The sequence below is a fragment of the Solwaraspora sp. WMMB762 genome (genome assembly GCF_049179115.1).
Lineage (GTDB): Bacteria > Actinomycetota > Actinomycetes > Mycobacteriales > Micromonosporaceae > Micromonospora_E.
In genome coordinates this window covers 3,056,259-3,113,929 of sequence record NZ_JBMHMD010000001.1, presented here as the reverse complement: position 1 = coordinate 3,113,929, position 57,671 = coordinate 3,056,259, and the positions used below count along the sequence as shown (strand labels likewise).

At 72.3% G+C, this 57,671-nt stretch carries 43 protein-coding genes (2 of these 43 cut by a window edge); 27 read left to right on the top strand and 16 right to left on the bottom strand.

Annotation, left to right across the window (positions count from 1 at the left end; genetic code table 11):
- Positions 1 to 990 carry the 5' portion of a Gfo/Idh/MocA family protein gene (locus ACN27J_RS13670; RefSeq protein ID WP_421366541.1) on the bottom strand. 66 nt of this gene lie to the left of the window's left edge, so 990 of the gene's 1,056 nt are visible here — the first part of the coding sequence; the start codon lies at positions 988 to 990; its stop codon lies beyond the left edge, outside the window.
- A 395-nt stretch (positions 991 to 1,385) separates the two neighbouring features.
- Between ACN27J_RS13670 and ACN27J_RS13665 the strand changes: the two genes are divergently transcribed.
- A complete protein-coding gene (locus ACN27J_RS13665) occupies positions 1,386 to 2,030 on the top strand; it encodes an acyltransferase (protein WP_421366539.1) in 645 nt (214 codons plus the stop codon).
- 27 nt (positions 2,031 to 2,057) lie between these two features.
- Here ACN27J_RS13665 and ACN27J_RS13660 read toward each other — a convergent pair whose 3' ends face one another.
- The 4 genes from ACN27J_RS13660 to mce form a co-directional block, all read right to left on the bottom strand.
- The gene (locus ACN27J_RS13660; RefSeq protein ID WP_421366537.1) at positions 2,058 to 2,711 is read right to left on the bottom strand and encodes a hypothetical protein; all 654 of its coding nucleotides are present in this window, start codon (positions 2,709 to 2,711) and stop codon (positions 2,058 to 2,060) included.
- An 83-nt stretch (positions 2,712 to 2,794) separates the two neighbouring features.
- Positions 2,795 to 4,711, bottom strand: coding sequence for a hypothetical protein (locus tag ACN27J_RS13655; RefSeq protein WP_421366535.1), 1,917 nt, complete (start codon positions 4,709 to 4,711; stop codon positions 2,795 to 2,797).
- Between the two features lie 283 nt (positions 4,712 to 4,994).
- Positions 4,995 to 6,245 (bottom strand): DivIVA domain-containing protein, encoded by a 1,251-nt coding sequence (locus tag ACN27J_RS13650; protein WP_278171114.1) that lies wholly within the window; start codon positions 6,243 to 6,245, stop codon positions 4,995 to 4,997.
- A gap of 523 nt (positions 6,246 to 6,768) precedes the next feature.
- Positions 6,769 to 7,254, bottom strand: a complete 486-nt coding sequence (gene mce, locus ACN27J_RS13645) for a methylmalonyl-CoA epimerase (protein ID WP_278171113.1) — start codon at positions 7,252 to 7,254, stop codon at positions 6,769 to 6,771.
- 77 nt (positions 7,255 to 7,331) lie between these two features.
- Between mce and ACN27J_RS13640 the strand changes: the two genes are divergently transcribed.
- From ACN27J_RS13640 to ACN27J_RS13630, 3 genes are all read left to right on the top strand, one after another.
- On the top strand, positions 7,332 to 8,519 hold the full coding sequence (locus ACN27J_RS13640) for an acetyl-CoA C-acetyltransferase (protein WP_421366533.1): 1,188 nt from the start codon (positions 7,332 to 7,334) through the stop codon (positions 8,517 to 8,519).
- A gap of 20 nt (positions 8,520 to 8,539) precedes the next feature.
- Positions 8,540 to 9,547: a methylmalonyl Co-A mutase-associated GTPase MeaB gene (meaB, locus tag ACN27J_RS13635; RefSeq protein WP_421372224.1), complete on the top strand. Its 1,008-nt coding sequence runs from the start codon at positions 8,540 to 8,542 to the stop codon at positions 9,545 to 9,547.
- Positions 9,548 to 9,691: 144 nt separating this feature from the next.
- On the top strand, positions 9,692 to 10,360 hold the full coding sequence (locus ACN27J_RS13630; RefSeq protein WP_421372223.1) for an ABC transporter ATP-binding protein: 669 nt from the start codon (positions 9,692 to 9,694) through the stop codon (positions 10,358 to 10,360).
- Positions 10,361 to 10,449: 89 nt separating this feature from the next.
- Here ACN27J_RS13630 and ACN27J_RS13625 read toward each other — a convergent pair whose 3' ends face one another.
- Both ACN27J_RS13625 and ACN27J_RS13620 read right to left on the bottom strand, forming a co-directional pair.
- Positions 10,450 to 11,409, bottom strand: a complete 960-nt coding sequence (locus ACN27J_RS13625; protein ID WP_421366532.1) for a hypothetical protein — start codon at positions 11,407 to 11,409, stop codon at positions 10,450 to 10,452.
- An 85-nt stretch (positions 11,410 to 11,494) separates the two neighbouring features.
- Positions 11,495 to 12,424, bottom strand: coding sequence for an LLM class F420-dependent oxidoreductase (locus ACN27J_RS13620; protein ID WP_421366530.1), 930 nt, complete (start codon positions 12,422 to 12,424; stop codon positions 11,495 to 11,497).
- A 169-nt stretch (positions 12,425 to 12,593) separates the two neighbouring features.
- Between ACN27J_RS13620 and ACN27J_RS13615 the strand changes: the two genes are divergently transcribed.
- The 7 genes from ACN27J_RS13615 (at position 12,594) to ACN27J_RS13585 (ending at position 25,433) form a co-directional block, all read left to right on the top strand.
- A complete protein-coding gene (locus tag ACN27J_RS13615; protein WP_421366528.1) occupies positions 12,594 to 14,300 on the top strand; it encodes a proline--tRNA ligase in 1,707 nt (568 codons plus the stop codon).
- A 94-nt stretch (positions 14,301 to 14,394) separates the two neighbouring features.
- Positions 14,395 to 16,083, top strand: coding sequence for an acyl-CoA mutase large subunit family protein (locus ACN27J_RS13610; RefSeq protein ID WP_421366526.1), 1,689 nt, complete (start codon positions 14,395 to 14,397; stop codon positions 16,081 to 16,083).
- 90 nt (positions 16,084 to 16,173) lie between these two features.
- Positions 16,174 to 17,049 (top strand): ABC transporter ATP-binding protein, encoded by an 876-nt coding sequence (locus ACN27J_RS13605; RefSeq protein ID WP_416556177.1) that lies wholly within the window; start codon positions 16,174 to 16,176, stop codon positions 17,047 to 17,049.
- On the top strand, positions 17,050 to 20,208 hold the full coding sequence (locus tag ACN27J_RS13600) for an ABC transporter permease (protein ID WP_421366524.1): 3,159 nt from the start codon (positions 17,050 to 17,052) through the stop codon (positions 20,206 to 20,208). It begins immediately after the preceding gene.
- Positions 20,205 to 23,315: an FtsX-like permease family protein gene (locus tag ACN27J_RS13595; protein ID WP_421366522.1), complete on the top strand. Its 3,111-nt coding sequence runs from the start codon at positions 20,205 to 20,207 to the stop codon at positions 23,313 to 23,315. The genes ACN27J_RS13600 and ACN27J_RS13595 overlap by 4 nt, the downstream gene beginning before the upstream one ends.
- A gap of 6 nt (positions 23,316 to 23,321) precedes the next feature.
- Positions 23,322 to 24,242 carry a tetratricopeptide repeat protein gene (locus tag ACN27J_RS13590; RefSeq protein ID WP_421366520.1) on the top strand — a complete coding sequence of 307 codons (921 nt, stop codon included), beginning with the start codon at positions 23,322 to 23,324 and terminating at the stop codon, positions 24,240 to 24,242.
- A gap of 9 nt (positions 24,243 to 24,251) precedes the next feature.
- Entirely contained in the window at positions 24,252 to 25,433 is a 1,182-nt protein-coding gene (locus tag ACN27J_RS13585) for an arginase family protein (RefSeq protein ID WP_421366518.1), read from the top strand.
- Between the two features lie 267 nt (positions 25,434 to 25,700).
- Here the strand turns inward: ACN27J_RS13585 and ACN27J_RS13580 are convergent, their stop codons facing one another.
- Both ACN27J_RS13580 and ACN27J_RS13575 read right to left on the bottom strand, forming a co-directional pair.
- Positions 25,701 to 25,922: a DUF397 domain-containing protein gene (locus tag ACN27J_RS13580; RefSeq protein ID WP_347403684.1), complete on the bottom strand. Its 222-nt coding sequence runs from the start codon at positions 25,920 to 25,922 to the stop codon at positions 25,701 to 25,703.
- Positions 25,912 to 26,826 (bottom strand): helix-turn-helix domain-containing protein, encoded by a 915-nt coding sequence (locus tag ACN27J_RS13575; protein WP_421366516.1) that lies wholly within the window; start codon positions 26,824 to 26,826, stop codon positions 25,912 to 25,914. The genes ACN27J_RS13580 and ACN27J_RS13575 overlap by 11 nt, the downstream gene beginning before the upstream one ends.
- A 484-nt stretch (positions 26,827 to 27,310) precedes the next feature.
- Here ACN27J_RS13575 and ACN27J_RS13570 point away from each other — a divergent pair, with 484 nt between their 5' ends.
- From ACN27J_RS13570 to ACN27J_RS13555, 4 genes are all read left to right on the top strand, one after another.
- Positions 27,311 to 27,568, top strand: a complete 258-nt coding sequence (locus tag ACN27J_RS13570; RefSeq protein WP_421366515.1) for a hypothetical protein — start codon at positions 27,311 to 27,313, stop codon at positions 27,566 to 27,568.
- Positions 27,569 to 27,666: 98 nt separating this feature from the next.
- Complete coding sequence (locus ACN27J_RS13565; protein WP_421366513.1) at positions 27,667 to 28,080, top strand: DivIVA domain-containing protein; 414 nt, start codon at positions 27,667 to 27,669, stop codon at positions 28,078 to 28,080.
- Positions 28,077 to 29,270: a hypothetical protein gene (locus ACN27J_RS13560; protein ID WP_421366511.1), complete on the top strand. Its 1,194-nt coding sequence runs from the start codon at positions 28,077 to 28,079 to the stop codon at positions 29,268 to 29,270. The genes ACN27J_RS13565 and ACN27J_RS13560 overlap by 4 nt, the downstream gene beginning before the upstream one ends.
- Positions 29,207 to 29,863 (top strand): hypothetical protein, encoded by a 657-nt coding sequence (locus tag ACN27J_RS13555; protein ID WP_421366509.1) that lies wholly within the window; start codon positions 29,207 to 29,209, stop codon positions 29,861 to 29,863. Before ACN27J_RS13560 ends, ACN27J_RS13555 begins: the two co-directional genes overlap by 64 nt.
- Positions 29,864 to 30,294: 431 nt before the next feature.
- On the opposite strand, the gene ACN27J_RS13550 is transcribed toward ACN27J_RS13555, so the two are convergent.
- The gene (locus ACN27J_RS13550) at positions 30,295 to 32,220 is read right to left on the bottom strand and encodes a penicillin-binding transpeptidase domain-containing protein (protein ID WP_421366507.1); all 1,926 of its coding nucleotides are present in this window, start codon (positions 32,218 to 32,220) and stop codon (positions 30,295 to 30,297) included.
- 249 nt (positions 32,221 to 32,469) lie between these two features.
- Between ACN27J_RS13550 and ACN27J_RS13545 the strand changes: the two genes are divergently transcribed.
- From ACN27J_RS13545 to ACN27J_RS13525, 5 genes are all read left to right on the top strand, one after another.
- Positions 32,470 to 37,536 carry an NAD-glutamate dehydrogenase gene (locus ACN27J_RS13545; RefSeq protein WP_421366505.1) on the top strand — a complete coding sequence of 1,689 codons (5,067 nt, stop codon included), beginning with the start codon at positions 32,470 to 32,472 and terminating at the stop codon, positions 37,534 to 37,536.
- Between the two features lie 121 nt (positions 37,537 to 37,657).
- Entirely contained in the window at positions 37,658 to 38,320 is a 663-nt protein-coding gene (locus ACN27J_RS13540) for a GNAT family N-acetyltransferase (protein ID WP_278171095.1), read from the top strand.
- Between the two features lie 103 nt (positions 38,321 to 38,423).
- A complete protein-coding gene (locus tag ACN27J_RS13535) occupies positions 38,424 to 38,858 on the top strand; it encodes an SCP2 sterol-binding domain-containing protein (protein WP_421366503.1) in 435 nt (144 codons plus the stop codon).
- Entirely contained in the window at positions 38,855 to 40,924 is a 2,070-nt protein-coding gene (locus ACN27J_RS13530) for a glycogen debranching N-terminal domain-containing protein (protein WP_421366501.1), read from the top strand. Before ACN27J_RS13535 ends, ACN27J_RS13530 begins: the two co-directional genes overlap by 4 nt.
- A gap of 79 nt (positions 40,925 to 41,003) precedes the next feature.
- Complete coding sequence (locus ACN27J_RS13525; RefSeq protein WP_421366500.1) at positions 41,004 to 41,879, top strand: LLM class flavin-dependent oxidoreductase; 876 nt, start codon at positions 41,004 to 41,006, stop codon at positions 41,877 to 41,879.
- Positions 41,880 to 41,907: 28 nt separating this feature from the next.
- On the opposite strand, the gene ACN27J_RS13520 is transcribed toward ACN27J_RS13525, so the two are convergent.
- Positions 41,908 to 42,723 (bottom strand): potassium channel family protein, encoded by an 816-nt coding sequence (locus tag ACN27J_RS13520; RefSeq protein WP_421366498.1) that lies wholly within the window; start codon positions 42,721 to 42,723, stop codon positions 41,908 to 41,910.
- Between ACN27J_RS13520 and ACN27J_RS13515 the strand changes: the two genes are divergently transcribed.
- Together ACN27J_RS13515 and ACN27J_RS13510 are read left to right on the top strand one after the other, a co-directional pair.
- Positions 42,722 to 44,215, top strand: coding sequence for a TrkH family potassium uptake protein (locus ACN27J_RS13515; RefSeq protein ID WP_421366496.1), 1,494 nt, complete (start codon positions 42,722 to 42,724; stop codon positions 44,213 to 44,215). The genes ACN27J_RS13520 and ACN27J_RS13515 overlap by 2 nt on opposite strands.
- A complete protein-coding gene (locus ACN27J_RS13510) occupies positions 44,208 to 44,882 on the top strand; it encodes a potassium channel family protein (RefSeq protein ID WP_199757704.1) in 675 nt (224 codons plus the stop codon). The genes ACN27J_RS13515 and ACN27J_RS13510 overlap by 8 nt, the downstream gene beginning before the upstream one ends.
- A gap of 44 nt (positions 44,883 to 44,926) precedes the next feature.
- Here ACN27J_RS13510 and ACN27J_RS13505 read toward each other — a convergent pair whose 3' ends face one another.
- Positions 44,927 to 45,580 (bottom strand): class I SAM-dependent methyltransferase, encoded by a 654-nt coding sequence (locus tag ACN27J_RS13505; RefSeq protein ID WP_421366494.1) that lies wholly within the window; start codon positions 45,578 to 45,580, stop codon positions 44,927 to 44,929.
- Positions 45,581 to 45,696: 116 nt separating this feature from the next.
- Positions 45,697 to 46,209 (bottom strand): mycothiol transferase, encoded by a 513-nt coding sequence (locus tag ACN27J_RS13500; RefSeq protein WP_421366492.1) that lies wholly within the window; start codon positions 46,207 to 46,209, stop codon positions 45,697 to 45,699.
- A 96-nt stretch (positions 46,210 to 46,305) separates the two neighbouring features.
- Between ACN27J_RS13500 and ACN27J_RS13495 the strand changes: the two genes are divergently transcribed.
- Positions 46,306 to 47,838 carry a class I SAM-dependent methyltransferase gene (locus ACN27J_RS13495; RefSeq protein WP_421366490.1) on the top strand — a complete coding sequence of 511 codons (1,533 nt, stop codon included), beginning with the start codon at positions 46,306 to 46,308 and terminating at the stop codon, positions 47,836 to 47,838.
- Between the two features lie 4 nt (positions 47,839 to 47,842).
- Here ACN27J_RS13495 and ACN27J_RS13490 read toward each other — a convergent pair whose 3' ends face one another.
- On the bottom strand, positions 47,843 to 48,442 hold the full coding sequence (locus tag ACN27J_RS13490) for a GNAT family N-acetyltransferase (protein ID WP_421366488.1): 600 nt from the start codon (positions 48,440 to 48,442) through the stop codon (positions 47,843 to 47,845).
- A gap of 78 nt (positions 48,443 to 48,520) precedes the next feature.
- Between ACN27J_RS13490 and bluB the strand changes: the two genes are divergently transcribed.
- The gene (bluB, locus tag ACN27J_RS13485) at positions 48,521 to 49,135 is read left to right on the top strand and encodes a 5,6-dimethylbenzimidazole synthase (protein WP_421372222.1); all 615 of its coding nucleotides are present in this window, start codon (positions 48,521 to 48,523) and stop codon (positions 49,133 to 49,135) included.
- A 100-nt stretch (positions 49,136 to 49,235) separates the two neighbouring features.
- The gene (locus ACN27J_RS13480; protein WP_421366486.1) at positions 49,236 to 50,888 is read left to right on the top strand and encodes an FAD-dependent oxidoreductase; all 1,653 of its coding nucleotides are present in this window, start codon (positions 49,236 to 49,238) and stop codon (positions 50,886 to 50,888) included.
- A gap of 117 nt (positions 50,889 to 51,005) precedes the next feature.
- Here the strand turns inward: ACN27J_RS13480 and ACN27J_RS13475 are convergent, their stop codons facing one another.
- The gene (locus ACN27J_RS13475) at positions 51,006 to 54,446 is read right to left on the bottom strand and encodes a M12 family metallo-peptidase (RefSeq protein WP_421366484.1); all 3,441 of its coding nucleotides are present in this window, start codon (positions 54,444 to 54,446) and stop codon (positions 51,006 to 51,008) included.
- A gap of 190 nt (positions 54,447 to 54,636) precedes the next feature.
- Positions 54,637 to 56,445 (bottom strand): sulfatase-like hydrolase/transferase, encoded by a 1,809-nt coding sequence (locus tag ACN27J_RS13470; RefSeq protein WP_421366482.1) that lies wholly within the window; start codon positions 56,443 to 56,445, stop codon positions 54,637 to 54,639.
- A 329-nt stretch (positions 56,446 to 56,774) separates the two neighbouring features.
- Here ACN27J_RS13470 and ACN27J_RS13465 point away from each other — a divergent pair, with 329 nt between their 5' ends.
- Positions 56,775 to 57,251 carry a permease-like cell division protein FtsX gene (locus ACN27J_RS13465; RefSeq protein ID WP_421366480.1) on the top strand — a complete coding sequence of 159 codons (477 nt, stop codon included), beginning with the start codon at positions 56,775 to 56,777 and terminating at the stop codon, positions 57,249 to 57,251.
- A protein-coding gene (locus ACN27J_RS13460) for a SigE family RNA polymerase sigma factor (RefSeq protein WP_421366479.1) crosses the window boundary here: on the top strand, positions 57,248 to 57,671 show its 5' portion. Its footprint extends 197 nt past the window's final position; 424 of the gene's 621 nt are visible here — the first part of the coding sequence; its start codon is at positions 57,248 to 57,250; its stop codon lies off the right edge, out of view. The genes ACN27J_RS13465 and ACN27J_RS13460 overlap by 4 nt, the downstream gene beginning before the upstream one ends.

Here is a 57,671-nt window from a genome sequence, read left to right as displayed (position 1 = left end):
TTCCAGGATGGCCAGCACCCGCAGGCCGGAGCGGCCGTCGGTCAACGCCGGGGTGCCGGTACGGATGGCGCGGGCGTATTCGTCGACCATGGTGCGCAGCGCCTCCCGCTCGGTCAGCGCCGGGGCGACCATGTCGCCGGAGCGGTACGACACCAGCATGTCCCGGCGGGCCTCGGTGCCGAGTTCGTCGGAGGTGGCGACGTCGACGCCCCGGTCGAACAGGGCGAGTCGCTGGCCCGGGTTGAGGTCGTCCCAGACCAGGGTCCGCTTCGACCCGCCGATGATCGTCGTACGGATCTTGACCGGGGACAGCCAGTTGACGTGCACGTGGGCGATCGCGCCGCTGCTCAGCCGCAGCGTGAGGTACGCCACGCAGGCCCGGCCGGCGCCGATGCCGTCGGCGCCGTGCGCCGCGACCGCCACCGGCCGTACCCCCGGCGGCAGCACGAAGTCGAGAATGGACAGGTCGTGTGGGGCGAGGTCCCAGACGACGTCGATGTCGCGCTGCACCAGGCCCAGGTTGATCCGTACCGAGTCGAGGTAGTGCAGCTCGCCCAGCTCGCCGGAGTGCAGCATCTCCCGGATCCGCAGCACCGCCGGGGTGTAGCAGTAGGTGTGGTCGCACATCAGCGTCAGGCCGCGCTGCTCGGCCTCGGCGACCAACCGCGACCCGTCGGCGTGGTTGGCGGCGAGCGGCTTCTCGACCAGCACGTGCTTGCCGGCGCGCAGCGCGGCGAGGGCGACCTCGAGGTGGGTGCCGGCCGGCGTGGCGATCGCCACGGCACGCACCGAGTCGTCGGCGAGCACCCGGGCCAGGTCGTCGGTCGCACCGACCGTCGAGTAGTCGCCGAGCACCGTGCGGGCCCGACCGAGATCGAGGTCACAGAGCCAGCGCAGCCGGAACGCCGGGCTGGACATGAAGTTGCGGACCAGGTTGGGGCCCCAGTAGCCGGCGCCGATGACGGCTACGCCGATGGGCTCGTCCGGCATGGCAGGCGGATGAGTCACGGATGTCCATTTCGTCGGGGGGCATGCTGACCCGGGCGGAGCCGGGCCGACCCGGGCCACCGCCGGATGGGCGCGGCCCACCGGTGGGCCCGGCGGAGAGGGTCCGTTCGGGAAGCTACCGAGCGTTGCCACGCCGACGCCAGCACTGTGACGTAAACCCGGCACAACCGCGCGGTCAGGAGGTACCTTCGTTGGCCCGGGTCCACCTGTCGGCCAGTGCCGGCCCGGATGGTCGGTTCCTTCCAGCCGGAGAGTCGGCCGCTTCGCAGCACAGGGTCGGTTTCCCGACATTGGTGGCCACCGGTGACCCCCTACCGTGTGCGCCGCACCTCCGGCAGCTCTGACACACTGCCGGTGACCAGGGAGGATCACGGCTTATGAGTGCAACCGCAGCGCGCCCGGACGCCACCGCCACCGCCGCCACCGCCACCGCCACCGCCACCGTCGCCGGCTCCGCCGACGTGGCCGACACGGCGAGTATCGGTGCCGGCACCCGCGTCTGGCACCTGGCCCAGGTCCGCGAGGACGCGTCGGTCGGCCGCAACTGCATCATCGGCCGGGGGGCGTACGTCGGTCCGGGGGTCCGGCTCGGCGACAACGTGAAACTGCAGAACCACGCCCTCGTCTACGAGCCGGCGCAACTCGACGACGGAGTGTTCATCGGGCCGGCGGCGGTGCTGACCAACGACGAGTACCCCCGGGCGGTCACCCCGGACGGGCGGCTGAAGACCGGCGACGACTGGACCGCGGTCGGTGTCACCATCGGCACCGGCGCGGCGATCGGTGCCCGGGCGGTCTGCGTCGCCCCGGTGCGGATCGGCCGCTGGGCAACGGTCGCCGCCGGTGCCGTGGTCACCCGGGACGTCCCGGACTTCGCCCTGGTCGTCGGGGTGCCGGCGCGTCGGGTCGGCTGGGTCGGCCGGGCCGGCGTACCGCTGGTCGCGGACGGCGACGGCCGGTACGTCTGCCCCCGCACCGGGCAGCGCCACGTCGAGCGCGACGGGCAGCTCACCGAGGAGTGAGCCCGGCCCGGCCCCGGGCTGCTTGTCCTACTCCGTGGGCGCCGGGCCGTCGAACTCTTCCCACGGCAGGTCGAGCCGGCGCAGCAGGCCCAGCGCGGACCGGTGGCGGGCGCCGACGAACACGTGGTGATCGCCGTCGGAGTCAGCGGCCGCGACGGCCACTACCAGGCCGGGCCCGGCATGGAGGCTGTCCGGTCCGCCGCGCCAACCGGCCGGAGCGAGTGGCACCGGCAGCAGCGTCGAGGTCAGCTGGCGTAGCGCGGCCGGTCCGAGCCAGCCGGATCCGCCGACCCGTGCGCCGACCGCCGCCTCCGAGAGCACGAACTGCAGCAGTACGCCGCTCAGGGGCTGCGCCTCATCACGCATCGTGACTCCGTCGTCGCACCGCACTGGTGGGTCGACGGACCCTGGCCGGTACCGCAAGGTGAAGGCGCCCTGGTTCTCATCGGCGAAGCTCACCCAGCAGCCGGCGTCCGGGATCAGCCGGCTGACGGGTCGGATGCAGTTCTGCACGCCGTGCACGACCGCCCGCCCGGCGGCGGCCCGGTAGAACTCGCGTAGCGGCGGCGGTATCGCGGTGCCACCGAGATCGGCGTCGCCGGGCTCAGTGGGGTGAACCGGAATGTCGGCGTACCAGCCGGCGACGAAATCGCGCAGCGCCGCGACCTGGTCGGTTCCCACCAAACTGATCCATCGCGTCCCGGTCGGCGCTGGATCATCGACGGGCCGCACGGCAGGATCATAGGCGGTCGGGGCTGGCCGGGTCAGGCGTGGGTACGGCGCTTGCGCTCGGACGCGCCCGCCGCGACCTTCTCGGCGGTCTGATCGACCGACACCGCCTCGGTCGGGACCGCGTCGACCGGCAGGGTCTCCTCCGACGCCTCCTCCGGGGCCTGCACAGTCGTCGTTGTCGGCTCGGCCTGCTGCGCGGCCGTCTCGGGCTGCGGCTCCGCCGGCTCTGGTTCCTGTGCCAGCTCCTGCGCCGCCGGCTCTGGCTCCCGCGCCAATTCCTGCGCCGCCGGCTCTGGTTCCCGCATCCCGGCGAGCCGTTGCTGTTCGGTGGCCAGCTCGGCCTGGACCGCACTGAGCGTGCGCCGTGCCTCGTCGGATTCCTGCCGGGTGAGCACCATCTGGTGCCGCAGGTCAGCGAGGGCCTGCTGCGCCTCGGCGACCTCCTGCAGTACCTCGGTGAGCTGCTGACCGGCGGAGACGACCTCACGCTGGGCGGACGCCACCTGCTGCTGACTGCTGGCCAGCTGACGCTGGGCGATCGCGGCGTGCTCCTCGGAGAGGCGCCGAACGCTGGCGGCGTGCTCGTCGGCGCTGCCCCGGGTGCTCAACGCGTACTCCTCGGCCTGCTGGCGGATGGTCACCGCCTGCTCCTCGGCCCGGGAGCGGATGTGGGTGGCGTACTCCTCGGCCTCACCGCGCTGGTTCGCGATGATCTCCTGGGTGGTGTCGCGCCACTGCTCCACCTCCTGCTCGGCGGCGGCCCGCAACTCGCCGATCTCCTGCTCCATCGTTGCGCGGCGCCGGTCGACCTCCTGCTGTACGCCGTCGCGCAACTCGGCGACCTCCGCTTCGGCGGTACTGCGCAGCGCGGTCACCTCCTGCTCGACCTGGTCACGTCGGGCGGTGAGCTCCTGGTCCAGCTCGGCGCGGGTCTGCGCGACGAACGCGTCAGTCTCGGCGTGGGTCCGGGTGACGTACTCGGTGGCCTGCTCGACGGCCTGAGCGGCCTCCCGACGGGCCGACTCGGCGGCGGCCTCGCCCTCGGTGCGAATCCGTTCGGCGTCCTGCCGGGCGGCGGCGACCGCCGCCTCGGCGGCCTCGCGCAGGTTGGTTGCCTCCTCCTGGGCGGTGGTGACCATCCGGCTGGCGTCCATCCGGGCCTGGGTGACCAGCCGTTCGGCCTCGGCCTGGGCGTCGGCCAGGGTCCGGTCGGCGGTCTCCTGGGCGGTGCTGACCGCGTTGCTGGCCTGCTCCTGGGCGGTGGTGACGGTCTGCCTGGCTTCCCGCTGCGCGGCCTTGATGGTGTCGTCGGCCTCGCGCCGCGCCGCGTGTAGCGCGTCGTCGGCCTGCTGCTGGGCGGTGGCGATGAGCTGGTCGGCCTCCTCCCGGGCGGCTACCAGCGCCGCCTCGGCTGCTGCCCGCAGGTTGTCCGACTCCTCGCGGGCGCTGGTCACGGTCGCCTCGGCCTCGGCGCGGCGGGCGGCGTTGGCGCGGTCCTCCTCGGCGCGGCGGGCGGAGAGCGCCAGCTCGAAGTCGCGCATCGCGGTGTCGGCCTGCTGCCGGGCGTCGGCGAGCACCTGCTCGGCCTCGGCGCGGCGGGAGTCGATCTCCTCGGCGGCGTTGAACCGGATCTCTTCGGCCTGGTCCTCGGCGAGTCCGAGGATCTGCTCGACCCGGGGGCCGAGGTGCCGGAACGACACCTGGTCCAGGAAGCTGGTTTCCCGCCGGGCCTCGGTCAGATCCGCCTGGAGCTGCTCGATCTGCGCGGCCAGGGTGTGCATCTGCACGTAGATCTGTTCCCGCTCCGCGCCGAGCGTGGCCAGCTCGTTCTCGGTACGGGCGATGTAACGGTCGACCTGACGTTTGTCGTACCCCCGCAGCGCCAGCTCGAAGCTGGGCCCGGACCCGGAGTCCCCGTCAAGGTTGAAGAGTTCTTCGCCTTGCGCCATGGCTCCATCCTCACACGCAACGCCCTGTTGCGGGGCGATACCCATGCTCCTGACAGGACGCGCGTCACTTCGGATGATTTGCCAGGTGTGAACCATTCGCTCAGCGGGTATGCCGCAACACCGGCGGTGACCAGGCGCGTCGCCCCCGGGCGGCAGGCTGGCAGGGACACGTACAGCAGGGGACCGGGCACCGAACGCGAAGGGCCACGCCGGTGGTACGGCGCGGCCCTTCGTCGGTGTGGTTCAGGTGGTCAGTGCACCGCAACGGTGCGGCACCGGGTGGTCAGCTCGCCGACTTGGCGTTGACCGGCTCGGCGCTGTCGTCGGCCTTGGCCTTGCCGCTGTCCGCGCCGCCCTGCGGCACGCCGGGAACGATCCCGGCCAGGCCGGAGAGCATCTGGCCCAGCTGCGAGGTGACCGCGTCCTTCTGCCGGTTCAGGTCCTCGACCTCGCGGCGAGCGGCCTGGGTGGTCAGCTCGGCCTCGGTCCGGGCCTCGGTGAGCAGCCGGTTGGCTTCGCTGCGCGCCTCGCTGAGGGTCTTGTCCGCCAGCGACTTCGCCTTGTCCACGGTCTCCTGGGCGGACCGCTCCGACTCGATCCGGCGTGCCTCGGCGCGCTGCTCGATCTCCTTTGCCCGGTCTTCGGCGGCTCGGGCGCGCCCTTCGGCCTCGGCGACCATCCGCTGGGTCTGCGCGACCTGGGCAGCGTGCCGTTCCGACTCTTCCCGCTCGGCCTTCTCCCGGCGCTCGGCCAGCTGCAGCTCCAGCGCCTGCAGATCCTTGTCCCGCTTGTCGCGAGCGTCGGTGAGCAACTTGGTGGCCTCGGCCCGCTTCTCCTCGGCCTCCCGGGCCGCCTTGGCCCGCAGCTGGGTGATCTCCCGCTCCGCGGTGGCCCGCAGGGTGGCGACCTCACGCTCCACGGTCGACTTCAGCTCGGCGACCTCGTGTGCGGTGACCGCGCGCAGCTGCTTGGTTTCCCGGTCCGCGTCGGCCCGCAGCGTGTCCGCCTCGCGCCGGGCCTGCACCCGGACCTCGGCCGCCTCCCGCTCGGCTGCGGTCCGGACGCTGCCCGCCTCCCGCTCGGCCCCGGCCTTCATCGCGGCGGCCTCGGCCCGCGCCTTGTCGGTGATCTCCCGGGCCTCCAGCCGGGCCGCGGAGAGGATGCCCTCGGACTCCCGCTTGGCCTCACCGCGGTGGTCGTTGGCCTGTTCCTCGGCGAGCCGGAGGATCTGCTCCACCCGGGTCCCCAGGCCGGAGAGGGTGGGCCGGTTGTTCTCCTCGAGCTGCTTGTTCGTGTCGGTGAGCTTCTGTTCGACCGCGTTGAGCCGCTGCTCGGCTTGGCGGAGCCGGCGCTGCGCGTCGTTCATCCGCTGCTCGGCCTCAGCTCGAGCCTGCTCCGACTGGGTGAGGGCGGCTACCAGCCGCTGCAGGTGGTCATCCACCTGGTTGCGGTCGTAGCCACGAAGCACGACGGTGAAGTCGTGCGGAGCGCTGGCGTTATCGAAGAACGCAAGGGAGGACTGCTGCTGGGGCATTGAGACATAGTGGCAGACGTACCTGGGTGTTTCGCAAGAGCGAACTGCCCGTCACCACGATAGCCGACATGGTCATCTTTTCCTGACCGACCGGCGATCGGTATACGAATTGTAGGCGTCCGCGTACGGAACGAAGTCTTTCTGGTGGTCGGGTCATCGCCGTCCACCCTGTCCGGAGCCCGGTCAGGGCGACGTCTGCCCAGCTCAGAGCGGTTCCTCTGGGTGGCTCCGGGCAACGCCGGCAACGTCGGGTGGGGTCATGCCCGGACTGCGGGCCGCCCGCCAGCGAACCGTTCCGCCGCCGGTGTCACGCCGGGTGGCCCGCCGCCGGGACGCCGTACCTGAAAACCGGTGAAGTTGTCGGTCCGCTTCCTTTCGGCATTACCGACCGACCAGTTCCGGTCCGTCGATCGCCATCAGTGGACCGGAACTGGTCGGCCCGGTCGGCACGACCGGCCCGGTCCGTGGCCCAGGGCCGACCGGCCCGGTCCGTGGCCCAGGGCCGACCGGGCCGGTCCGTGGCTCAGGCCGGCTGGGCCGGGGCCGCGGCCGGCTGGACCAGCTCGACCAGGACGCCGCCGGCGTCCTTCGGGTGCACGAAGTTGATCCGCGAACCGGCGGTGCCCGGCCGGGGTGCGTCGTAGAGCAGCCGCAGTCCGCGCTCGCGCAGCGCGGCGCACGCCGCGTCGATGTCCACCACCGTGTACGCCAACTGCTGCATCCCGGGGCCGTTGCGGTCCAGGAACTTGGCGATGGTCGACTCGGGAGACAACGGGGCGAGCAGCTGCACCTGGCCGCCGTCGGGCACCGGCCCGACGGCGAGCATGGCCTCGCGTACCCCTTGGGCGTGATTGACTTCCAGGTGTACGCAGCGCATGCCGAAGGTCCGGGTGTAGAAATCGAGCGCGGTGTCCAGATCCGCCACCGCGATCCCGACATGATCGATCTTCAGCAGGCCGATGTCTGTGACATAGTCCGCAGCGGCCTCGGCGGGAGCTTCTTCCGTCATGGCGATAGTCTGACCGAACCATCGTTAAGTTGTTGCCGGCACCCCGGCCTTGTCCCACTGTGCGGAGGCGGAACCCCATGACCTCGGTGATCGTCAGCGGCGCACGCACCCCGATGGGCCGGTTGCTCGGCAACCTGAAGGACTTCCCGGCCACCGCCCTCGGCTCGACCGCGATCTCCGCCGCTCTCGGTCGCGGCGGCGTCGACCCCGGTCAGGTGCAGTACGTCATCATGGGCCAGGTGCTCCAGGCCGGCACCGGCCAGATGCCGGCCCGGCAGGCCGCGGTCGGCGCCGGTATCCCGATGAGCGTACCCGCGCTCACCATCAACAAGGTCTGCCTTTCCGGTCTCGATGCGATCGCGCTCGCCGACCAGTTGATCCGGGCCGGCGAGTTCGACGTCGTGGTGGCCGGCGGGATGGAATCGATGACCAACGCGCCGCATCTGCTGCGCGGCCAGCGCGCCGGCTACAAGTACGGCGATGTGGTGGTCGCCGACCACATGGCCCTGGACGGGCTGACCGACGTGTTCGACTGCTGCGCGATGGGCGAGTCGACCGAGCGGCACGGCACCCGGCTCGGCATCAGCCGGGCCGAGCAGGACGCCTTCGCCGCCACCAGCCACCAGCGGGCCGCTGACGCCCAGAAGAACGGCGTCTTCGCCGAGGAGATCACCCCGGTCGAGGTGCCGCAGCGTAAGGGCGACCCGGTCCGGCTGCTCAACGACGAGGGGATCCGGCCGGACACCACCGTCGAGACGCTGGCCCGGCTCCGTCCCGCCTTCACCCCGGACGGCACCATCACCGCCGGCAGTTCGTCACCGATCTCGGACGGCGCGTGCGCCGTGGTGGTGATGAGCCGGTCCCGGGCCGAGGCGCTCGGCCTCGACTGGATCGCCGAGATCGGAGCGCACGGCAACGTCGCCGGCCCGGACAACTCGCTGCACTCCCAGCCGTCCAACGCCATCCGGCACGCCCTCGGCAAGGCCGGGATGACCGTCGCCGACCTCGACCTGATCGAGATCAACGAGGCGTTCGCCGCCGTCGGCGTCCAGTCGACCCGGGACCTCGACGTCGATCCGGGCATCGTGAACGTCAACGGCGGCGCGATCGCTCTCGGTCACCCGATCGGCATGTCCGGCGCCCGACTGGCGCTGACCCTGGCGCTGGAGCTGCGTCGGCGCGGCGGTGGGACCGGCGCCGCCGCGCTCTGCGGTGGCGGCGGGCAGGGCGACGCCCTGATCCTGCGGGTGCCGACCGCGAAGTGACTGCGGGCGCTGACCGCGAGGTGACTGCGGGCGCCGACCGCCAGGTGAGCAGGGGCGGCTCCCGCGACGTACCGGATCTCGTCCGGCGGGCCCGCGCCGGCGACGCCCGGTCCGTCGCACGGCTGATCACGCTGGTCGAGTCCGGCGGGCCGCAGCTGCCGCAGATCGCCGCCGAGCTCGCCGGGCACACCGGGCACGCCCTGGTCGTCGGGCTGACCGGCGCTCCCGGCGTCGGCAAGTCGACCACCACCAGCGAGCTGGTCCGGGTGCTGCGTGGCCGGAACCTGCGGGTCGGCGTCCTCGCCGTCGATCCGTCCAGCCCGTTTACCGGCGGGGCGATCCTCGGCGACCGGGTACGGATGCAGGACCACGCCACCGACCCGGGCGTGTACATCCGCTCGATGTCCAGCCGGGGCCACCTCGGCGGGCTGTCGTCGGCGACCCCGGCGGCGGTGCGGGTCCTCGACGGCGTCGGCTGCGACGTGGTGCTGATCGAGACGGTCGGCGTCGGGCAGGCCGAGGTCGAGGTGGCCGGGCTGGCCGACACCACGGTGGTGCTGCTCGCCCCCGGCATGGGCGACGCCGTGCAGGCGGTGAAGGCCGGCATCCTGGAGATCGCCGACATCTTCGTGGTCAACAAGGCCGACCGGGACGGCGCCGACGGCACCGTACGGGACTTGAAGGGCATGCTCGCGCTGACCGCCACCGCCCCGGGCGGCTGGCGTCCGCCAGTGCTGCGGACCGTGGCCGCCAACGGCGACGGTCTCGACGATCTGGTAGGCGCGATCGAACGGCACCGCGACTGGCTGGCCGGCCGGGGCGAGCTCACCGCCCGTCGGGCCCGGCGGGTCGCCGCCGAGGTCGAGGCGATCGCGCTCGGCACGCTGCGCGGGCGGATAAGCTCACTGCGCGGCGGTACGCTGCCCGCCGAACTCGCCGCCGAGGTGCTCGCCGGCCGGCTCGACCCGTACGCCGCCGCCGACCGGCTGCTCACCGAGCTGACCGGGCCCGCCCCGACGCCGAGCTGACCGGGCCGACCCCGCACTTCCGCGCGGTGCTGACCCGGCTCCGTATGCCGCCCCGGGCTGGCCCGGCTGCTCCCGCACGCGCGGTCGGCGCGCCGATGCTAGGTCCGCTAGGGTCGGCGGGTGCCTACCACCGTCGATCTGCCGATCATCAAGCTCGCGGCTGCCTCCGTCGGCTACCTCGGTGCCGAGCCGGTGCTGCGTGACGTGACGCTGACCGTGCGACCCGGCCACCTGCTGGCAGTCACCGGGCCGTCCGGCGCGGGCAAGACGACCCTGCTGTCGGCGATGGCCGGCCTGCTGCGGCCGATCGGCGGAACCATCTCGCTCGGCGGTGAACCGCTGCGCGACCGCGACCACGCCGTGGACCGCAAGGTCGTGCTGGTCCCACAGGACAACGGCCTCGCCGCCGTACTGACCGCAGGGGAGAACCTGCAGGTGGCGCTGATCGCTGTCGGGATGAGCCCGGCGGAAGCGCGGCGGGCCGGCGCGGCGGCACTCGACCGGCTCGGCCTCGCCGGTCAGACCGACCAACTCGTCGAGGAGCTCTCCGGCGGCCAGCAGCAGCGGACCGCGCTGGCCCGGGCACTGGCGCTACGCGGTGACGTGCTGCTCGCCGACGAGGTGACCAGCGAGCTGGACGCGGCCAACCGGCAGCTGGTTCTCGACCTACTACGGGCCGAGGCCGACCGGGGTGCAGCCGTCGTCTTCGCTACCCACGACTCGGAGGCGGCTGCCGCCTGCGACGCCGAACTGCACCTGCTCGACGGGCGGGCGGAACTGACCCGGCCGTGGCCCGATCTACAAGTGATCTAGAAGGATCTGGCCGGTATATCGACCATGATTCTTCTAGATCGCGGCGAACTCGGGCGGTGCCGCGGCGAACTCGGGCGGCGCGGGCAGGTTCAGCCCGGCCACCCCGCCGCTCGGAGCGCTGCGCTCAACTGGTCGACGATTTCGGCTGGGCGTACCCGGATCAGATAGGCCGGGAAACGGAGGATCCGGTCGCCAGCGATCCACACGTCGTTCTGCCGCCGCATGTCCGCCGCCCACTCGCGTACGTCCATGTGGTGTGCTCCGTCGATCTCCACGTGCAGTCGCCACCGACGCCAGTACGCGTCGAGGTAGCGCACCCGTCCGGCCCGGTCCTTGCGCCGCTGCTGCAGATCCGGTGGCGGCAGTCGGTGCCGCCGGCAGAGCCGGACAAGATCGATCTCGGACAGCGCGGTCGCCCCACCATCGGCGTCCGCCGCCGCAGCGGCGATCAGCCGGCGTCGCCGGACCCGGGGCAGCCAGCGTAGGGCGGCGAGGATCTCCGCCGGAACGACCCGGCGTTGCTGGCATCCGGCGGCGATGATCGCCTGCGCCTCGTCGTCGGAACGGGCCCATCCGGCGGCATCGACCAGCGACCGCGCCATGCTGGTACGCATCGGGCGACCCACCTGGCGGTGCTCCTCGGGCAGCACCGTGGTCCGCCGGACCAGCACGGCCGGCATGTCGAGGGGCAACCGACGACGTAGATCCGGGTACTGCCGATCACCGTCGACCAGTACCTGGATCGGACCCGCGCCGCCCGCGAAGCGCAGCCCTCCCTCACGGGCCGCGGTGAGCCCGCCCAGCAGCGCAGTCGGGCCAGCCAACAGCACGGCCACCCAGAGCGTCTGCTCGGCGGTCAGCGGCCCGTTGCTGGTGGACACGATTCCGGTGCAGATCCGCCGCCACTGCCCACGATCGATACGTCGGCGCAGCCCGGACCGGCCCAGGTGTTGAGTGGCCTGCGTCGAGGTGAGCACGCCGGACTGCTCGAACAACACCCAGTCAAGATCATCCGCGTACGGAGCGGGAAGGTTCCGTGGCAACCACATCGGGTGATTCTCGGCGCTGCGCCGGCTGCGGCAGCCACCAAGCCGACACGGCCGGCATTCCGACACCGGCCGGCCCAGCAGCGGGTCACAACTGCGGTGCCACCTGCGCGGCGACGAGTTCGATGTGGTCGAGGTCGGCCAGGTCGAGTACCTGCAGGTAGATCCGTTGGGTGCCGATCTCGGCGTACCGGCCGATCTTGTCCACCACCTCGGCCGGCGTGCCGGCCAGGCCGTTCGCGCGCAGCTCGTCCGGCTCCCGGCCGATGACCGCCGCCCGTCGCGCCACCTCGGCGTCGTCGCGACCGCAGCACAGCACCAGCGCGTTGGACAGCCGCAGGCCGTCCGGATCGCGGCCGGTCTCGGCGCAGGCCGCCCGCACCTGCTGGAACAGCCGTGCCGACTCGGCGAGGCTCTCGAACGGCACGTTGAACTCGTCGGCGTAGCGGGCGGTCAGCTGCGGGGTCCGACGGCGGCCCTTCCCACCGAGCAGCACCGGCGGCCGGGGCCGCTGCACCGGCTTGGGCAGCGCCGGTGAGTCGGTGACCTGGTAGTACCTGCCCTGGAAGTCGAAGGTGTCGCCGACCGGGGTCTCCCACAGGCCGGTGATGACCGCCAGCTGCTCGTCGAGCCGGTCGAACCGCTCGGCCAGCGACGGGAACGGGACCGCGTACGCGGTGTGCTCGGCGGCGAACCAGCCGGCTCCGATGCCGAACTCGACCCGCCCGCCGCTCATCTCGTCGACCTGGGCGACGGTGATCGCCAGCGGGCCGGGGTAGCGGAAGGTGGCGGCGGTCATCAGGGTGCCGAGCCGGATCCGACTGGTGTCCCGGGCGAGCCCGGCAAGGGTCGTCCAGGCGTCGGTGGGGCCGGGCAGCCCGTCGCTGTCGCCCATCGCCAGATAGTGGTCGGACCGGAAGAAGGCGTCGTATCCGGCGTCTTCGGCGCATCGGGCCACCGCGAGAAGCTGCTGGTAGCTGGCGCCCTGTTGAGGTTCGGTGAAGATCCGCAAGTCCACGCCGTCGAGCATAGGCCGGTCAGGACGACCGGGCCGGGCGCACCGGTACGCACGGTAGGAGACGTTGTCGTCGGGGACCTGACCGGCCAGCACCGCGCTACCTGGAACCCAACCCGGTTTACCCTGTGTCGTTGCTGAACGCCGCCGCCGGAAGTGAGGAAGAGCGACCATGCGTTGGTCCCAACTGCACGTGCCTACGTTGCGTGCGGACCCGGCGGAGGCCGACGCGCCGAGCCACCGGCTGCTGCTGCGGGCCGGCTACCTGCGGCAGTTGATGGCCGGCCACTACTCGCTGCTGCCGCTGGCGGTGCGGGTACGGGCGAAGGTGATCGAGGTGATCCGCGACGAGATGACGCGGATCGGAGCCCAGGAGTTCAGCCTGCCCGCGTTGCATCCGGCGGAGATCTGGCGCCGGACCGGCCGGTGGGATTCGATGGGTGAGGAGATGTTCCGGCTGCGTGACCGCAGAGGCGCCGATCTGGCGTTGGGCATGACCCACGAGGAGGTGTTCACGACCCTTGCCCGGGAGCTGAACTCCTACCGGGAGCTGCCGCAGCTGTGGTACCAGTTCCAGACCAAGTTCCGGGACGAACCCCGGCCCAAGGCGGGGCTGATGCGCACCCGCGAGTTCACCATGAAGGACTCGTACAGCTTCGACCTGGACCGGGCCGGGCTGGACCGGTCCTTCGACCTGCATCACGACGCGTACCGGCGGATCTTCGACCGCCTGGGTATCCCGGCGGTGGCGGTGCAGGCGTCCAGCGGCGCGATGGGCGGGTCGGCGTCGGTCGAGTTCATGTGCCCGGCACCGACCGGCGAGGACCAGGTGGTCGACTGCCCGGCCTGTGGCTACGCGGCGAACCTGGAGAAGGCGACCTCGCGGCTCGATCCATCGTCGGACGCCGCCGGGTCCGCCGCCCCGCAGCCGTTCGACACCCCGGGCGTACGGACCATCGACGACCTCGCGGTGCGCTTCGCCGCGCCGGCCGACCGGCAGATCAAGACCCTGGTGTACGTGCTCGACGGCCAGCTGACCCTGGTGCTGCTGCGCGGTGACCACCCGCTGCACGACCAGAAGCTGGCCGATGCCACCGGTGCGGCGCAGCTGCGGGCGGCGCACCCCGACGAGATCCGGGCGGCGCTGGGCGCGGCCCCGGGCAGCCTGGGTGCGGTCGGGGTGACGGGTCTGCCGGTGATCGCCGACGAGGCGTTGCGCGGCCGGCGGGACATGTTCACCGGCGCCAACGTCGACGGCGTCCATCTTCGTGGCGTCGACGTCGACCGGGACGTCGGCGTCGGCGTCTGGGCCGACCTGCGCGAGGTGGCCGCCGGCCAGCCGTGCGTGACGTGCGGGGAGCCGCTGCGGGTACGCCGGGCGATCGAGGTCGGGCACATCTTCAAGCTCGGCCAGCGCTACAGCGAGGCGCTGGACGCGTCGGTGCTCGACCCGGCCGGCAACCGGATTCCGGTGGTGATGGGCAGCTACGGGATCGGGGTGGAGCGGGCGATGGCGGCGATCGTGGAGAGCCACCACGACGCCAAGGGCATCGTCTGGCCGGCGGCGGTCGCCCCGTTCGAGGTGGCGGTGGTCGTCGCCCAGGTCGACGATGGTCCGGCGGCCGAAATCGGCGAGCGAATCTACCAGTGGCTGCGCGACGAGCGGGTGGATGTGGTGATCGACGACCGAGCGGAGCGGGCCGGGGTGAAGTTCCGTGACGTCGAGCTGGTCGGCATCCCGTTGCGGGTGACGGTCGGCAAGCGGTCGCTGGCCGAGGGCGTGGTCGAGGTGACCGACCGGGCCACCGGGGAGACGGCGCGGGTGCCGGTGGACGAGGCGGCCGACCATGTCCGGCGGCGGCTGCGGCCGGCCGGCTGAGGTGGTGTCCGTCGACGATCTCAGCCAGTGGGCTTAGCGATCGTTCAGTACGGGCTCTAGACTCGGATCCGCCCGGACCCGAGGAGGCCCTTCGATGGACGCCGAACAGATCGCCGCCGGTCGCGCCCGCTGGCAGGCCCGCTACGACGCCGCGAAGAAGCGGGACGCGGACTTCACCACGCTGTCCGGCGCGGCGGTGGACCCGGTCTACGGTCCGCCCGACGGCACCGACCACCCCGGCTTCGAGCGGATCGGCTGGCCGGGCGAGTACCCGTACACCCGGGGGTTGTATCCGACCGGTTACCGGGGGCGGACCTGGACCATCCGGCAGTTCGCCGGCTTCGGCAACGCCCGGCAGACCAACGAGCGCTACAAGATGATCCTCGGTGCCGGCGGCGGCGGACTGTCGGTGGCGTTCGACATGCCGACGCTGATGGGCCGCGACTCCGACGACCCGCAGTCACTCGGCGAGGTCGGCCACTGCGGGGTGGCGATCGACTCCGCCGCCGACATGGACGTGCTCTTCGACGGCATCGACCTGGCGGCGGTCACCACCTCGATGACCATCTCCGGGCCGGCGGTGCCGGTGTTCTGCATGTACCTGGTCGCCGCCGAACGCCAGGGCGCCGACCTGGCCACCCTGGACGGCACCCTGCAGACCGACATCTTCAAGGAGTACATCGCCCAGAAGGAGTGGCTGTTCGGCCCCGAGCCGCACCTACGGCTGATCGGCGACCTGATGGAGTTCTGCGCGCGGCGGATCCCGCGCTACAAGCCGCTGTCGGTCTCCGGATACCACATCAGGGAGGCCGGCTCCACCGCCGCGCAGGAGCTGGCGTACACCCTCGCCGACGGCTTCGGCTACGTCGAGCTGGGGCTCTCCCGTGGGCTGGACGTCAACCGGTTCGCCCCCGGCCTGAGCTTCTTCTTCGACGCGCACGTCGACTTCTTCGAGGAGATCGCCAAGTTCCGCGCCGCCCGACGGATCTGGGCCCGCTGGCTGCGCGAGGTCTACGGCGCCACCGACGAACGGGCCCTGTGGCTGCGGTTCCACACCCAGACCGCCGGGGTGTCACTGACCGCGCAGCAACCGGTCAACAACGTGGTGCGTACGGCGGTCGAAGCGCTCGCCGCCGTGCTCGGCGGCACCAACTCGCTGCACACCAACGCCCTCGACGAAACCCTGGCACTGCCCACCGACGAGTCGGCGGAGATCGCGCTGCGGACCCAGCAGGTGCTGATGGACGAGACCGGGGTGGCCAACGTCGCCGACCCGCTCGGCGGCGCCTGGTACGTCGAGGCGCTCACCGACCGGATCGAGGCCGAGGCGGAGGAGATCTTCGCCCGCATCCGCCAGCTCGGCGGCGACGGCCCGCACCCGATCGGGCCGATGACCTCCGGCATCCTGCGGGGCATCGAGGACGGCTGGTTCACCGGGCAGATCGCCGAGGCGGCGTTCGCGTACCAGCAGGCGGTGGAGGACGGCCGGAAGAAGATCGTCGGCGTCAACTGCCACACCGGTACGGTCGCCAAGGAGCTGGAGATCCTGCGGATCTCCCACGAGGTGGAGGTCGAGCAGCGTCGGCTGCTGGCCGCCCGTAAGGCCGACCGGGACGACGCGCTGGTCCGCCGCCGCCTCGGCGACCTGGTCACCGCTGCCCGGGGCGGCGACAACATGGTGCCGGCGATGCTCGACGCGGTCCGCGCCGAGGCGACCCTCGGCGAGATCTGCGACGCGCTGCGCGCCGAGTGGGGCGTCTACCGGGAGCCGGCCCGCTTCTGATCCGGCCCCGCGCTCCTGACCTGCGCCCGGCCGCTGCCGGCCGCCGACCGGGGGCAGCGGTTCCGGGGGATTCATGGTAGGCAGTACGCCGTGACGGGACTTGCGGTGAGCTGCCGACGGGTGGTGCAGATCTACCGGGGCGAGGCCGGCGATGTGGTCGCGCTCTCCGGCGTCGACCTGCGGATCAACCCCGGGGAGATGCTCGCCCTGGTCGGCCCGTCCGGCTCCGGCAAATCGACCCTGGTGGCGCTGCTCGCCGGGCTGATGCGCCCGTCCGCCGGGCGGGTCAGCGTCGGCAGCTACGACCTGGGCAAGCTCTCCGACCGGGAGGTCGCCCGGCTGCGGGGCACCCAGATCGGCGTGGTGCTGCAGGGCGCCGCCCGCAACCTGCTGCCGTACGCGACGTTGCGCCGCAACGTCTGGCTGGCCCAGCGGCGGGCCGCCGCCACCGCCGGCATCGACCTGGACGACCCGGACCGCATCCTCGACCTGGTCGGGTTGCCCGGCCGCGGCAATGACCGGCTCGCCGAGCTGACGCCGGGCGCCCGGCAGCGGGCCGCGCTCGCCGTCGGCGTCGCCGCCTCGCCCGGCCTGCTGCTGGTCGACGAACCGACCAGCCAACTCGACACCCGGGGCCGCGACGAAGTGCTCGACGCGCTGGAGACGATCAACCGGGAACGGGAGACCACGATCGTGGTGGTGACCCACGACGCGCAGGTGGGTGCCCGGCTCGGTCGGGCGGTGACCATCCGGGACGGCCGGGTCGGCGCCGAGGGCCGCGACGGTGAGGACTTCGCGGTGGTGGCCGGCGACGGCACGGTGCAACTACCGCCCGAGGTGCTCGGCGACTTCCCACCCGGCACCCTGCTGCGGGTGGCCCAGGCCGACGGCGCGGTAACCCTGGTCGTGGGCGGGGCCGCCCCGCCCGGTCTGCTGCCCGACGGCGTCGACGGCACAGGAGTCTGAGTGTTCGCACTGCTCGTCGGCGCGGTCCGGGCCCGGGCCGGCCAGGCCGTCGCCCTGCTGGTGCTCACCGCACTCGCGGTCACCGCCACCACCGCCGCCCCCTGGTACGCGGCGGCGACCACCCGTACCGTCGCCGAGGCCGCGGTCGACGCGGCCGGCCCCAACCTGCTGGCCGCCCGCGCCACCGGCCGGGTCGCCGCCACCGCCGCCGAAGTCGCCGCCGACCAGCAGGTCGACCCGGCCGCCGGAGACCGCACCGAACTCGACGCCACCGGCGCCGACCTGATCGACCGGGCCCGGGACGCCGGCGCCGAGCGGATCGGCTATCCGGGCTCGGCGGCGAGCAGTTCGGTGTGGAGCACCGGGACCGTCGCCAGCGGCCAGGCCGCGCTGGCCGCCAACCTGACGCACCGGGAGCAGGTCTGCGAACACCTGACCGTCACCGGCACCTGCCCGCAGCGCCCCGGCGAGGCGTTGCTCAGCGCACGCAGCGCCGAACGGCTCGGCGTCGGGGTCGGCGACCAGGTCACCCATCGGGCGAGCCGCAGCGCCCCGGTGCTCCTCACCGTCACCGGGACCTACCAGGTGACCGATCCGGGCGAGCCGTACTGGGCGTTCGACGACCTCGGCGGCGGCGGTACCGACGCCGACAACGGTGACCCGGTCTTCGCCACCGCCGGCACGCTGGCCGCCGTACCGGCGGACAACCTCTTCGCCGCCCACCACCTGGTGCTGCCGGCCGCCGCCTACCTCGCCGGAGTCGACCTGGCCACCGAGGTCCGCCGGTCCGACGGTGGTGGCGTCGTCGGCCGTTGGCAGGTCCGCACCGACGCGGCGATCCTGGTGGACCAGATCGCCCGCCACCGCCAACTGGTCGAGCTCGGTGTCGCCGTCGCCGCCGGGCAACTCCTGCTGCTGTCCTGGTTCGCCCTGTTCTTCGCCGTCCGACACACCGCCGAACACCGCCGCCGTGACCTGGGACTGGTCAAACTGCGCGGCGGTGCCCGGTGGCGGGTGTGGCTGCTCACGGTGGGCCAGAGCGGGCTGCCGATGATCGTCGGCGCGCTGGTCGGTGCCGCCGCCGGCCTGCTGGTCGCCCGGCTGCTCGCCGGTGCCGGCCCGGACCCGGAGCAGGTCGGCTCCGCCGCCCGGCTAGCCCTCGCCGCGACCGGCACCGCCGTCGCCGGCGCGCTGGTCGCCGCGATCGCCGCCGACCTGCGCAACGCCCGGGCCGGAGTGGTGGATCTGCTCCGGCACGTGCCGGCCCGGCAGCGCGGCTGGCGGGCCGATGTCGTCGACCTGATCGCGGTGGCCGTCGCCGGGGCCGGGCTCTACCAGGCGTACGTCGGCGCGGCTGAGCCGGACGAGGCCGGTGCTCTGGTGCTGCTCGCCCCGGCGTTGCTGGCCCTGGCAATCGCGCTGATCGCCGGCCGGGCGGCCACCCCGGCGGCCGGTCGGGCCGCGGCGGCCCTGCTGCGCGCCGGTCGGCTGCCCGCCGCGCTGGCCGCGCTGCACCTGGCCCGCCGGCCGGGGACCGCGCGGCTGGTCGCCCTGCTCACCGTCGGGGTGGCACTGCTCGGCACCGCGATCGGCGGCTGGACCGAGTCGGTCTCCGCGCGGGCCGTCCGGGCCACCCACGCCACCGGCGCCGACCAGGTGCTCACCGTGCAGGCCCGCAGCCGGGCCCACCTGCTGGCCGCGGTCCGTGCCGCCGACCCGTCCGGCCGGTACGCGATGGCGGTGGTCGGCAACAATCCCGGGTCGGCCCAGTACGTGCTCGCCGTCGACGCCTCCCGGTTCGCCCAGGTCGCCGCCTGGCACCCCGGCTACGGCCAGGTCGCCGCCGAGGTCGCCGCCGCGCTCACCCCGCCGGCCAGCGAGGTCCGGGTCGGCGACGGACCCCTGGTCCTGACCGCCGCCGGGCCGGACGAGGTGCCGGTCAGCGTCGTCGCGCACCTGGTCGACCCGGCCGGAGACCCGGTGCAGGTGGTCTTCGGCCCGCTCGGCACCGATCGTGCCGAGCATCCCGCCACCGTGACCGGATGCGGCCCGGACGGCTGCCGGCTGGCGTCACTCGAACTGGTCCAACCAGCCTGGAACGGCGTACCGGTGCTGGCCGAACCCGATCTCACGATCACCCTGCACGATCTGGCCGGGGCCACCACACCTCGGCTGGACGCGGCGTACCTCGGCGACATCGGAAACTGGCGCGGCGCGGTCGCCGGTGGCGCCCTCGGCCCCCGGATCAGCGCCGGGCCGGACGGCGTGACCCTCACCACCCCGCCACCGGGCGGGGTGTACCGGGAGCGGTCCACCCGGATCCATCCGATCGACGCGCCGGTGCCGGTGCCGGTGGTGCGCTCCGGGCCGGAGCTCGCCCCGGACGTCCCGGGCGAGCCCCGGCTCGCCGTGTTCGGCGGTGCCGAGCTGCCGGTGCGGTACGTGTCGGTGGCCGCCGCGTTGCCGCAGGCCCGCCAGCGCGGCTACCTGGTCGACCTGGAACGGGCCGACCGGCTGGCCGACGGAGCGGGCGCCGGCGACGTGCCGCAGGTCTGGCTCGCCCCCGACGCGCCCGGGGACCTGACCGACCGGCTCACCGCCGAAGGGTTGACCATCATCGGCACCGACTCCCGGGCGGCGGTGATTGAGCAGCTCGGCCGCCAGGGTCCGCCATCGGCGCTGCGGTTCCAGCTGGCCGCCGGACTGATCGGGCTGCTGCTGGCGGCCGGGGCGCTCGCGGTGGTCGCCGCGGTGGAACGCGACGACCGGGCCGCCGAGCTGGCCGCTCTGCGGGCGCAGGGGCTACCGGCCCGCGCCGTCACCCGGATCGCCTACGGCGGATACGCCGTCGCCGTGACGCTCGCGGTGGTCGTCGGCCTGGTGGCCACCGTGCTCGCCCAACTGCCGATCCGGCAGACGATGCCGATCTTCGTCGACAACTGGGCCGCACTGCCGCTGCGGATCGGTCCGCAGGCCGTCCCGTTGCTGGTCAGCGTGCTCGTGGCGGCAGGGGTGCTCGGTGCGGCGGCCGCGTTCGCCGGTGCCCGGCTGGTCCGGGCCGTCGACTTGCGGGTCGGCCCGCCGGCCGGTTCCCGGGTCGGTCCGCCGGCCGGTCCGAACCCGCCCACGGCCGGCGACCGGGACGGAGACGTCGGATGATCTCCCTGCTGCTGTCGATGCTCGCCGCCCGGCGCGGGCAGGCGCTGGTCGTCTTCCTGCTGAGCGCGTTCGCCACCGCCGCCGCGGTGACCGGCCCGGCGTACCTGGCCGCCGCCGACCGGGCCGTCGTGGCGGCGGAGCTCGACGCGGCCGACCGCGGCGACCGCACGGTCAGCCTGTCCATCCCCGACGTGTTACCCGGGGAGGAAGCCGGCCTCCTGGCGGTCACCGGCGCCGTGCTCGACCTGCCCGGCTTCCGCACCGTCTACACCGTACAGATGCCGATGCTCGGGCTGGAACCCGTCGCCACCGACATCTCCTACCTGGTCTTTCGCGAGGACGTCTGCGCCAACCTGCGGATGGTCGCCGGGCGTTGTCTGATGTCGCCGAACGAGGTCGTGATCGGGGCGGACACGGCCCGCCGGCTGGACCTGGCCCCGGGTACCCCGGTCACCATCACCTGGGCCGAGTACGTCCCGCCGCAGCGCATCTACCGCCCGGGCGGGGCGCCGGCCGAAATCACCGTCGTGGGCGTCTACGAACCGGTGGACCCGGACGCGCTCTACTGGGGCCGGACGCCGTACTTCGTACCCGGCGCCCTGGACGCCTACCGCGAACCGGTATTCACCAGCCGGTACGTCGTCGACGCCATGGACCGGCGCAGCGACTACCGGGGCGTGGACGCGCTGGCCGAGGCCGACGCGTTGGGACCGGACCGGCTGGCGGGCCTCAGCGAGCAGTTGACCCGGCTCGCTGAGCAGGTTCGCGCCGACGGCGCCGGGTACGTCTACTTGTCCGACGACGTCGGACCGCTGCTGGAGCGGATCTCGTCGGCCCAGGCGCTGACCCGGCAGGTGGTGCCGGTCGCGGCCGTCCCGCTGGTGATCCTCTGCCTGTTCGTCGTCTTCGTCGCGGTCGCCGCCGGTACCATGGCCCGCCGCACCGAGCTGGGCCTGATCGCGCTGCGCGGGATCCCCCGGCGGACCCGGTGGACGCTGGCCGCCGGTGAGCCGGCGGCCGCCATCGCCCTCGGCGCGCCGGTCGGCTACCTGCTCGGCTCGGTCGCCGTCGGGCTGCTCGCCGGACTGCGCCTGGAGGAGGGCCGGTTCGCCCCGGTCACCTCGGGCGCGACGGTGCTGGCCGGCTGCGCCACGTTCGTCGGTGCGCTGCTCGCCGTGCTGGCCGCCCAGCGCCGGGAGCTGGCCAGCCCGGTCGTCGAGCTGCTGCGCCGGGTGCCGGCCCGGTCCCGTCTCTGGACCTCGTTGCTGGCGGAGACGGTGATGGTGGCCCTGACCGTGGTCGCCGTGGTGCAGCTGCGGCTGTTCGACAGCCAGCTGATCGGCGTGTCGCTGCTGGTGCCGGCGTTGATCGGGGTCACGGTGGCGTTGCTGGCGGCGCGGGTGGTGGCGCCGCTGACCGGCCGGCTCGGCGCGGTCGCGCTGCGTCGGGGCCGGCTCGGCCCGGCGCTGGGGCTGCTGCACCTGGCCCGGCAGCCGGCCAGCCAACGGCTGTTCACCCTGCTCACCGTCACCGTGGTGCTGACCGGCTACGCGGCCAGCGCGTTCGACGTGGCCCGACAATCACGGGCGGCGCTGGCCGAGGTGCGCAGCGGCGCGGACCGGGTGCTGACCCTGCTGCCCGTCGACGCCGGCACGCTGCTGACGGCCGTACGGACGGTCGACCCGACCGGCGAGTACGCGATGGCGGTCGGCTTCGCCGACACCGACGCGGACGCCCCGGCGCTGCTCGCCGACACGTCGGCGCTGGCCGCAACCGCCCGCTGGCGACCCGAGTTCGGCCCGGCCGGCCCCGCTGACGTCGCCGAGGCGCTGCGCCGACCGGCCGCCACGGCGCCGATCACCGTCGACGGGACGGAGATCTCGGTGGACCTGGTCGTCGTCGACGCCGCCCCGGAGCAGCCCGACCCGACGGCGGATTCGGGGCAGCCCGACCCGTCGGCGGAGCCGGGGCAGCCCGACCCGCGGGGCACCGGTCCGGCCGACGATGTGCGGTTCACCGTCCACCTGCGGTCGCCGTCGGGCGGCGCGGCGGCCGAGGCCACGTTCGCCCGGCTGGGACGGCACACCTACCGGATTCCGGTGGAGTGCGCCGACGGATGCCAGCTCGCCGGGCTGTCCGTCCGGCTCGAACCGGACACCGCCGGTGCGGTCGACCCGGACACCGAGGTCGACCCGCGGGTCCGTGAGGTGACCCTCACCGAGTTCTCCGTCGACGGGGAGCGGCTACTCGGGCCGGCGGAGCTCACCGACGAGCAGCGCTGGCGTGATCCGTCCGGTGGCCCGTCCGAGGCCGGGCCGGACGGGCTGCGACTGCTCGCCGGTGGGGCCGCCCCCGACCCGTGGGCGCTGCCGGCGGACACGCCGTACCCGCTGCCGGCGGTGACCGCCCTGGCCGACAACCGGCCGCCCGGGCTGAACCCGACCACGGCGCTGCTACCCACCGGTGCGCAGCTGACGTCCGAGGTCGACCCGGTCCCGGCGCTGCCGGCGTTGGGCGACCGCGGTTTCCTGGTCGACATGGAGTACGCCGTACGGGCGGTGCCCGAGAAGACCGGGCTCGAAACGGCCCAGGTCTGGCTCGGTCCCCGGGCACCGGCCGACATCGCCGAGCAGCTGGACGCGGCCGGGCTCACCGTTACCGGCGAGTTCACCCCGGAGCAGGTCCGGGCCGGGTTGGACCGGCAGGCACCGGCCCTGGCGATCTGGTTCCACCTGCTCGCCGCCGTCCTGGCGGTGATCCTCGCCGGCTCCGGGATGGTGCTGCTGGCCATGGTCGAACGGCGCCGTCGTGCCGAGGACCTGACCGCGTTGCGGACCCAGGGACTGCCGTCCCGGTCGGCGGCCGGCTCGCTGCGCTGGAGCGGTCTGCCCGCAGTGCTGCTGGCCGCGGCGACCGGGCTCGGCGGTGCGCTGCTCGCCTGGTGGCTGAGCGGCAGCTACCTGCCGGTCGCCGTCGAGGAGGCGGTCCCGCTGGCCCCGGTGCGCTGGCCCCAGCCGGTCGCCGTGCTGCTCCCCGTGATCGGCGTCATGCTGCTGTTCGGGGCGGTGGCGCTGGCGTTGGGACGCGCCCTGCGCGTGCGAGACTAGGTAACCATGAGCGACCCACGTACCACCCCGTCGATTTTCACTCGCGGCGCGGTAGACCTCAGCTCGCTGCGCAGCGCAGCGCCGGCCGGCGGGAACCGGCCGGACGGGACCCCGACCCGGGCCGGTGGCGGCCCGGCGGCCGGCGCACCGGCGGCAGCCGGTGCCGTCATCGACGTCACCGAGGCGACCTTCCAGACCGAGGTTCTCGAACGGTCGATGACCACACCGGTGGTCATCGACTTCTGGGCCGAGTGGTGCGAGCCCTGCAAGCAACTGTCGCCGCTGCTGGAGCGACTCGCGGCCGAGGGCGGCGGCGCTTGGACGCTGGCCAAGATCGACGTGGACAGCAACCAGCGCCTGGCGCAGATGTTCCGGGTGCAGAGCATCCCCATGGTGTACGCCGTCGTCGGCGGCCAGCCGGTCGACGCGTTCGCCGGCGTGGTGCCGGAGGCCCAGCTGCGGCAGTGGCTCGGCGCGGTGCTCAAAGCCGGCGGCGTCACCGTCGAGGAGCCGGAGAACCCGCTGCTCAACGCCGCCGACGAGGCGCTGATGATGGGCGACCTGGACGCCGCGGAGCAGGCCTACCGGAAGATCCTCAACGAGGCGCCGGCGGACACCGCCGCCGAGGCCGGGCTGGCCCAGGTCGCCCTGGCCCGCCGGGTGCAGGGGGTGCAGCCGGCGGCCGCGCTCGACGCGGCGGCGTCGGCACCGGACGACGTACCGGCCCAGCTGCTCGCCGCCGACGTGGAGGTGCTCGGCGGTCAGGCGGAGCAGGCGTACCAGCGGTTGATCGACCTGGTCCGGCGCAGCGCCGGTGACGACCGGGAGACCGTCCGCAAACACCTGGTGTCGCTGTTCACCATGGCCGGTCCGGACGACCCGGCGGTGACCAGGGCCCGCCGGGCGCTGGCCAGCGCACTGTTCTGAGCCCCGCCGATGCGCCGGATCGCCGTACTGGACGCACCGTCGAACCTCGGTCTGCGACCGCCGACCGGGACGTCGGTGCCTGGCTGCGCGAAAGCGCCCGGCGCACTGCGGGACCATCAGCTGGTGGGTCGGCTCGGCGCCCGCGACGCCGGGTGCCTGACCCCGCCCCGGTACGACCCGGCGGACTGGCGACCCGGTGACGGGGTCTGCCACGCCGGGTCGATCTCGGCGTACACGATCGCCCTCGCCGGGCGGATCGGTGCCGTCATCGACGCCGGGGAGTTCCCGGTGGTACTGGGCGGCGACTGCTCGATCCTGCTCGGCGGGGCGCTCGCCATGCACCGGCTCGGCGAGGCGGTCGGTGGGCGGATCGGCCTGGTCTACGTCGACGGGCACTCCGACTTCCGGCATCCCGGCAACGCCTCCTACGTCGGTGCGGCAGCCGGCGAAGGGCTGGCCCTGGTCACCGGCCGGGGCCAGCCGGACCTGGCGGGGATCGAGGGCCGCCGGCCGTACTTCCGCGACATCGACGTCGTGGTGCTCGGCATCCGGGCCCAGGACGAGTACCGGCTGGATCTGCAGGCGGCCGGGATCGTCACCCGGCCGGTGCCGGAGCTGCGCGCGGAGGGGGCGGCGCGCAGCGCCCAGTGGGCCCGTGACCAGCTGGCCGACTGCGCCGGCTACTGGGTGCATGTCGATGTGGATGTGCTCGACCCGGCGGTGATGCCGGCGGTCGACGCGCCGGATCCGGGCGGCATCGCCTTCGCCGAGCTGGAGCTGCTGCTCGCGGACCTGGTCGACACCCCGCACTGCCTCGGCGTTGAACTGACCGTCTTCGACCCCGACTACGACCCGGACGGCAGCTACGCCGCCGACATCGTCTCGACCCTGGTGGCCGGGCTGCGTCCGGTGCACGCCGACCGCGTTCCGGCTGAGCAGGCACCGTCACCGGCAGCCGATTCGACTGTCGCCGCCCCTGCCGAGCAGGAGACGCCGGCGGTTGCCGGGCTGCGGCCGGCGGTGCCGCCTCCAGCGGTGACCTTGACGGTTGCGGATCGGAGCGCACCGAATGGTGGGGCGGCCAAGCCCGGACGGCTACGGCGGCAGACGCCGTCTCCGCGACCACCTGATGCTGAATCTCCCGGGCCGTTGGCGCAACAACCGCCGGCGCCGCCCGCCACTGACACCTGAGCTGAGACGCGGCTGCCTACCGGACGTCTGACTCGCGCACCGAGACGAACAGAGCAGCCTGCGGGTCCCGCCGGATATCGGTGAAGGCATGCGGCGGTAGTTCGGTAGCCTGCTATCCGTGGCCAGCCGCTCATGGATGACGCTTGCGAGCTGGACGGTCGTCGGCTCGGCGATCGAGGATCTGGACCCGGTGTGCGCGGAGCAGCTTGGCGGGTAGGGCCTCGGCAAGCTGCTCGGCGGTGACGCTCGGACCCACGTGCTAGTCGGTCAGTGGGTGTCGGGGGTGAGGGTGGAGAGGAAGGACGTCCAGCCGGCGGGGGAGAAGGTGAGTGCCGGGCCGGCGGGGTCTTTGCTGTCGCGTACGAGGACTGTGGCGGGGACGTTGGTGGCGACCTCGACGCACGAACCTGTGCTGTCCGAACGCGTTGACTTGCGGTACTTCGCTGTGGCCAGGACCTCTGGGGAGAGCGCGTCACGACTACTGGGCACTGGATAGCTCCTTCGCTCTCTGGTTGATCAGGTTCCTGGATGCGGTTTCGTTCAAGGCGGAGCGGTTGATGGCTGCCGCGGCGGCCTCGAATCGGACGATATCGGATGGTTTGTGGGTCAGGAGGTGGCCGGTGAAGTTGTCCATGTAGGCCGTTGCCGGCCTGCCTTGCTCCGGGAACGTTATGACCGCGAACGGCCCCGTGTCGATGCCGTAGTGCGCACCGAGGCTGAACGGCACGACCCGGACGGAGACGTTCGACAGGGCACCCCGCTCATTGATCTGCTGCAGTTGGCGGGCCATCACAGCTGGTCCACCGATGGTGCGGTGCAGCACGGCCTCGCCGAGCACGACGGTGAAGTCGACGGGATTGTCTGATCTTGTCAGGATCTCCTGCCGGCGCATCCTGACAGCGACGCGACGCTCGAACTCGGCATCTGCGGCTTTCGGGCCGTCGGAAGCCGAGATCCGAAGGATCTCCCGCGCGTATTCCTCGGTCTGTAGGAGTCCGTGGACGCGCTCGCCCTCGTAGGCCCATACCGATTGGGCTGCGGCCTCCAGGCCGATGTACATGTCGAAGCCGGGTGGGAGCACGTCGCGGAATCGTGAGAACCAGCCCTTGACCCTGGTGGCTGCTGCCAACGCCAGCATCGTTGCCGTGGTCTCATCGTCCGCGCCGAACAACTCGGCCAGGGACTTCACGTCGTGGTCCTTGACCCGTACGCCGGGCAGGCCGTTGATGATCCGGTGGGCGGTGGGACGGGCGCGCTCCATGTGCTGCGCGGCCTGCTCGATCGTGATCGGGGTCCCGTCCTTGTTCCGTGCCTGTTTGCGCAGGTTCTGCAGCATCAGCGCCAGGCGCTGACGAGCCACGGCTGCGCCGGCGTCGTATCCGTCGACTGCCACTGTGGAGCCCTCCCTCCGGTGCTTGTTGTGCCCCTGCCGACTGTGTCCGGCAAAAATTTAACACTGCATCCGAACGATCTTGTCCGAGCGTAGCCGCCCACTGCGGCTACCTCTCCCGCCCACCTGGCAAAACTATGAAGTCAAAAATTGAATGTTGCGGTTTTGCGTGATCGGTGGTTGACTCCGTACCGGAACGACCTTCGTGGACGGTTGATCAATTGGCCGGCTGCTGGGTAGCGGGGAACGGCGAGTTCATGATCGATTTCCCGCTGCGTATCGCTGAAATCCCAGGTGACCGGGCGAGTCGCGGTAACGGCTCGCCCGGTCGTCCCAGCCCAATCAGAAGGGTTGATCATGGTGGCGCTTGGTGCCCTGACTTCTGGAATCCTGCTCGGCTTCTTCGTCGGGTTGTTCAGTTTCAAGGTCAAATCGCGGTGGTGTCCCGACTGCGGTCGGACGACGGTGCCGGCCGCTGGTCGGTAGCGTGCCGGCGGACCGGTCCCCGGCGGATCCCCGTCCCGGTGACGAGTTGATCGTCGATGGTCGGGCGAGTGTGCAGTTCGCGGCGGGGCGGGGTTTCCGGTTCCGAGTGACGACTGTGGACGCGAAGCTGACGTATCAGGGCTGGGTCTGGTTGGCCGGGTATGTGTTGGCGCCGGACAGTGAGGCCCGTGAGCGTCGGGAGATCTTCGTCGAGCGTGACGGTCTCCGCTGGGCTCCCCGCCCGCGCCGGCACCACTGACCCATCTGACTGGGGTGGCGGCACAACTGCGACGTAACCGCGCGCTCTACATCCGTACCTCTGAAGGTTTTTCGATTGTGTGAAAGGTGGTTTCTGCTGTGCGTGGATTTCTTGACCTGTTCCGGCGGGCTCCGGTGCGGAGTCGGCGTAACCGGCGGTTGCTCGCCGAGATCGCCCGCCACAACCGGCGGCCGACCGACGCCGCTGCCGGGCCGCGCCGGCCGGTGACGCCTGCCCCGAACGCTGCCGGTCACTTGTACGGCAGGCCGGTGCGGCCGTCGATCAGCCCCGGCCTGGTCCGCGACCGCGCGTTCGCCGACCGTGTCCGGCGTGGCTGCGACCCGGTCGAGGTACGGGCGTTTCTGCACCTGGTCGCCGACGAGTTGACCGCGCTGCGCGCCGAACTTGGCTCCACCCGGGAGGAGAACGCCCGGCTCAAGCAGGCGTTGCGGGACTGGCAGTCGCAGCAGTTCGAGCGGACCCACCGGTTCGGGGCGGGGGTGGCGGCGTGAACGGCGTCGACGCGGTGCCGCCCAGCTCGCTGCACATCGTCGGAGTCGGCGCGGACCGGCGGCGGGCGCAACGTGTGTTCACCGTCGCGAACCTCGACACCGGGCAGGTGGCCTCCACCAGCCTCGTTCCCGGCTCGTTCACGCCGTTGCCGACGCCGGGTGGGACGTGGTGGTTGCCGTACGCCCCGATCGTCACCGACCTCGCCGCCCGCGCCGGGGTCGCCGCCGCGACGTTGCGTGACCCGGACTTCCCCGACGAACCGGGCCGGCTGCCGTCTTCGGGGTTGACGCTGCCCAGGCAGTGGCAGCCCACCGTTTCGGAGCGGGACCGGCTGCGGTGGGAGGCGGCGGCGCTCGCCGACCGGCCCGCCACGCCGTGGCTGGTGCTGATCGGCCGCAGCGTCGAGCCGCCGCCACCCGGCGACCCGGGCCGGCTGCTCGGCCGGCTGTGCGCGCTCGCCGACCAGCTGCACGTCGACCTGGTCCTCGAAGTCCGGCCCAGCTCCATCGGGCGTGGGCTCAGCTGGGACGTCCGGTTCGAACAGGCCGGCGGTACGGTCCCCGACTACCAGCACCGGTGGATCGCCGACCTGCCGACCGCGCTCGCCACCATCCCGGCCGAACGGGCGGTGACCGGCCTGACCGTCGCCAACCCGCGACTGCCTGCCCACTACCTGACCGACGACGCCCTCACCGGGCGTGCGGTGCCGGTCGGGTTGGACGGGCACCCCGGCGGCCACGACCTCGACCAGGTCGAACGCCGCATGACAGCCGACGCCGAGCAGCACGGCGGCGCGCAGGCCATCTGGCGTAACCGGCACTGGTGGCACACCAGCCTGCGACCCGCCGACACCCCCGGCACATTCGTCCGCGGCTGGGAACCGCCGGCACCGAAGTACTGGGGCGAACCGATCCCCACCCACCCCTGCGGCCGGTGCGCCGACCGGCCCGACCCGCCGTTCTGCCTGGACTGCTACGGCACCGGCAGGTCCGGCGCGGCGCGGTGCTCACCGTCACCGACCTGCGTGGCCGGACCGTGCACCGAAACTGGCGACCCGACGACCCCGACCAACCACCACCCGCCCTGGTACCCGCCGACCGGCTGTCCGGCTCCACCGTCTGGCAGTTGCCCGAGCACTACCAGATCGGGGCGCTCGCGGCACAGTTCGGCGTCGAGCCGACCGACCTGACCGACATCGACGGCGAACACAGCATCGACCAGCACCTACGCCTGGGTGTCAGCCAGGTCCCCCACGGCGGCGGCGACCCACTCGACGCGTACCTCGGGGAAGTCGGCGCCACCCACGACGGCGCCCGGATCCTGGTCCTCGCCACCGGTTGGCCCGGCCCCACCCTCGACCAGGTCGCCGCCCTGATCCGCGGCCTCGGCCTCGCCCTCGACATCACCGTCATCGACCACCGCAACACCATCGGCCGACCCGAACTGTCCCAAGGCCACTCCTGGTCGATCCGGGTCGTCGACCCCACCACACCGCACACCGTCGACCCCGTCCCCACCAGCGCCAGCCTGCCCGAAGCCGTCGCACTCTGCTACCGCTACCTGCACGGCGCACTCCGCGCCACCATCCCCACCAACCCGGCCACGCCGATACCCGTCCCACAACAGCCCGCGACGGCCGGAACCCTCCCCGACACCACAACCTGCATCACCCAGCTACGCCGCCACGCCGCCACCCGACCCGGCCAGCCCGCCACCATCCGCCTCCACCCCGACGGCACCCACGCCCTCACCACAACCGAGACGAAGAAGACCTGGTCATGACGCTAGGAGCGCCAGGCCCCGACCATCTACCGTGGGGAGGTGGCGCGGGTACCGGTGGCCGGCACGTCGGGCGCAGGGAAGACCACCCAGGTCCGCTTCTACGACCGCTTTCACCATGTCGTCCTCAGCGCGCCGCTGGGGTTCTTCTCCAGCGAGTGATTCGTCGGACGAACCCCTATGGAAGAACTTCCGATCAGCACGCGGAGATCGCCGAGTACGTCCGGACCGTTGAGCCGCTTCTCAGACGTGGAGCCACCATCGAGCTTGCCGGACGTCAAACGATCTCCGAGCTGGCCGACGTCATCGAGAATCTGGTCAGGAAGCACTGATCCGCCGCGACTCGCGAAGTGCCCGACGGCGCGGCTGTCAGCGGCCGTACGACGAGCCGGGCAGGAGCAGTTTGAAGGCCGGATCGTACCCGGTGGGTTGGGTCAGTCGGTGGCGAGGCCGCGTAGGAACCGCTCGGCGATGGGCACCGCCTGGCCGGAGCCGGATCCGCCCTGCTCGACGAAGACGGCGAAGGCCAGGTCGCCCTGCCAGCCGACGAACCAGGCGTGCGTGTTCGCCGGGTCGTCGTCGTACTCGGCCGTGCCGGTCTTGCCGTGCACCGGCTCGCCCGGCACGTCCCGCAACGCCTGCCCGGTGCCGTCGGTGACCACCTCACGCATCATCGTCCGTAGCGCCTGCACCGCCGCCGGGTCCAGCTGTGGGCCGTCCGGCACCGCCGACGGCGGCGCGGGCTCGACGATCAGCGTCGGCTGGCGCCACTGCCCCCGGGCGACTGCGGCGGTGGCGCCGGCCATCGCCACCGGGCTGACCAGCGTGGTGCCCTGGCCGAAGGCGGCGGCGGCCCGTTCCGCTGGTGGGCCACCGGCGGAGACCGCGCCGGTGAACGCGGACACGCCGAGCCGCCATTCGCCTTCCAGCCCGAGCAGCCGGCCCGCCTCGGCCAGCCCGTCCGCCTCCAGCTGCGGGGCCAGCTCGACGAAAGTGGTGTTGCACGACTTGGCGAAGGCGGTCCGGAACGGCACCCGGCCCAGCTCGAAGCCGTCGGAGTTGGTGAACGAGCGCCCGTCGACGGTGGCCGTCTTCGGGCAGTCGACGGGTGCGTCCGGGTCGACCGCGCCGGCTTCGAGCAGGCCGAGCGCGCTGACCATCTTGAACGTGGAACCGGGCGGGACCTGTGCGGTCAACGCCAGGTTCTCCGTACCACCGTCGGGGCCGTTGGCGACGGCGACCAGCGCGCCGTCGCTGACCCGCACCGCCACCAGCGCGGCACGCTGCTCCACGTCGGCCAGCGCGGCGTCGGCGGCGGTCTGCACGGCCGTGTCCAGCGTGGTCCGCAGCGGCTCGCCCGGTCGGGCGTCGGCGCGGAACACCACCTCGTCGCCGGCGACGCTGCCGTCCGGGGCGGTGCCGACGATCTGCACCGAATACCCGGGTACGCCGCGTAGCCGCTCCTCGTACCCGCCCTGCAGGCCGCCGTGGCCGACCAGGTCGCCGACCTCGTACCGGCCGGGGTGCGCCTCCATGTCCTGCCGCTGCACCGGGTCGACGGTGCCGAGCAGCGCGCGGGCGAACTCCCGGGTGGGGGCCAGGTCCCACTCCTGCCGGCGGAACTTGGTGCCGGGCAGCTGGTAGATCCGGTCGCGGATCTGTTCGTACGCCTCCTCGCGTAGGGTGACCACCTCGACGAAGGCGTCCGGCTTCGCCGCGTCGAGCCGGTCCGCCAGCCCGGAGACGTCGACCGGCGGGCTGATCGCCGGTCGGATCGCCCGGAACGCGGCGTCGAGCTGGGCGGCCAGGGCGGCCGGGTCGTCGACCTCACTGGGCTGTACGCCGACCACCACCACCGGGCGCGGCGCGACGATCGGCTGCCCGGCCCCGTCGAGGATGGCGCCGCGGGGCGGGGCGAGCCGGTTCAGTGCCAGCCGGTCGCCGCTGCCGAGCCGCTCGTGGACGATCGCCGGCTCCCAGATGATCTGCCAGGCGTCGTCGGCACCCCGGCGTAGCCGGACCGAGGTCGGGTAGCTCCACCGGACGTCGCCGGGGAGCGTCCATTCGACGGCGATGGTGGCGGTCGCGATGTCCTCGGTCACCTCGGCGTCGCCGTCCGGGCGCAGCTGCGGCGGCGTGTCCTTCAAGTCCCCGGAGAGGGCGGTCAGCTCCTCGGCGACGTCAGCGGCGGGCACCCGTTCGCCGGCCGGGGTGATGAAGCCGATGTCGGTGAGGTCACCGGAGTGCCAGCCGTCGATGAAGGCCGAGACCGTGGCGTCCGGCCCGTCGTCGGAGGAGCAGCTGGTCAGTGCGGTGACGGCGAGTAGCAGCGCGGTCGCGACGGTCGCCTTGCGGCGCATGCGACGGCCCCCTTCCGGACGCATGGCGGACACCGGAACGGTAGTACGTGCGCGCATGGACCGCTGTCCCCCGGGGTACCGGATGAACTGTTGTCCCGTTTCGTCCAGGCCATGTCACCCGACGTGGTCAGACAGTGTCGTCAAGCTGACGACGGGGTGCCGGTGTGCCGTCGGAACCACGATCCGGGAGGAATAGGCTTGGCCGAGGTTGACCCCACAGCGTGGTGGGGCCGAGGGGAGTCTGCGCCAATGAACCGCCGTCCGGTCACGAAGTCGAAACGTCAGGCCTCGGGCGGTGACGGGCAGCGTCGCCGGCAGAGCGCCGGGCCGCACCGCCAGTCCGAGCCGGACCCGGACGAGGTGTTCGACCTCCAGACGTTCGCGCCGCCGGAGTCGGCGCTGGCCGCCGTGGTCGACGACACCGACGACACCGGGTACGACGAGCCGATGCCCAGCGCCGAGCGGCTGATCGCCCAGGCGGTGTCGCTGGCCGACACCGATCACGACGCCGCCTCCCTGGTGGACCGGTTCTGGCGGTTCGCCGCCGACGAGGAGCTGGTCGGCTGCCGCCCGCAGGAGATGCTCGACGCCGCCCGGGCACACCGGGAGCTGGCCGGGCACCGGCTGCCCGGCGAGTTGAAGCTGCGGCTGACCCCACCCGGCGACGGCCGGCCGTACACGATCGTCGAGATCGTCACCGACGACATGCCGTTCCTGGTCGACTCGGTGACCGCGCTGCTCACCGAACGGCACTTCGACGTCCACCTGCTGGTCCACCCGCTGGTGGTGGTCCGCCGCGAACCACTCGGCCAGCTCACCGAGGTGGCGGCCGACGTCGAGCCGGACGACGCGATCGACGGCGACCTGGTGGAGAGCTGGATCCGGATCGAAATCGACCCGATCCGGATCGCCGGTGACCTGGACCGGCTGCGCCGCGACCTGCAGCGGGTCCTCACCGACGTGCGGGAAGCGGTGGAGGACTGGCCCCGGATGCGGCAGCGGGCGCTGGCCCTGGCCGACGAACTCAACCGGGCCGAGCCCGGATCACCCGACGCGCCGCCGGTGCCGGAGAAGGACCTCACCGACTCGGTCGAGCTGCTGCGCTGGCTGGCCGACGACCACTTCACCTTCCTCGGCTACCGGGAGTACCGGCTGGTCGACAGCGCGGACGGGGACAAGGCGCTGGTAGCGGTGCTCGGTTCCGGGCTGGGCATCCTGCGCCAGGACCAGACCCGGCCGCGCCCGCTCACCTCGATGACCCCGCAGGCGGCGGCGAAGGCGTTGGAGCAGCGGCTGCTGATCATCACCAAGGCCAACTCGCGGGCCACCGTGCACCGGGCCGCCTACCTCGACTACGTCGGCGTCAAGGTCTTCGACTCGGCCGGGGCGGTGGTCGGCGAGCGCCGGTTCCTCGGGCTGTTCTCCACCGCCGCGTACCGGACCAGCGTGCAGGAGCTGCCGGTGGTGCGGCGCAAGGTCGCCGAGGTGCTGGAGCGGTCCGGGCTCAGCCCACGCAGCCACTCCGGCAAGGACCTGCTGCAGATCCTGGAGACCTACCCGCGCGACGAGCTGTTCCAGATCCGCACCGACGACCTCTACCACGCCGTACTCGGGGTACTGCGGATGGCCGGCCGCCGGCAGCTGCGGCTGTTCCTGCGCTCCGACGGGTACGGGCGGTTCCTGTCCTGCCTGATCTACCTGCCCCGGGACCGGTTCACCACCCACAACCGGCTGCGGATGCAGCAGATCCTGCTGCGCGAGCTCAACGGCGTCGGCGTCGACTACACCACCCGGGTCACCGAGTCGATGCTGGCCCGGGTGCACTTCATCGTGCGTACCGACCCGGCGTCGCCGCCCGCCGAGCTGGACCCGGACCGGCTCGCCGAACTGCTCGCCGAGGCCACCCGGCTGTGGGAGGACGACTTCCGGCTGGTGCTGGAACGCAAGCTGGGCGACGAGTCGGCCAAGTCGCTGCACCGGCGATACGCCGACGCCTACCCGGAGGGGTACAAGGAGGAGCACACCGCGTACGAGGCGGTCCAGGACCTGGCCAAGCTGGAGCTGCTGGAGGAGCCCGGCCAGCTGGAGATGCACCTGTTCCGGCCGCCGGGCGGCACCGGGGTCGACGAGCGGGACGTGCGGTTCAAGGTCTACCGGTACGGCGAACCGATGGTGCTGTCCGACGTGCTGCCGGTGCTGCACTCGCTCGGCGTGCAGGTGATCGACGAACGGCCGTACGAGATCGACCGGGTCGACCAGCGGATCTACCTGTACGACTTCGGGCTGCGGCTGCCGGTCGGCGCCCGGGCGATGGCCGAGGTCCGGCCGCACGTGGAGAATGCGTTCTCGGCGGCCTGGCGCGGTGAGGCGGAGATTGACGGCCTCAACGAGCTGGTGCTGCGCGCCGGGCTGACCTGGCGGCAGGTGGTGGTGCTGCGGGCGTACGCGAAGTATCTGCGCCAGGCCGGCGCGGTCTTCTCCCAGGAGTACATGGAGTCCACCTTCGTCGCCTACCCGGCGATCGCCGCGCTGCTGATCCAACTCTTCGAGACCCGGTTCGCGCCGGGGCCCGATGTCGACGACGAGCGCCGCCGCCGGCGCGGGCAGGAGCTGGTCGCCGTGATCGGCCGCCAGTTCGACGAGGTGGACAGCCTCGACCAGGACCGGATCCTGCGCAGCTACCTGACGCTGATCCTGGCAACCCTGCGGACCAACTTCTACCAGCGCGGCGCCGACGGCCGCCCGGTCCCGTACGTGGCGATCAAGCTGGACCCGCAGGCCGTCCCGGACCTGCCGGCGCCCCGGCCGGCGTACGAGATCTTCGTCTACTCGCCCCGGTTCGAGGGCGTGCACCTGCGCTTCGGTGAGGTCGCCCGGGGCGGGCTGCGCTGGTCGGACCGGCGGGAGGACTTCCGTACCGAGGTGCTCGGCCTGGTCAAGGCGCAGATGGTGAAGAACGCGGTGATCGTGCCGGTCGGCGCCAAGGGCGGCTTCGTGGTCAAGCAGCCCGGCGGTACCGCGCGCGGTCGGGCGGCGGCCGAGCCACCGGACCGGGAAGCGGCCCAGGCCGAGGGGGTGGCCTGCTACCAGCAGTTCATCTCCGGTCTGCTGGACGTCACCGACAACATCGTCGCCGGGCAGATCGTGCCGCCGCAGCGGGTGGTGCGCCACGACGGCGACGACCCGTACCTGGTGGTCGCCGCCGACAAGGGCACCGCGACCTTCTCCGACGTGGCCAACGCGATCTCGATCTCCCGGGGTTTCTGGATGGGCGACGCGTTCGCCTCCGGCGGGTCGGCCGGCTACGACCACAAGAAGATGGGAATCACCGCGCGGGGGGCCTGGGAGTCGGTCAAGCGGCACTTCCGTGACCTGGGGGTGGACGTCCAACGACAGGACTTCACGGTGGTCGGCATCGGTGACATGTCCGGCGACGTGTTCGGCAACGGGATGCTGCTGTCCGAACACGTCCGGCTGGTCGCCGCCTTCGACCACCGGCACATCTTCCTCGACCCGGATCCGGACGCGGCCACCTCGTACGCCGAGCGGCGGCGGCTGTTCGACCTGCCCCGGTCGTCGTGGGCCGACTACGACACCGGGCTGATCTCGGCCGGCGGTGGCGTGTACCCGCGTACCGCCAAGTCGGTGCCGGTCAGCCGGCAGGTCCGCGCGGCGCTCGGCCTCGACGACGGGGTCGACCTGCTCTCCCCGCCGGAGCTGATCCGGGCGATCCTGCGCGCCCCGGTGGACCTGCTGTTCAACGGTGGCATCGGCACCTACGTCAAGGCCTCCGGCGAGTCGCACGCCGACGTTGGCGACAAGGCCAACGACCCGATCCGGGTCGACGGCCGGTCGGTGCGGGCGAAGGTGGTCGGCGAGGGCGGCAACCTGGGGCTCACCCAGCGTGGCCGGATCGAGTACGCGACCGCCGGCGGGCGGATCTACACCGACTTCATCGACAACTCGGCAGGCGTGGACTGCTCCGACCACGAGGTCAACATCAAGATCCTGCTGGGCGGCGCGGTGGCCGATGGCGAGCTGACCGTACCGCAGCGTGACGCGTTGCTCGTGGAGATGACCGACGAGGTCGCCGCGCTGGTGCTGCGGGACAACTACGACCAGGCGCGGGCCCTGGCCAACGCCTGCGCCCAGGCGCGTCCGCTGCTGCCGGTGCACCGGCGGATGATCACCGACCTGGAACAGTCCGGGCAGCTGGACCGGGAGTTGGAGGCGCTGCCGTCCGACGACGATCTGGCGGAGCGGATCCGCGCCGGCGCGGACGGGTTGACCCTGCCCGAGTTCGCGGTGCTGCTCGCCTACGCCAAGATCTCCATCGAGGGGCAGGTGCTGGCCGACGGGCTGCCCGACGAGGCGTGGACCGACCGGGTGCTGGCGGACTACTTCCCGACGCCGCTGCGCGAGCGGTACGCCGCCCGGATGACCGATCACCGACTGCGCCGGGAGATCGTGGTGACCAGCCTGGTCAACGAGGCGGTCAACCGGGGTGGCATGTCCTTCGTCTACCGGACGATGGAGGAGACCGGGGCGTCGGCCGCCGACGTGCTGCGGGCCTATGTGGTGGTCCGCGACGTGTTCGGGCTCGACACGCTGTGGGCCGACATCGACGCACTGGACAACGTGGTCGGCACCGCCGCGCAGGTCTCGGTCTACCTGGAGAGCCGGCGGCTGCTGGACCGGGCGGTCCGCTGGCTGGTCACCAACCGCAAGTCCCCGCTGGACGTGTCGGGGGAGACCGCCCGGCTGCGCGACGGGGTGTCGCGGCTGCTGCCGGAGCTGGGCGACTACTTCCGGGGCGACGAGCGGGAGTCGCTGCGGGCCCACGTGGACACCATGACCGGTCGCGGTCTGCCGCCGGATCTCGCCGACCGGGCCACTCGGATCATGTACAGCTTCGGGCTGCTCGACGTGGTGGAGACCGCCGCCGACACCGGCTGCGACGTCACCGAGGTCGCCTCGGTGTACTTCATGCTGTCCGAACGGTTCCGGGTCGACTGGCTGCTGAGCAAGATCTCGCTGCTGCCCCGGGGGGACCGCTGGCAGACGCTGGCCCGCACCGCGCTGCGCTACGACCTGTACGCCGCGCTGGCGGCGCTCACCGTCGAGGTGCTCACCGCCACCCCGGGCGAGCTGGCGGTGCAGGACCGGGCCGAACAGTGGGAGCAGGACAACGCCAGCGCGGTGGCCCGGGTCCGGCGGGCGATGGAGGACTTCGCCCACTCGCCGGCTGACCTCGCCGCACTGTCGGTGCTGCTGCGCCAGATCCGGACACTGGTCCGCACATCTTCGGCCAACTGACCACATCGGCCGGAAAAGCTGCATACTTTCGGCAGGGTAGACAGAGGCATTTCCGGGCGGGTGAACGGCTTCTCCATCAGGGCGGCGTGCGGGCCGTCCCGTACGGCAGGAGGCAGGCAGGATGCTGGACAAGCGTCTCTACCACCATCTGGTCAGCTGGCTGGGCCAGTGGCCGGCCGGCCGGGCGTTGCAGGTGGTCGGCTCGGAGCGACGGGTCCGACCAGGCTGGGACGGCCGGCCGCATCCGGTGGTCGGCGTCGGGGCGCCCGGCGGCGCGGTGCTGTCCGTGCCACCCGACAAGGTCGAGGCGGTACGCGCGTTGACCGACCTGCCGCTCACCGATCTGCTGGCCAAGTTGCCCACCGCGGTCGGCCGGCCCGGCTGGCGGGCGCAGCGCACCGTGTTCCGGTACTGTCTGGCGCCGGCGCCGCTGCCCGACGCCGGGGACTGGATCGACTCCGCTGACGAGTCGTTGCCGCCCTGGCTGCGGCAGTTCACCAACCCGGTGCTGGTCGCCCGGGACGCCGACGGGACGTTCCTGGCCGGGGTCGGGCTGAAGCGGCACGACGCGCACGGCCAGGAGATCGCGGTCGGCACCGTACCGGCGGCGCGTGGTCGTGGCCTGGCCCGCCGGCTGGTCGCCCAGGCCGCCCGTCGGGTGCTCGACGGCGGCGCCGTCCCCACCTACCTGCACGCGGTGGGCAACGCCGCGTCGGCGAAGGTGGCCTCGGCCGCCGGGTTCCGCGACCGGGGCTGGACCGCGTACGGCATCTCCGCCGACTGATCGAGGCCGGAGCTGTGACCTGACACCCGGGCCGGCTTCACCCGGTACGGGTGATGCCGTACCACCCGATCAGCCGCGACCCTGCCATTGGTGGAGGGAGCGGATGATGCCGCAGACGACGCAGCGGGCGCAGACCACACGGACCGCCTCGGCGCGGGAACCGATGCCGGCGACGCGGGAGTTCTTCGACCGCCTCGGCCGTAAGGAGAACGCGTCGCTGCTGCGGCAGATCTCCGGGACGGTGCGGTTCGACCTGGCACACGACGAACAGGTGGACTACTGGTTCGTCGCCTTCGAGGACGGTCGGGCCAACCTGGTGCGCGAGCAGCGGGACGCGGAGAGCGTGCTGCGTACCGATCAGGAGGTCTTCGAGGGGATGGCCCGGGGCGAGATCAACCCGATGGCGGCGATGCTCCGGGGCCAGATCATGGTGCTCGGCGATCTTCGCCTGCTGATCCTGATCGAGCGGATGATGCCCGGCCCACCCGGTTCCCACGATCCACGCGCGTTCGCCCGGCGGGAGAGGACTGAGCAATGACCGAGGGAATGGTCAGCATCCTGGACGGCAACACCTTCGTGGTCAGCGACAGTCAGGGCGACATCGACGCCTCTCCGGCGGCACCCACCGGGCTCTTCTCGTTCGACACCCGGTTCCTGTCGAAGTGGCAGCTGACCATCGACGGTGAGCGGCTGTCCTCACTGTCGGTCGACGACCTGCAGTACTTCGAGGCACGGTTCTTCCTGGTGCCCGGCGAACCGACCCACTACGTCGACGCCGAGATGTCGGTGATCCGGCAACGCTGGGTGGGCGGCAGCTTCGATGAGGAGATCACCATCCTCAACCACGCCCAGGAGCCGATGGAGCTGAACGTCCGGCTGGAAGCGGGCAGCGACTTCGCCGACCTGTTCGAGATCAAGGACGTCCGGCACAAGGTCGGCAAGCACTACGCCCACGTCGACCGGGACTGTCTGCGGCTCGGCTACCAGCGGGAGAGCTTCCACCGGGAGACGATCATCACCAGCAGCGAGCCGGCGGCGATCGACGAATACGGGCTCAGCTTCACCATCACCATCGAGCCGCACGGCAAGTGGATCACCCACATCAAGGTGAAGACCACCGCGATCGGTCCGGACGGGCGGGACCTGCGAGAGGGCCTGCTCGGCCAGCACTTCGACCGGGCCAAGCCGGAGATGCGCCGGGAACTGGACGAGTGGATCGCCCGGGCACCCCGGCTGGCCTGCGAATGCGAGCCGCTCGCGTCGACGTACCGGCGGAGTCTGGTGGATCTGGCCGCGCTGCGTTACACCCCGCTGTCGCTGGCCGGGCAGTCGGTGCCGGCCGCCGGTGTGCCGTGGTTCGCCACCATGTTCGGCCGGGACAGCATCTTCACCAGCCTGCAGGCGCTGCCGTTCGCGCCGGAGCTGGCGGCGGCGACGTTGCGGCTGCTCGGCGCGCTGCAGGGCAGCAAGCTCGACGACTTCCGGGACGAGGAACCGGGCAAGATCCTGCACGAGATCCGGTACGGCGAGTCGTCGGCCTTCGAGGAACAGCCGCATACCCCGTACTTCGGCGCGGCCGACTCGACCCCACTGTTCGTCGTACTGCTCGACGAGTACGAACGGTGGAGCGGCGACGTCAAGCTGGTCCGGGCCCTGGAGACCGAAGCCCGGAACGCGCTGAACTGGATCGACACCTACGGTGATCTGCTCAACAACGGCTACCTCTGGTATGAGCGGCGCAACGAGGAGACCGGTCTGGAGAACCAGTGCTGGAAGGACTCCTGGGACGCGATCTGCTACCGCGACGGCCGGTTGCCCGGCTTTCCCCGGGCAACCTGCGAACTGCAGGGGTACGCGTACGACGCGAAGAGACGCGCTGCCCGGCTGGCCCGCGAGATCTGGCACGACCCGGGGTACGCCGACCAACTGGAGCGGGAGGCGGCCGACCTGAAGGCCCGCTTCAACCGGGACTACTGGGTTGAGGACGGGGGGTACTTCGCACTCGCGCTGGACCCGGAGGGTGGTCAGGTCGACGCGCTGTCGTCGAACACCGGTCATCTGCTGTGGAGCGGTATCGTCAACGATGACAGGGCGAAGAGCGTCGCCAGGCATCTACTCAGTCCCCGGCTGTTCTCCGGCTGGGGGGTGCGGACCCTCGCTGAGGGGGAGGGCCGGTTCAACCCGATCGGCTACCACGTCGGCACGGTCTGGCCGTTCGACAACTCGTTCATCGCTTGGGGGCTGCGCCGGTACGGCTTCGTCGAGGAGTCGGCCCGGATCGCCGACGGCATTATCAACGCCGCGCAGTACTTCAACGGCCGGTTGCCGGAGGCGTTCGGCGGCTACGACCGGGCGCTGACCAAGTATCCGGTGGAGTACCCGACCTCCTGCAGCCCGCAGGCCTGGTCGACCGGGGCGACGCTGCTGCTGCTGCGGACTCTGCTTGGCCTGGAGCCGCAGGGCGAGCACCTGGTCATCGATCCGGCGTTGCCGATCAGCATGGGCCGGATCGAACTGCTCGACATTCCCGGCAGGTGGGGCCACATCGACGCGTTCGGTCGCGGTCGGATGGACATCCACCGCAAGGAGCGCCAGCCGGCCTGACCCGGGGCGTACGGCCCTGACCGCCCAGCCCTGACCGGTGTCCGGCCGGCCCGGGGCATCGGGGCGTAGGGTGTCGACCGTGCGGGTAGGGATCGTGATCTTGCCGGACGAGCCGTGGTCGGTGACGTCGCGCCGCTGGCGCCAGGCCGAGGAGTGGGGCTTCGACCACGCCTGGACCTACGACCATCTGGGGTGGCGGGACCTGGTCGACGGGCCGTGGTTCGACGCGGTCCCGACGCTGGCCGCCGCCGCGTCCGTCACCTCCCGGATCCCGCTCGGCACCCTGGTCGCCTCGCCGAACTTCCGGCACCCGGTGCACTTCGCCCGCGAGGTCACCGCCTTGGACGACATCTCCGCCGGCCGGCTGCTGCTCGGGGTCGGCGCGGGCGGGCTCGGGTTCGACGCCACCGTCCTCGGCACGCCGCCGCTGACCCCGCGCGCCCGGGTCGACCGGTACGCCGAGTTCGTCGAGCTGCTCGACCTGCTGCTGCGCACCGACCGGGTGACCTGGCAGGGCCGGTACTTCCAGGCGGTGGACGCCCGCAGCACGCCCGGCTGCCGCCAGCGGCCCCGGGTGCCGTTCGTCATGGCCGCCAACGGGCCCCGGTCGTTGGACCTGGTCGCCCGGTACGGCGCCGGCTGGGTGACCACCGGCACCGTCTTCGACGACCAGGCCGCCTGGTGGGCCTCGGTGGCCCAGTTGACGCGGCGGTGTGACGCGGCGGTGGACCGGGCCGGGCGGGACCGGGACGACCTGCGCCGGTACCTGTCGCTGGACTCGGCACCGGTCTTCTCGCTGACCAGCGCCGACTTCTTCGCCGACGCGGTCGGCCGGGCCGCCGCGCTCGGCTTCACCGATGTGATCACCCACTGGCCGCGCCGGAGCAGCTGGTACGCCGGCGACGAGCGGGTGCTGGCCGAGGTCGCCACCGAGGTGTTGCCGTCCCTGCGCTGACGCCCGGGCCGGTCGGCCGGGTGCAGCGTCAACCGGCCCGGTCGGCCGGCCGTGGGTCGGGCAGTGCGGTGCCGGGCTGGCGATCGGCCCGCAGCCCGGCCACCTCGGCCCGCAACGCGGCGAGTTCCTCGGTGAGCGCGACGACATCGGCGCGGGTCGCCGGCGACTTCGCGGTGTCGGTCTCGCCAGCTGCGGAGATGCGTTCCACGATCCAGCTGGCCAGCGAACCGGTGACGAAACCGATCAGGCCGATACCGCCGATCATCAGCGCCAGCGCCACGAACCGGCCGGTGCTGGTGATCGGGTAGTAGTCGCCGTAGCCGACGGTCGTGATGGTGACCACCGACCACCACAGCGCGTCCGGATAGGTGTTGATCGCACCGTCCGGGTGGCTGCGTTCGGCGTCCAGCACCGCCAGCCCGGAGACGATCACCAGCAGGACAGTGGTCGAGCCGACGTAGAGCGCCAGCCGGCCACGCGCCCAGACCTCGGTGCGCCGGGTCAGCAGGAGCACCGCAGTGACCAGCCGGAGCATCCGCAACGGCCGGAGAATGGGCAGCAGCAGCACGATCAGGTCGAACAGGTTGGCGCGGACGAACCGCCACCGGTCGCCGGTCAGCCACAGCCGGACGAGGTAGTCGATCCAGAAGAGTGCCCAGATCACGATGTTGGCAGCGACACACACGGCACGCCACCGCGCCGGCATCTGCGGGTAGAGAATGGGCGCGGCATAGACGACGAGGAACGCCACGGCGAGCACGGTCAACCCGGCCGCTGTCCGGCGCTCCCACCTGGCGGTTCGGTCCTCGCGGTGGGGCCCGGGCCCCGGATCCTGGAGAGACATGCCCGACAGGCTGCCTGATGGCGGCAAGCAACCCGCCACCGGCCCCGCCGCGACCTCGGCCGACCGCCGGTCCGAGCGCTGGCGCGGCATCCGGCCCGGCAGCCGGCCGTCGGCACCGGCCGGCCGGCGTCGCCGGTGGCGGGTACCGATGTGGCGGCGCGGCGCCGACCGGTTCCAGCACCCTGCCCAGGTGATCGCCGGCGGGTTCGCTGCCGCCATCGCGCTCGGTACGGCGCTGCTGATGCTGCCGGCGGCGAGCCGGTCCGGCACCTCGCCGCCGCTGATCGACGCCCTGTTCACCGCGACCTCCGCGGTCTGCGTGACCGGGCTGGTGGTGGTCGACACGGCCGGCCACTGGTCGGCGTTCGGCCAACTGGTGATCATGGGCCTGATCCAGATCGGCGGACTGGGCATCATGACCCTGGCGACGCTGTTCACCGTACTGCTGTCCCGCCGCCTCGGCCTGCGGGCCCGGTTCCTCGCCCAGGCGGAGACCAAGACGCTGAGCCTGCGCGACGTCCGCCGGGTGGTGCGCAACATCGTGCTGTTCAGCCTGGCCAGCGAGCTCGTGGTCGCGGTGGTGCTGACCGTACGGTTCGCGGTCGGCTACGACTACCCGTGGGGCCGGGCCGCGTACCACGGGGTCTTCCACGCGGTCTCGGCGTTCAACAACGCCGGCTTCGCCCTGTACGCCGACAGCCTGATGCGCTTCGTCGCCGATCCCTGGATCACCACCACCGTCGCCCTGGCGGTGATCGTCGGCGGACTCGGCTTCCCGGTGGTCTTCGAACTGCTCCGGTGCTGGCACCGCCCCCGCCTCTGGTCGGTGCTGACCCGGATCACCGTGGTGCTGACGGCCAGCCTGCTGACCCTCGGCACCATCGTGTTCACCCTGGTCGAGCTGCGCAACCCGGCGACGTTCGGCCCACTCGACGGCGCGCACAAGGTGCTGGCCGGCTTCTTCGCCTCGGTGATGACCCGTACCGCCGGGTTCAACAGCGTCGACATCGCGGCCATGCGGCCGGAGAGCCTGCTGCTCAGCGACATCCTGATGTTCATCGGCGGCGGCAGCGCCGGCACCGCCGGTGGGGTCAAGGTGACCACGGTCGGCCTGCTGGCCTTCGTGCTGTGGGCCGAGATGCGCGGCGAGACCCGGGTCAACGTCGGCTCCCGTCGGGTGCCGGAGGGCAACCAGCGGCAGGCGCTCGCGGTGCTGCTGCTGTCCCTCGGCGCGGTGGCGGTGGCCACCTTCACCCTGCTCGCCATGACCCGGTACCCGCTCGACCAGGTGCTGTTCGAGGTCGTCTCGGCGTTCGGCACCGTCGGGCTGTCCACCGGCATCACCGCCGGCCTGCCACCAGCGGCCGACGTCCTGCTGATCGTGTTGATGTTCATGGGCCGGATCGGGCCGTTGACCGTGGCGTCGGCACTCGCGCTGCGGGAACGGGGCCGGCGCTACGAACTTCCGGAGGAGAGGATCATCGTTGGCTGACTCACGCAACGAACCGGTGGTGGTGATCGGGCTCGGCCGATTCGGTGGGGCGCTCGCCGTCGAACTCAACAACCGGGGCACCGAGGTGCTCGGTATCGACGGCGACGCCCGGACCACCCAGGGCTACAGCGGGCAGTTGCCGCATCTGGCCACCGCCGACGCCACTGACGTCGAGGCGCTGCGCCAGCTCGGGGTGAACGAGTTTCACCGGGCGGTGGTCGGCATCGGCACCGACATCCAGGCCAGCATCCTGGCCACCTCGCTGCTCGCCGAGCTCGGCGTGGCGGACATCTGGGCGAAGGCGATCAGCCGGCAACACGGCCGGATCCTGGAACGGGTCGGCGCCCATCACGTGATCCTGCCGGAGCACGACATGGGTGAGCGGGTCGCCCATCTGCTGACCGGGCGGCTGCTGGACTACGTGGAGGTCGACCGGGACTTCGCGATGGTCAAGACGACCCCGCCGCAGGACGCGGTCAGCGTGCCGTTGCGCGAGTCGCGGGTCCGGTCCCGGTACGGCGTGACGGTGGTGGCGGTGAAGAGCGAGGCACGGGGCCCGGATGCCAGGTTTACCTACGCCACCCCGGACACCGTGCTGATGTACGGCGACATCGTCCTGGTGCTGGGCAGGATCGACGACGTGGAGCGGTTCGCCGAGTCCGGCTGACGCCCAGCGGGCGAGCGGTTCAGCGGCGCGGCCGGGAAGAGCGGTCAGCGGCGGGGCCGGCGGGCGTGGTAGACGAAGGCCGGCGGCAGGTTGCCGAGCACCGTACGCCCCATCACCACCTCCTCGAACCGGTCCCGCAGCAGTTGCCGGAACCGACGGGCCGGCGGGGTCTGCGCGGTCAGCACGTACGCGAACGTGGTGAACGCCCCGTCCGGTCCCAGCACGTCGCACACCGCACCGAGGGCGGACGACTGCAGATCACGCGGGAAGGAGACCCACGGCAGCCCGCTGACCACCACGTCGGCGGTGGCCAGGCCCTGCCCGGCCACCAGGGCCCGGCAGTCGGCGGCGTTGCCGACGATCACCTCGACCTGCGGGTGCCGGCCGGCCAGCAGGTCGGCGAGGGTCGGGCTGAGCTCGATCGCCAGGTGCCGACCCCGGCCGCCGAGCCGCCGCTGGATCACCCCGGTGAAGGCGCCGGTGCCGGGCCCGAGTTCGACGACGACCGGGTCGCCGCGTTCCGGGATCGGCGCGGTGATCGCCTCGGCCAACCGCTGCGAGCTGGGAGCGACCGCACCGATCCGGGTGGGCGACCGGAGGAACTCGCGGAGGAACGCCCCGGCGTCGCCGCCGCGCCGGGCAGCCGGAACCGGCGCGGGCTGCGGCGTGGTGGCGCTCTCCGACACGGGTACGGACATGAGGGGAACTCCTCTGCGCGGGTGCTCCGGCGAGCCGGGGAGACAGGGCATGCCTCGGGCCGGAGACACAGCATGCCTATTGCGGCACACCGTGTCAAAAGGGTAGCCGGTCGCGGTCAGCTGGTCGCGCTCAGCAGCCCCCGGAGCCACCCGGCCTGACCGACGTGCTGCAGGTCGTCGTTGGCGACGCTGACCAGCCGTGCGCCGAGGGTGACCGGCGGGTCCCACCGTTCGTCGACGATCCGGTCCAGGTCGGCGTCGGTCAGGCCGACCAGGAACCGCCGGGTCCGGTCGGCGACCGCCGTGTAGTAGTCGACCAGCGCGGCGGCGCTTTCCGGCGCCACCGCCGCCACCTGCTCGGCGCTGTGCCCGTACCCGGTGTCCGCCGGATCGGCGGTCAGGCCGAACCGGCGCGCCCAGCCGTCGCCGACCCAGACCTGCGGCTCGCCGATCACCTCGGCCAGATGGTCGTCCTGGACCCGGGTCAGGTGCCAGACCAGCCAGCCGATCGGGTTCGTGCCCGACGCCGGTGACCAGCGCAGCTGCTCCGGGCCCAGGCCGTCGACCGCCGCGTGGACCAGCTCGGGCAGCCGGTCGAAGGTCTCCACCAGCAGGGCGCTCGCGTTCACCGTGCCTGTCTCCTCCCTGGGGCGTCGAGGTCCCCGGTCCTGGGCCGTGGCGACCCTGCCCGGCCGGTCACGGCGGCCGTAGGCTATCAACGTGCCATGGCCCGCTACCTGCTCTTTCCCGGTCGGCACCACGTTCTCACCCGGTTCCAGGCCGACTATCTGAGCCGGCTGGCCGCCCGCGAGGCGGCGGCGTCCGACGGGCCGTGCACCGTCGTCTGGGCGGTGACGTCGGCCAACCACGGCAACACCCGGCGCAACCCGGTGCCGTACCACCGACGGGAGGCCGCGATCGAGCGGTTCAGCGTCCTGACCGGGCTGCGCTCGGTGGTGGTGCCGGTCTTCGACGTCGTGGCCACCGACCGGTTCGCCGAGGTGACGGTGAAGACCGTGGCGGCGGTGACCGGACTGGAGCTGACCCCGGCGGACACCGTGCTGGCCTGTTCCACCCCGGAGGTGGCGGCGATGTACCGGCGGCTGGGATTCCCGGTGGCCGGGGTGGAGGCCGACGTCGACCCACCGCCGCCGCGCCCGTGGGACGTGCTGCTGCGGCTGGCCGCTGGCGACGACAGCTGGCGGGACCTGGCCCACCCGGCGAGCGTCGACGTCTTCGACCGGTACGGGCTGGAAGGCCACGTCCGGTCGGTGGTCGACGATCCGGTGGTCGGTGCGGAGGGCGGGCTCACCGCGACCCGTGACTACCGCAGCTACGCCGAGGCGTTCGCCGAGGCCGCCCGGCGCAAGTGGGACGCGGTACGCCGGTACGTGCGACCCGGCCGGATCGTCGACATCGGCTGCGGCGCCGGTGCGGTGCTCGAACTGGCCGACCGGGAACCGGCGCTGCGGGAGAGCGACCTGATCGGTGTCGAGGTGGCCCGGCACCTGTTCGAGGAGTGCGTGCACAAGAAGGCCCAGGGGGCGTTCAGCAACCCGAACGTCTACTTCTACCAGCGCAACGTGCTGGGCGGGGCGGTCTTCGCGCCCCGGTCGGTGGACACCACGTTGACCTTCGCGTTGACCCACGAGATCTGGTCGTACGGGGAGCGGATGGCCTCCGTACGCCGATTCGTGCAGGCCATCTACGACCACACGGTGCCCGGCGGGGTGTGGATCAACAGCGATGTCTGCGGCCCGGACGGCGCCGACCGCCCGGTGCGGCTGCGACTGTCGACGGCCGACGGTGCGAACCCGGCGCAACCCCGGACCGACCTCGCCGTTGCCCCGCCGGCTGAGGTCGCCGCGTACCTGCGTGGGCTGTCCACCCGGGCCCGGCTGGACCAGTTCGCCGTCGACTTCGCCTTCCCGTTCGGCCATCGGCCGGTCGACGGGGCACCGGAGGTCGTCGAGACGACGCTCGGCGCGGCGATGGACTTCCTCACCCGCAAGGACTACCCGGACAACTGGCTGTCGGAGACCCGCGAGCAGTTCTGCGGACTGGAGTACGCCGACTGGAAGGCGTTGCTGGCCGACGTCGGGTTCGAGATCGACCCGGCGAGCGGCGCGTGGCGCAACGACTGGATCGTTGACCACCGGATCGCCCCGGTCGCATCCCTGTCCACCATCGATGGTCGTCCGATGGACTGGCCGGTCACCCACGTCCTGCTGGTGGCCCGCCGGCCGGTGAACAGCTGAGCGGTCAGAGCCGCTCGAACGGTTCGGCGTAGCGGAACCGGCCCGGCGTCGGCGCGGCCCCGCCCAGCGGCCGGGCCTGGAAGTAGGCTCCCCACTGCGGATCGGGCGCGACGATGCCGAACTCGCTGGCCGGCCGCAGCCCGAACCGGTGGTAGTACGACGGTTCGCCGAGCAGCGCGACGAGTGTCTCGTCGCGGGCTTCGGCGGCGGCGAGCACCGCGTGCATCAGCGCCGAGCCGACGCCGGCGCGTTGCCGGTCCGGGCGTACCGCCAGCGGGCCGAGGCCCAGCACCGGCCGGCCGTCGAGCTGCCCTCGGGTGCAGACCACGTGCCCGACGACCTTGCCGGCGGCGTCCGGGCCCGGCCCGTGCCCGTCCTGCCCGCGTCCGGTGCCGGCGTCGACGGCGACCAGCGACAGCGCCGGGATCCATGCGGGGTCGGCACGCAGTTCGTCCAGCAGCCCGACCTCGACCGGCGTCTCGGTCACGGTCCCCGGCCGGTCCATCGGCTCCGGCCGGTCCGCAGCCGGCGGCCGGCTGAAGGCCGCCGCCACCACCGCCCGGACCGCCGCGACGTCGCCGGCTCGTTCCCGTCTGACCAGCATGGCCGCCATCCGATCAGGCCGGGCCCCGGCCGGCAACCGGATTCCCGGCGCGGCTTGGGACAATGGGACGCGATGCTCATCGACCTGTACGACGTCATCCATCGGCGCCGCGACGTGCGGGCCGAGTTCACCGGCGCGCCGGTGCCGGACGAGGTGCTGCACCGGGTGCTGACCGCCGCGCACGCCGCGCCGAGTGTCGGGCTCACCCAGCCGTGGGACTTCGTGCTGGTGCGCGATCCGGCGGTGCGCGACGCCTTCCACGCCCATGTGCAGCAGGAACGGCGGACGTTCGCGCAGACCCTCGACCCGGTCGCGGCGGCCCGGTTCGCGCACATCAAGATCGACGGGGTACGGGAGGCCACCCTGTCGATCGTGGTGACCTACGACCCGCAGCGGGGCAGTCCGGCGGTGCTCGGCCGGCACGCCATCGCCGACGCCGGCCTCTACTCGGTCTGCCTGGCCATTCAGAACCTCTGGCTGGCGGCCACCGCGGAAGGTCTCGGGGTCGGCTGGGTCTCCTTCTACCGGGAGCCGTTCCTGCGGGACCTGCTCGCCATCCCGGCCGGCATCCGACCGGTGGCCTGGCTCTGCGTCGGGCCGGTCAGCCGGCTGGCCGACGAACCCGACCTGGAACGGCACGGCTGGCGGCGGCGCCGACCGGTGACCGACGCCCTGCACCACGACCGGTGGTGAAGCTCCTCGGAGCCTGCTGACCACCGGCGTTTGCTGAAACGGCAAGGAAGTTTGCCGCTACGCTGACGGCGGCGGATCGTGGGTGCCGGAGGTGGTCAGGATGGCTGACAACAAGGTGGGGGGACCCACGTACCGGGTCGCCGTGGCGGTGATCGGCGGCGGTGCCGCCGGGTTGAGTGCGGCGCTGACCCTGGCCCGGGCCCGGCGGGCGGTGATCGTGATCGACGCGGGTGAACCCCGCAACGCGCCCTCGGCCGGCGTGCACGGCTTCCTCAGCCGCGACGGCATCAGCCCGGCCGGGCTGGTCGCCGCCGGCCGGCAGGAGGTCGAACGGTACGGCGGCGTGGTGCTGCCCGGCCGGGCGGAGGCGGTCGAGCGGGTCGACGGAGGATTCGAGGTCCGCCTGGCCGACGGCCGTACGGTGGCCGCCCGGCGGCTGCTGTTCGCCACCGGCGTGGTCGACGAACTGCCCGACATCCCCGGGCTGCGGGACCGCTGGGGACGCGACGTGCTGCACTGCCCGTACTGCCACGGGTGGGAGATCCGGGACCAGCCGGTCGGGGTGCTCGCCACCGGCGAGATGGCGCTGCACCAGGTGCAGCTGTTCCGGCAGTGGACCTCGGACCTGGTGCTGTTCACCCACACCGGTGTCGACCTCACCGACGAACAGGCCGAACAGTTGGCGGCCCGTGGTGTCCGGGTGGTGCCGGGCGAAGTCGTCGGGCTGGAGGTGACCGACGACCGGCTCACCGGGGTACGGCTCGCCGACGGGACCGTGGTGCCCCGGGCGGCGGTGACCGTCGCCTCCCGGCTGCGGGTCGACGACCGGCTGCTGACCAAGCTGGGTGTGCCGGTGAACAGGCATCCGAGCGGGATGGCCGAACAGGTCGAGGCGGACCCGACCGGGCGTACCCCGATCCCGGGAGTCTGGGCCGCCGGCAACCTGACCAACCCGTTCGCCCAGGTGATGGCGGCGGCTGCGGCCGGCACGATGGCGGCGGCAGCGGTCAACGGCGACCTGGCCGAGGAGGACACCGCCGACGCGGTACACCGGCACCGGGCCGCCGCAGCCGGCGAGGACGACTCCGGCCTGCCGGTGCACCACGGCCCGGCGGACGTCGCCGCCATGATCAGCCAGGAGTTCTGGGACGAACGGTACGGCTCGGTCGACCGGGTGTGGAGCGGCAACCCGAACCCGCAACTGGTCACCGTCGTCGACAAACTGCCCGCGGGCACCGCCTGCGACGTCGGCGCCGGCGAGGGTGCCGACGCGATCTGGCTGGCCGGCCGAGGCTGGTCGGTGACCGCCGTCGACGTGTCGGCGGTCGCGCTGCGCCGGGCCGCCGAGCAGGCGGCGACGGCCGGCGACGACATCGCCGGACGGCTCACCTGGCAGCCGGCCGACCTACGGACCTGGGATCCGGGTACGGCCCGGTTCGACCTGGTCACCGCCCAGTTCATGCACCTGCCGGACCCGGACCGGGCGATGCTGCACCGCCGGCTCGCGGCGGCGGTACGCCCCGGCGGCACCCTGCTGATCGTCGGCCACCACCCGTCCGACCTGGACGTGCCGGGGCTGCGCCGGCCCCGGATGCGGGACCTGCTGTTCACCGCCGAGCAGGTGGCGGCGGTGCTGGACCCGCAGGAGTGGGCCAGCATCCGGGCCGAGACGGTGCCCCGGCCGGGCACCGACCCGGACGGCAACCCGGTCACGGTTCACGACGCGGTGCTGCACGCCGTCCGCCGACCCTGAGGATTGTTCGCCGGACTCTGCCAGGGCGCCGGCCGGCCCGAACGACCGGGTGGAAGCGGGACGGGGCGCCGGGCAACTGCCCGGCGCCCCGCGTGACGACCGCTGTCGCGGCCCCGGTCACTCGATGACGACGTCCCCGCCGGAGGCGGTGATGCCCTTCAACGTGGTGCCGGTGTAGCCCCAGTGCGACGAGAACAACAGCTGGTCACCATCCCACACGGTGATCGCCGCCAGGTCGTGACGGCCCAGATACCGCACGTCGTACCCCTCGACCAGCATGGTCAGGTCGGTCGCGACCAGCACCGGCTGCTGCGGGGTGGACAGGTCGTAGAGCGTCACCCGGTAGCGCAGCTGCGCCACCCGGTGATCGTCGCGCCCGGTCGTCGTACCCAGCGATTCCAGCGTCGCGCCCTGGAACTTGTACCGCTGGTCCCCGGACCGGTAGCCGACCAGTGCCTTGCCGGCCAACGCCCCGTTTGCGGTGAACCGCCCATCGAAGTCGAACTCGACCCGGTGGTCCGGGTCCAGCGGATAGACCCCGGCGGTCCGGTCACTGCGCAGGTACCCGACACCGTCGACACTCCAGCCGTTCGTCGGCGACACGGTCACCGTGGCGGTCGTGCCACCGGTGTGGCGGCCGGTGACCGTCGTCGTCACCTCGTGTACGCCGAGCGGCAGCCTCACCCGGCAACTGGCCGTGCCACCGGTGGGGTCGGTACCCCACAACCTGACCTCGGCGGTGCACAGCGGCGTACCACCGGTGGCGAAAGTCAGCTGCGTACCACGTACGTCTCCGGCCTCGCCGGTGACGACAGCCCGCAACAGCACCTCGGCGTCGGCGGCCCCGGCGACCGGGTGCACCACCGTCTCACCGGCGTACTCCAGCCGCCGCAGCGCACGGACCTGGTCGATGCGGATGTCGGCGTCGTTGACGTCGAAGAAGACGTTGCCGACCGCCTCGATCCTGATCCGACCGGTGGTGGTGTCGATGTTCGGCAGGGTGACCATGGCGGTTCCGTTGTTCGGCACCGCCTCGGCCAGCACGTACGGGAAGGTTTTCGCCCCGTCCGTCGACAGCGAGATCCGCACCTGTGTGGCGTTCACCGGTGCCGCGTCGGTGCCGGCCACGTCCCAGGTGACCTCCTGCTCGGAGTCGCCCAGGTAGAACGACGGCTCGGACTGCGAGGTGACCAGGAACGGGCCCGCCTGCGGGGCCAGCACCAGCTTCGTCTCGGCGCTGCCGACCCCGCCGCCGCCGATCCGACCGTCGCGGGCGGTCAGCTTGAAATGCATGGTCCGGTCGTTGTCGTAGCCGACCCAGTCGGCCGTCGGCAGGAACTCCGAGTAGCAGTCGACCAGCGCCTGCGGCAGGTTCGATGCGCTGCCGCTGGCCGGTGGTGCCGGCGCGGCCGGGCAGGCTCCGGTCACCGCGTTGGTGTTACCGGCCAGGATCTGCGCCATGTCCGGGAAGACCCGGGTCGGGTCGTCGTCGACCACGTTCAGCCCAGGGGAGTAGTACTGCTCGGTGTCGTCCGGGCCGACCAACGCCGCCGTGCCGAACACCCGGAACAGCGGGCCGTTGGTCTTGACGTTGTCGGTCAACGCGGTGCCGGCGGTGCTGACCCCGGCGATGCCACCGCGGTCGTTCTGCTCCCACATGTACGTCAGGGCGTCACCGTCGGCGTCGGTGGCGCTGCCGGTCAACGCGAACGGGGTCCGCACCGGAACGGTGAACGAGTCCGGCACGGTCACCACCGGCGCGTGGTTGGTGGTCTCGGCGACCCGCCAGCCGCCGTTGTCGACCGGACCGCCCTTGGCGGTCTCGGCGACGAAACCGGCGGCACCGTCGAGGTCGGCCAACCCGAGCGGCAGTACGTTGGTCCGGGCCACCGCGCCACCGTCGAACGTCACCTGGAAACCGGCGTCGGTGAGCGCACCGACGCCGCCGAACGCCGCGACGCTGACCGTCGCGCCGGCCGGCCACCCGGTGGTCGCCTCGATCGCCGCCTTGATGCCGGCGGTGGTGTAGTTGACCCCGCGGACGATTGGCGCCGACGACTGCCCGTCGTAGACGATCGTGAACGCGTCGCCGTCGGTGTCGAAACCGCGCAGCGACACCGTCTGCACCTCGTTGATCGCCGGCCGGGTCGAGTTCACGAACGTGGTGATCTCGTGGTAGCTGCGCTGCGACCAGTACGGGTCGGTGTGTGGCTGCAGGTTGTCCTGCTGGCAGATGCCCGCGTACGCCATGATCGACGATCCACTGCCCGGCTCGTACGAGTTGGTGGCGCTGCGGTTACCGCCGGAGCAGTTCCACTGGGTGCCGTTGAAGGTGTGGTTACCGGCGAACTGGTGGCCGATCTCGTGCGCCACGTAGTCGACGGCGTAGAAGTCGCCGATCGGGTTCGGCAGGCCGGTGCAGCCCCGGGCCTTGCCGTCGCCGCCGACCACCCCCAGCCCGGCGACGCCGCCACCGGGCAGGCCGAAGCCGATGTGCCCGACGTCGTAGCTGCTCGCCCCGACCAGTTGGCCCAGCACGATCCGGTTGCGGTTGAGCGTCGCGCCGGAACAGCCGGTCAGCTGCGCCTCGGAGAAGCACGGCGCGGACCCGCACGGCCCGTCCGGGCCGGTGGCCGCCGCCACCGTGTTCAGGTTGGTCTTGTCGGTGTCGTTGATCAGCACGAGCCGGATCGCGGTCTCGTCCTCGTAGATCTGGCTGACCCGGTTCACCAGCGTCACCTTGGCGGCGGTCACGTTCGCCGCGCCGAAGTACTCCGCGTACGACGGGTCGGTGAGGAACGCCAGCCGGTAGGTGCGCAGCTTGACCAGCGCCCCGGCCGGGTCGTCGGCCTGCGCCTGGTCGATCTGCGCGCCGATCTGCTCGGCGGCGGCGTCGACATCGCCCCGCTCGGTCAGCGGGCCGTGCCGGTTGACCAGGTCACCGGCGTGGTAGCTGGCATAGACGCTCTGGTCGCGGTGGTACGGGTCGACGTACCAGGACCCGGTCGACGAGCGGACCGAGGCGTGGAAGCCCAGCGGCGTCAGGTCGGCCCGGATGGTCGCCGTCGGGTCGTCGACGCCGGTCCCGGCGTACGTCCGGATGTCCGGGTGCCGGGCGGCGAGCCCGTCCTGCATCACCGGAGAGTCGACCACCGCGAACCGCTGCACCACGCCGTCCGGATCCGGCACGGTCAGCACCAGCGGCGCCGTCGCGGCGGCCCGGTCCGACTCGTCCGGCGCCCGGTCCAGCTGGACGGCGATCGCTTCCCGGTCCAGGGTGTACGCCGCGAACCGGTGCGCCTGGATGTCCGGCGCGCGACCGGACCGGCTGGCCGTCGGTACGTCGTCGAGCACGGCCCACGGGGTGCCGGCGATCGGCGTACCTTCCTGCGGCGCGGCACTGGCGGCCGTGGTCGGGCCGACCGCCGGCAGCAGCGCGGCCGCGACGACGGCGACGAGCAGGGCGATCAGACGGCGGTTGCCGGACCGGCCGGTTCCGGGCGGTGGCTGCGGACGGCCGTTCGGCGGCGAGTGGCGCCTCGTCGAGGGCTTCCTCAAAATGTCTCCTCGGGAGTCCGTGACGAACCACAACCCGAACGGCCAGGGGTGTCCCGGCCGCCGGGCCATGGATCTCAAGGGTCGAAAGTCGACGCTAGGCCCCGAGCAGCGGGTACAGCCATCAGCCGTACGGCTGAGACAGTGCATGATGGCCGGTCTATGAGACCGACTCACGTGACGAGCGGAGCTCCTACTCGAAGGCGGTCAGGAACCGGTCCCGGAACGAGTCCATCTGCCACACCGGGGCCTGCGGACCCGGGCGCAGCCCCTCCTGCCAGTCCCAGCCGGCGACCCGGTCGAGGACCGCCTGATCGCTGGTGACGATGGTGACCGGCACGTCGTGGCTGGCCGCCGGACCGGTCACCACCGGCGCCGGCTGGTGGTCGCCGAGGAAGACCACCACCAGATCGTCGTCGCCCTGCGACTCGATGTAGGAGATGATCGTGCTCAACGAGTACGCCACCGCCTTCGGGTAGTCGCTGCGCAATCCGTCCTCCGCGGACTTGTTGGCCTGGCCGGCGGCCATCGCCTCCCGGTCGAAGACCGAACCGTCCCGGACCGTGTTCCAGTTGACCAGCTGCGGCAGCGGGGTCCACGGCGCGTGGCTGGACAGCAACGCCACCTCGGCCATCACCGGCTGGTCGTTGTCGCGCCGCTCGAAGCGGTCGAACGCCGACAGCACGTACTGGTCGGGGACCGAGGCGAAGTTGAACCTGTCGCCCGCGTACCCCATGTTGCGCGAGTCGTAGACCTGGTCGTAGCCGAAGAACGCCCCCTCCGGCCAGGCCCGGCTGTTGCCGGGGAAGAAGCCGGCGACCCGCCAGCCGGCGCGGCCGAACGCCCGGGTCAACGTCAGCCGGTCACTGGCCACCAGGCTGCGGTAGCGCTGCTGGTTGTCCACCCACAGCCCGGACAGGGTGGTGGCGTGCGCCAGCCAGCTGCTGCCCCCGACCGTCGACGAGGTGAGGAACGCACTGCGCGACTGGAACCCCCGCGCTGCCAGCCGCTGCGTACCGTCGTCGAGCAGGTCGCCGATCAGCGGGCTGAAGTCGGGGTGGGTGACCGCGTCCCGGCCGTAGCTCTCCACGAACGCCAGCAGCACGTCCTTGCCGCGCAGCGCGGTCAGCAGCTCGTCGCCGGGCACGTCCCGGAACGCGTCGACCGCCGCCAGCTCGGCGAACTCCTGCCGGTCCTGCAGGCTCGCGCCGATCTGCATGGTGTGGTCGTACGCCAGCCGGGCGGTCGCCCGGTCGGCGACTGGCAGCCCGATCGTGCGCCACTCGTCCTGGTAGACCACGACCTGCGTGCCGAGCAGGGCGAACACCAGCCAGCCGGCGGTCAGCGCGCCGACCGTACCGCCGCCGATCCGCCGGTGCGCGGCCAACAGCCGGGCCAGCCGCAGCGTTGCGGCGACCATCAACGCCAGCACCGCGATCGTGAGCACGACGGAGCCGACCGCCGCGCCCACCGCCGCGGCCCGGCCGTAGGAGGCGTCGACGAACCGGTACCCGTCGGCCAGCAGACCCCAGTCCAGGACCGGGTCGAACGGCCGGTCCAGCACCGAGAAGAAGCCGATGTCGGCGACCTTCAGCGTGATCAGTACGCCGAGCAGCGCGCCGAGCGTGGCGGCCACCGGGGTGCGGACCCGGCCCGGCAGCACCAGCAGCAGCGCGGCGCCGACCAGCGCCTCGACCGGAATGCGGGCGAACGCGACCGGGACCACCAGATCCAGCTGGTACGGCAGGGTCATCGCGGCCAGCACGCCGCCGACCGCCAGCACGTCGGCCGACCATCGGGCGGTACGCCGTACCCGCTGACGCCACCCGTCGGTCGGCGGTGCCGTCCCGTCCGCCGCCGTCGCCTGGTCGGTCTCGCCTTCCGCCGTCGGCGGCTCGGTCGGTGTCTGGTCCGCTGCCGTCTGGTCAGCCGCCTCTGCTGCGGCGTCCTGGTCCGTCACGTCGTCAGCGGTGGCCGGGGCGGAGTTCGTGGCGGAGGACAAGTTCGGGCCTTCCTGGTAGTCGGCCAGGCGGTGCGCCCTGCCGGACCGGACTCAGCACGATATCCGTACCACCGGACACCCACAAATACGCACGACCCGCCGGACCGGATCGATCTGCGGATCACCGGCTTCGGGCCGTGACCGGTCCGCCACGTCGACCGGTCTACTTCTGCATGGAACAGTTGCGGACGTACTTCGACCGGGCGCTCGACAGCGAGCCGGCACCACCGGCGCCACTGGACGACCTGGCCCGAGCGGCCATGGTCAACGGGAGCCGACTACGTCGACGCAGACAGATTGGGTACGCCGCCACGACGACCGTCGCTGCCGTGGCGCTCGTCGCGGTGGGCGTGTTGCTCCCGGTCAGGGACGTGCCCGTGCCCGTGCCGGCGCAGGCCGCCATGCCGTCGGCAACCCCGGTGCTGTGCCGAGGGGTCTCCACCGACGGCGCGGCCACTGGGGCATCAGTCTTCTTGGGCGAGCCGGTCACCGATGAGCAGAGGAGCGCCATTGAGGCAGCGTTGCGCGACGACCCACGGCTTCTCACGGTGCGTTACGAGAGCAAGCAGTACGCGTACGAACGGTTCCTGGAGCTGTACCGCGATCCGCCTCCCGAGGTGGTCTTCACCGAGCCCGACCTGCTGGATCGGGTCTCCGTCAACCAGATGCCGGAGCGTTTCCGGATCACCCTGGCAGACCCGGCGACATACCCGCAAATAAGCGCGAGCCTGCTGATGATGACCGGCGTCGTCGAGGTCATCGGCGAGTTCTGTCCGCGTGGAGCCTCGCCGCAGGTGGACGAGTGAGTGGGGTTCGGGTCGTAGCGCCGGTCGCTGCGGACCTACCGGCGGAGCCGGCACCGACGAGGTCTGAGTCAGTCGGTGGACCGCTGACCCGCTGGTCAGCCGCCCGCCGGAAGCAGCGGGTGGCCGGGGACGAGGCGTTCACCGCGTTCGTCGTCGACGCGGCTCCCCGGTTGCGTCGCGTCGCGTACCTGATGTGCCGGGACTGGCATCTCGCGCAGGACCTCACCCAGATCACCTTCACCCGGATGTACGCCTCGTGGAACCGGATCTGGCCCACGGCGAACCTGGACGCGTACAGCCGTCGGGTCCTGATCAACGCGGTCTCCGACGCGATGAAGCGGCGCAGCCGCACCGAGGTGGTGCTCGCCGAGCCGCCCGAGCCGGCGGCCCGGCCGGCGGCTGGCAGCTCGACCGAGCTGC

Excerpts from the sequence above, each read along its gene's own strand:
- ACN27J_RS13665 (WP_421366539.1), top strand. The coding sequence starts at position 1,386 with ATGAGTGCAACCGCAGCGCGCCCGGACGCCACCGCCACCGCCGCCACC.
- ACN27J_RS13655 (WP_421366535.1), bottom strand. The coding sequence starts at position 4,711 with ATGGCGCAAGGCGAAGAACTCTTCAACCTTGACGGGGACTCCGGGTCC.
- ACN27J_RS13650 (WP_278171114.1), bottom strand. The coding sequence starts at position 6,245 with ATGCCCCAGCAGCAGTCCTCCCTTGCGTTCTTCGATAACGCCAGCGCT.
- mce (WP_278171113.1), bottom strand. The coding sequence starts at position 7,254 with ATGACGGAAGAAGCTCCCGCCGAGGCCGCTGCGGACTATGTCACAGAC.
- ACN27J_RS13640 (WP_421366533.1), top strand. The coding sequence starts at position 7,332 with ATGACCTCGGTGATCGTCAGCGGCGCACGCACCCCGATGGGCCGGTTG.
- ACN27J_RS13625 (WP_421366532.1), bottom strand. The coding sequence starts at position 11,409 with ATGTGGTTGCCACGGAACCTTCCCGCTCCGTACGCGGATGATCTTGAC.
- ACN27J_RS13615 (WP_421366528.1), top strand. The coding sequence starts at position 12,594 with ATGCGTTGGTCCCAACTGCACGTGCCTACGTTGCGTGCGGACCCGGCG.
- ACN27J_RS13610 (WP_421366526.1), top strand. The coding sequence starts at position 14,395 with ATGGACGCCGAACAGATCGCCGCCGGTCGCGCCCGCTGGCAGGCCCGC.
- ACN27J_RS13595 (WP_421366522.1), top strand. The coding sequence starts at position 20,205 with ATGATCTCCCTGCTGCTGTCGATGCTCGCCGCCCGGCGCGGGCAGGCG.
- ACN27J_RS13590 (WP_421366520.1), top strand. The coding sequence starts at position 23,322 with ATGAGCGACCCACGTACCACCCCGTCGATTTTCACTCGCGGCGCGGTA.
- ACN27J_RS13585 (WP_421366518.1), top strand. The coding sequence starts at position 24,252 with ATGCGCCGGATCGCCGTACTGGACGCACCGTCGAACCTCGGTCTGCGA.
- ACN27J_RS13550 (WP_421366507.1), bottom strand. The coding sequence starts at position 32,220 with ATGCGCCGCAAGGCGACCGTCGCGACCGCGCTGCTACTCGCCGTCACC.
- ACN27J_RS13545 (WP_421366505.1), top strand. The coding sequence starts at position 32,470 with ATGAACCGCCGTCCGGTCACGAAGTCGAAACGTCAGGCCTCGGGCGGT.
- ACN27J_RS13540 (WP_278171095.1), top strand. The coding sequence starts at position 37,658 with ATGCTGGACAAGCGTCTCTACCACCATCTGGTCAGCTGGCTGGGCCAG.
- ACN27J_RS13535 (WP_421366503.1), top strand. The coding sequence starts at position 38,424 with ATGATGCCGCAGACGACGCAGCGGGCGCAGACCACACGGACCGCCTCG.
- ACN27J_RS13530 (WP_421366501.1), top strand. The coding sequence starts at position 38,855 with ATGACCGAGGGAATGGTCAGCATCCTGGACGGCAACACCTTCGTGGTC.
- ACN27J_RS13515 (WP_421366496.1), top strand. The coding sequence starts at position 42,722 with ATGCCCGACAGGCTGCCTGATGGCGGCAAGCAACCCGCCACCGGCCCC.
- ACN27J_RS13520 (WP_421366498.1), bottom strand. The coding sequence starts at position 42,723 with ATGTCTCTCCAGGATCCGGGGCCCGGGCCCCACCGCGAGGACCGAACC.
- ACN27J_RS13505 (WP_421366494.1), bottom strand. The coding sequence starts at position 45,580 with ATGTCCGTACCCGTGTCGGAGAGCGCCACCACGCCGCAGCCCGCGCCG.
- ACN27J_RS13495 (WP_421366490.1), top strand. The coding sequence starts at position 46,306 with ATGGCCCGCTACCTGCTCTTTCCCGGTCGGCACCACGTTCTCACCCGG.
- ACN27J_RS13490 (WP_421366488.1), bottom strand. The coding sequence starts at position 48,442 with ATGCTGGTCAGACGGGAACGAGCCGGCGACGTCGCGGCGGTCCGGGCG.
- ACN27J_RS13480 (WP_421366486.1), top strand. The coding sequence starts at position 49,236 with ATGGCTGACAACAAGGTGGGGGGACCCACGTACCGGGTCGCCGTGGCG.